The organism is Marinobacter sp. F4216, assembly GCF_019931195.1.
GTDB classification, from domain to species: Bacteria; Pseudomonadota; Gammaproteobacteria; order Pseudomonadales; family Oleiphilaceae; genus Marinobacter; species Marinobacter suaedae.
The window spans coordinates 285,097-342,767 of record NZ_JAIOUO010000002.1 but is presented as its reverse complement, the minus strand read 5'-3'; the positions used below and the strand labels follow the sequence as shown (position 1 = coordinate 342,767).

Sequence of the window (57,671 nt, the reverse complement as noted above, 5' to 3'; positions counted from 1 at the left end):
GGAAGTCCTGCAACTGGTCCCGGAATGGATTCAGCAGGGTATCCAGACTGGTCCGTGTCTGCTGGCTGAACCGCTCACTCTTCTGCTCGAAGATCTTGTTCGCCAGATTCTCGAATTCCTGCTTCAGGGCATCACGGTTGCGCTCAAGCAATTCAAGTTTCTCCGTCGTGGCACGGCGTTCCTTGTCGAGCGTAACCTCCTGCTCACGCAGTGCGACCCGGGCATCGTGCAATTCCTGCCCCAGCTGGTCAGTCCTCGCCTTCTGGCTGCCGTAATCGTTCTCCAGCTCCTCTGAGCGGCGTTTACGACTTTCCAGATCGGATTCCAGGCTGGCAACGCGGGTTTCAAGAGTGGTCGAACGCTGCCGCCATTGCTCAATGTCTCGCTCAAACCGGCTTATCCGTTCGTGCTGCTCATTCAGGGTCTGTTGGAGGTGCTCTGCGTGCTGCTGATCCAGCGCCCGCTGATGATGAGCATCCTGTAGTTCAACCTCTGCCTGCTTGAGCAAACCTCGCTGCTCCGCCAGCTCAGTGGCCAGGTTGCGCCCGAGCGCCTTCGTCCGGAACAGCAGCACTGCCAGAACGATTACCAGAAACGCGGCAAGCAAGCTGAACCCTGCCATCCACTGTGGGTTTGAGACAATCCATCCGGCGACCGCTTCTGGCACTTCATTTACTCCTGAAATCGGGAACTTTTGGCCTGTAAATCAGACCCTTTGATTAAACTATCAGTCTACCGCATCCGCTTCCCAGATTTCGCGCCCCGCGACCATAAACCGTTGCAGATCACGGCCCAGATCTCGACTAGGTGGCAAAACAACCAATCCACCGGATCCGGCCATGGACGCAGTACGTAAGATCGTCTAAAACGTTATTACGTCGTTCCCATCCGGTGACAGATGCAGGTAGGCGGTCATCGGGCGACTGTGAACAATCAATAATGGACTGCGGAAAATGTTCAAAGAGCTTTGGAGAAAACTGGGAAACGACATCACCACCCCTGAATGCGGCACCCCTGACTTTGAAAACTCCTGCAGCTTCGGCGATGGCGGTCAGTGTTCAGACGGTTTTAATATCTGGCCGCATATCACCCATACCGGTGAATTTCATCTTGAACGCCTGACCGCGTTGCTCAAAACCCGCTATGGCAAAACCTACGCCCCCGAGCGCAGGCAAGGCAGCAATCAGGCCATACGGGAACTCATTGGCTATGCGGCACGCATACAGGACCAGGATGTCCAGCGTGAACTCCTTCTCTTTTACCTGAACTGCTCCCCAGCTGTGCAGGAGTTCCTGCGCAGTGAAACAATGCTTGGAAAGGGCCCTCTTTTCCCACGCTAGCCGGTCTGGCCTTCCGATTACTTTGGCAAAATTTATTCCATTTAACCTTCCGTAAAGTAACGTCACACGTTGCTTGTTGTATACTTCAGCTCCACATACCTTCAGTTACACTCATTCTGATCGCCGCGCAGTTTTTGCCTTCGGCGTGACCGGCTGCCATCTCAGGGGTATTTGATGAGCTTACGACCGATGCGGGCTAACCTCCCGTTCCGTCAGGTTTTGCTGACCTTGGGCATGGTTATCATGCTCGCAGGCTGCTCTTTTAACCGGTATCTGATGGTGCCGAAACAGGATATGAATGAGCTGAGCAGCTCCATTCAGACTCAGCGGGTCACTCTGGTGACCATGGAAAACAATGCCAGTATCCGACACGAAAAAACCGTTGAGCAGCATGAAGAGTCTACCCGCGTTATTCTCGAAGCCATCCAGACCCAGGTAGAGAAGCCACGGTGCCCACCGCTAAGACCAGAGAAAATTTGCCCGGCCACAGATGCATCCAGACAGCTGTCTGAGCGCCTTCAAGGCAAGCTCATTGTTGGTGAACTTGAAAAAATTTATATCGCGGAGCCAAGGCAGGTGTACACCGCACGCATCGACAGCGGCGCGGAAACCTCGTCCCTTGATGCCCGCAACATCACCCGCTTCGAACGGGACGGCAATAACTGGGTGCGTTTTGATGTTCCCATCCCCGGCACCGACGAACTGGTCACCCTGGAAAAAGAAGTGGCGAGACGGGTGAAAGTCTTCCAGGCGAGTGCCGCGGATGCCGAGCGCCTTCTGGTGGTGGAACTGCAGTTCGCCATTGGCGATCACCAACAAGTGGCTGAGTTTACCTTGACGGACCGGGCAGACCTGACCTACGAAGTATTGATAGGCCGCAATATCCTTCGCGACGTCATGTTGATCGATATAGGCAGGGAGTTTGCCACCGAATTACCGGAATCTATTCTCAACAACAGGAACGACTCGTGACCTCTCGATCACGCCTGCCGTTTTTTATTGGTGTTTTTCTTCTGATCGCAGCCGGAATCGTACTGGCCGTATGGCGGCACCTTGAACTCGGCATCCCCTGGCTTGCCGGGGAACAGCGACCGGTATGGATGATCGAGGCCCGCATCGATTTCGATGGCAATGATGAACCCGTCGTTGCCAGCCTGCACGTTCCAGACCAGCCGCCAGGATTTCGCATACTGAGCGAGCAGGCGGCGTCACCCGGCTATGGTTTTTCCATTCTGGAAAAATCCGGTAGTCGACGAGCCGAATGGACCAAGCGGCTTGTCACGGGCCCGCAAACGCTGTACTTCAAGGCTCAGTTTATCCCAGACGATACCGCCCAAAGCCCAAGCCCAAAGCGGGAGCCGAAAGCGCGCCGGGTATTCTGGGAAGAGCCGGAGGCCACCGCCGTTCAGGAAATTCTGGCACAGGCAGAGGAGCGTTCCAGCACACCGGAAAGCATGACCCGCGAACTGATCCGCCTGATGCAGCCGGACACGAGAACCCAGAACACCACACTCCTGGTAACGGATGAGGATTATCTCGACCTGCTGGTCGACATGCTCAACCATTCAGGCATTCCGGCCAGAACCGCAGACGGCCTCAAGCTCAGAGATGCCCGGCGCCGGCAATCGCTGATGCCGTTCCTGCAAATATACGACGGCGATCAATGGCTCACCTTTGACCCGGAAACCGCCGCTCAGGGAATTCCGGATAACCTTCTGCTCTGGCGCCAGGGCTCCGCTTCCCTTCTCGACGTCGTTGGCGGTGACAACTCGGAAGTCAGCTTTTCCATGCTCCGGCAAACCGTTCCGGCCCTGCAGTTAATGACCATGGAACTCAAGACCAACGGTCTCGGTCTCATCAGCTTCTACGAACTGCCGATTGAAGAGCAAAGCATGTTCCGCATGCTGCTGTTGTTGCCCCTTGGTGCGTTGATTGTTGCCTTCATGCGAATCGTGATCGGAATTCGAACCTCGGGCACCTTCATGCCCGTGCTGATTGCGGTGGCCTTTGTACAAACCACTCTGATTCCCGGACTGATCGCCTTTTTGTCGGTGGTCAGCATTGGCCTGGTGATGCGGGGCTACCTCTCCAGCCTGAATCTGCTGCTTGTTTCGCGAATCTCTGCCCTCATTATACTGGTTATCTTTATTACCGCAGGGCTCAGCATCATTGGCTATCAAATGGGCTTCAATACCGGGATGACCGTCACCTTCTTCCCAATGGTGATCATTGCCTGGACCATTGAGCGCATGTCAATCCTTTGGGAAGAGGAAGGTGCCCGGGAGGTCATTGTCCAGGGTGCCGGAAGCCTGTTTGTCGCCATCTGTGCGTACCTCGCCATGAGCGCTCCCCTGGCGGGTCACCTGACGTTCAACTTCCCGGAACTGCACCTGACCATTCTCGGACTCATTCTCCTGATGGGACAGTACACCGGTTACAAGCTCAGCGAGCTCGTGCGCTTCACCCCGATGAAGGCCTACGACTGACATGGGCTGGATTTCCCCGGGGCGCCTGAACAGGCTTGGTATGCTCAATATGAACCGGCGCAATGTGGACTACATTGCCCGATACAACGAGCGCTCGGCTTATCCGCTCGTCGACAACAAGCTAAAAACCAAACTGGCGGTAGCCGAATACGGCGTCAAAACCCCGAAGCTGCTGCAGGTGGTTCAGCAACAACATGAAATTTCCCATTTCCGCGAGATGGCAGAGGACCTGGGTGGCTTTGCGATCAAACCGGCCAAGGGCTCGGGTGGAAAAGGCATTACGGTCATTACCGGCCGTGACCAGGACAACTACGTTAAAGCCTCCGGCGCCCGTATTGGCAGCACCGAGCTTCAGCGCCACCTGACCAACATTCTGGCCGGCCTGTATTCTTTGGCCGGCACGCCCGATGTAGCCATAGTGGAAAGCCTCGTGGAATCCTCGCCGGCACTGGCCAAGTATTCCTACCAGGGTGTACCGGATATACGGATTGTTGTGTTCCGGGGGTACCCTGTAATGGCGATGCTGCGACTGGCCACAAAGGCGTCTGACGGCAAGGCCAATCTTCATCAGGGTGCTATCGGGGTTGGCCTGGACATCGGTACGGGCAGGAGCCTGAACGCGGTTCAGTTTAACCGACCCGTGACCCTGCACCCGGATACCGGCCTGGCCATTGAGAACATCCGGATCGAGGCATGGGATCAGATGCTGGAAATGGCATCCCGCTGTTATGAAGCCACCGGGCTCGGATACATGGGTGTAGACCTGGTGGTGGATGCCAACGAAGGGCCCTTGCTTCTGGAGCTTAACGCCCGCCCCGGCCTGGCCATCCAGATGGCCAATGGACGCGGTCTGCTCCCCAGACTCAGAACCATTGAGGACCTTAAACGCCCTCACTTCACCCCACAGGATCGGGCCGAGTACGCCATGGAAAGCTTCGCCACTTCCTGAACAGGCAACAAAAAAGCCGGGACGAATCCCGGCTTTTTTCTCTACAGCTCACTTTCTTTATAGTTCGCCTTTGGCTATCAGCAGCTTGCGCTCGTGAGCAAGCCCCTTCAAAAGCCCCCAGGTCATCACCAGCAGTATCGCCGTGAACGGCAGGCCTGCACTGATTGCCGTTGCCTGAATGGCTCCAAGAGCGTCTTCGCCACCACCGAAGATCAGGGCAGCGGCAATCGCGCCTTCCATAACAACCCAGAATACCCGCTGAGAAGTCGGCGCGTCGGTTTTGCCGCCGGCTGTGATGCTGTCAATCACCAGAGAGCCTGAATCCGACGAGGTTACGAAGAACACCAGCACCAGAATAATACCGACAAAGGAGATGATGCCCGTAAGCGGCAGGTTCTCGAACATCTGGAACATCGCCAGTGATACGTCGGTTAACCCGTTTTCTGCCAGCGCACCAACACCATCACGGATTTGTTCCAGAGCCGAGCCACCAAACCCGCTCATCCACAAAACGGTAATTAGCGTTGGGATAATCAGCACAGCCGTGACAAATTCACGCACGGTCCGGCCACGGGAGACCCGGGCAATAAACATTCCGACGAACGGTGACCAGGAAATCCACCATGCCCAGTAAAAGACAGTCCAGCCCTGGAACCAGGCTTCGTCTTCGCGGCCAAACGGGTTACTCAACGGGACGACATTCGCCACGTAGCTTGCAGAGGTGACGAACAGGGTTTCCAGAATCACCATTGTCTGACCCGCGAAGACAATGAAAAACAGAAGCAGGGCCGCCAGACCCATGTTGATGTTACTGAGCACCTTCACACCGCCGTCCAGGCCTCGCAAAACGGAAATCAGGGCAAGCGCGGTGACGCCAACGATAATGGCCATCTGGACATTTACGCCGGCTGAGACATCAAACAAATAATTCAGCCCGGATGCAGCCTGTTGGGCGCCAAACCCGAGAGACGTTGCCAAGCCGAAGATGGTGGCGACCACCGCAAGCACATCGATAATGTGCCCGGGCCAACCCCACACCCTGTCTTTCAGAAGCGGGAAAAACGCAGAGCGAATGGTCAGCGGCATGTTCTTGTTATACGCAAAGAACGCCAGGGACAGCGCCACCACCGCATAGATCGCCCAAGGGTGCAGCCCCCAGTGATACATGGTCGCGCCCATGGCCATATCAGCCGCTTCAGGCGTGTTCGCCTCCACGTTAAACGGGGTCTCATACCAGCCCGTGTAATAGGCCACCGGTTCCGCGACCGCCCAGAACATCAGGCCAATGCCCATGCCCGCTGCGAACAGCATGGCGAACCAGGACATCGTTGAAAACTCTGGTTTGGCGTCCATTCCACCGATTCGGATTTTTCCCACAGGCATGAAAATCAATGCCAGGCAGACCACCACAAAAATGTTGGCGCTGAGGAGGAAAAACCAGTCAAAGGTAGCAATGATGTCCCACTTGGCACCATCCAGCATGGATTTCGACTCAGCGGGGAACATCATCGTTCCTACCACGAAAAGAATCACCAGAATTGCCGTAATCGGAAACACCGGTGCATGAATGTCGAGACCGAGGGGATGGATATTATCCTGGCCCGCGACGTAATCCGTTTGATATTCGTCTTTGACTACTTCGCCCACGTTCGAAGTCTCCTTGGTTGGATAAGTCCTGTTTTGTTTCGGCATTCAAACGTTACAAGCGCGTCATGATATTGCTTTGACATCTAAATATCAAAACGGCGCACATCGTCAAAACCTCGATATCAGCATAGACCATGGACACATTCTAGAAAGTCCGGATCTCACAATGACTTCCAGTCGTTTTAACGCCCTCTAAAAATAGCCCTCAACGCTCGTTCAAATCCCTGTTTATTTTTTCCCGAGCCTGGTGTAGACTTCGCTCCCGCTAAGCCAGTGAGGAAACCGTCCGGTTCTCCATGGCCCAGCGTGTGTCGGGGCGTAGCGCAGCCTGGTAGCGCACCTGTATGGGGTGCAGGTGGTCGCAGGTTCAAATCCTGCCGTCCCGACCATTTTTCTCCCTTTTTCTTTTACCCTGAAAAACCGCCAACTCTCTAAACGGGCTTGTCCGATTTTCCGCTGACAGCATACCACTCTCTGTCCCGCCGCCTTCTTACGAACACTGACAAAATCCCAACAAAAGCCCGACTCGGCTCCGACCGGTCGTCTGCAATACTCTCCGTGCTTTTTATTCAAACTCAGTCCTTTAGAGCAGCTTCACCATGCAAATGTTGTTTAGCCGGTCAGTGTCGGCTTTATTTGCGGTATGCCTGTTGCTCGGCTCCCATTCGCCCAGCGCGGCAGAATTGGTTAAAAAATCCGGCTCAGGCATCTGCCACCCACCTGAAAGCGCACACTACTCAAGAACCAAATCGTTCACCGGGTTTGAATCCCTGAATGCCTGTCTGGCGAGCGGAGGGAGATTGCCAAGGGGAATGAGCGCCCGGAGTCCTGTCACGCTCGAAACGGGATACGAACGCAAGAAGTTCGGGCATGGCTGGGATGATACCGACGGCGACTGCCAGAACAGCCGCGCAGAAGCTCTCATCGCCTCTTCGACTAGCCGTGTCCGATTCTCGGATCCACGAAGATGCCGGGTGGCATCCGGCCGCTGGATCAGCCCGTTTACCGGCCAGGTGATACAGAACGCTTCAGACATAGACATCGATCACGTGGTGCCACTGAAATGGGCATGGGAGCACGGAGCAAAAGACTGGAGCGAGGCGAAGAGGGAAACCTTCGCCAACGACATGAATAACCTGTGGAGTGTCGAGCTCTCTCTGAACCGGCAGAAGGGTGCAAAGGGACCGGAACAATGGCTGCCACCTCAGGGCCAGTGCCAGTATGTGAGCAGGTTTGTGAGGCTGATCAAGACCTACAACTTGCGACCCAGCTCGAATCAGTTACAGCACTACAAACAACTCCTGGCCCGACACTGCTGATAACGTCATCAACCGCACCATCTGAACTTAACGTCGATTTTCAGATACAAAAAAGCCGAAGCGATTGACCTCGCTTCGGCTTTTTTGTGCTGGCAAAGTGTCAGCTCGCAGGCGCGTTAAGCACATCTAGGACCTCTTCCAGCTCGGCGATCATCTGCTTGATCAACTGCCTGTACTGGGAGGTATCTTCTTTGGCCTCGCTGCTACTGAGCTTCTGCTTCGCACCACCGATCGTGTAGCCCTGCTCGTAAAGCAGGCTCCGAATCTGGCGAATGGTAATCACATCCGCACGCTGATAATAGCGCCGGTTACCTCTCCGCTTGACCGGCGATAGCTGCGGAAACTCCTGCTCCCAATAGCGCAATACATGGGCTTTTACCGCACACAAATCCGCTACTTCACCAATCGTGAAGTAGCGTTTTCCTGGGATCGCAGGGAGCTCGTTGTTATGACTCGGTTCCAGCATAGGCTTCCACTTTCTGCTTCAGTTTCTGTCCCGGCCGGAAGGTCACCACGCGGCGTGCGCTGATGGGAATCTCTTCCCCAGTTTTCGGGTTCCGTCCCGGTCTCTGTTTTTTATCGCGCAGGTCGAAGTTGCCGAACCCGGACAACTTCACCTGTTCGTTGTGGCTGAGTGCGTCTCTGATCTCGTCAAAAAAAGCTTCCACCATTTCTTTGGCTTCCCGCTTGTTGAGACCTAACTCCTCGTACAAACGCTCTGCCATGTCCGCTTTCGTTAACGCCGCCATGTCTCAGCTCCTTAGTGTTGCCCCCAGCTCTTGTTTCAGCGCGTCAATAACGCCGTTGAAGAGCGAATGCACTTCATCCTCGTTAAGTGTGCGTTTGGGGTGCTGCCAGAACAGACTGAGCGCAAGGCTTCGATTTCCCTCACCGATACTCTCGCCCTCGTAGACATCAAACGCACGCAAATCCGTCAGGCATTCTCCGGCGTGTTTTCTGGCTACACGCTCTACGTCGGCAAATGCCACGTCACTTCCGATAATGATAGCCAAATCCCGACGAACTTCAGGGAATTTTGAAATTTCTTTGAAATTAGGCACATATCCAGTGGCGATTGAATCCAAGAATAGCTCAAACATCAGCACCGTGCCATTAAGTTCAAGTTTTTTCTGCACTTGCGGGTGCAGTGTGCCCAGCCAGCCAACATGCTCCCCGTCGCGCATCAGTTCGGCTGTCTGGCCCGGATGGAGAGCCGGATGGCTTCCGGATACAAACTGCACCTCAATGCCGAGCACACGGAACAGGCTTTCCAGCTCGCCTTTTACATCGAAAAAGTCCGCCGCTCTGCGACCGTTTACCCAGTTTTCCGGATACTGCCCCCCAACCACAACGCCGGCCAGCATTGGCTGCTGATCAATACGCTGATCATCCTTTTCAAAACGGAGACCTGTCTCGAACAGGCGAATACGGGATTGCTGGCGATTCTGGTTGTAGGCGACCGTCTTCAGAAGCCCACTCCAAAGAGTGGTCCGCATGACGGACAGGTCGGAGGAAATCGGGTTCGCGAGCGCTATGCCATCGCGCTTCGGATCAACCAGCTCCTGTACTTTGGGATCCACAAAGCTGTAGGTAATTGCTTCCTGGTAACCCTGATCGACAAAGAAATTTCGAATCAGCGATACCGGGCGCTTTGCCTCTTCCTCAGGGCGGAGCCCCAGCGAGCCTTCGGGCTCGGTCACCGGCAGGTTGTTGTAACCAAAAATCCGGCCAACTTCTTCAATGAGATCTTCCTCAATAGAGATATCCGGGCGGTAGCTTGGCACACTCACCCGCCAGCCGTTCTTGAGCAGCTTGTCGATATGAAGGCCCAGGCGAGTCAGGATTTCCTCAACCGTTGTGCGGTCAATCTCCAAGCCAAGAACGCTCGCCAGGCGGTCGGATCGCAGGTCCACAACCACATCGTCAGGCAAGCAGTCGCTGCTCAGCACCTCGACGATCTCACCCGGCTCACCCCCTACGATATCCATCAAAAGCCTGGTAGCACGCTCCATCGCATCTCGCGCCAGCTTGAAGTCGACGCCGCGTTCGAAACGGTGAGACGCATCTGTATGGAGGCCATAGTGACGAGCCTTACCCGCCAGGGTAATCGGATCAAAATAGGCGGACTCCAACACCAGGTCCCGGGTCTTTTCACTGACACCGGAATGTTCGCCGCCCATAACGCCAGCAATCGCAACGGGCTTCTCGTGATCAGCAATGACCAGCGTCTGGTCAGTAAGCTGTACTTCCTGACCGTCCAGCAGTACCAGCTTTTCGTCAGCCCGGGCCATGCGGACAACAATGCCGCCCTTGATCTCTTCGCGATCAAAGGCATGCATCGGCTGGCCAAGCTCCAGCATCACGTAGTTTGTTACGTCGACAGCGGGATCAATAGAACGAATACCACACCGCCTCAGCTTTTCACGCATCCACAGGGGCGTTTCGGCCTGAAGATTAACGTTACGGAGTACTCGCCCCAGATAACGCGGGCATCCAGCGGGGTCCTCAACACGAATATCCGGCACTTCGGAATGCTGGGCCTCAACGGCAGTGAATTCAGGCGCTTCGACGACCAGGCTATTCAATACGCCCACTTCCCGCGCGATACCCTTGATAGAGAGACAGTCGCTGCGGTTCGGAGTCAGATCCACATCAATCGTGACATCGTTAAGCTGCAGGTATTCGCGGAGATCCTGGCCAGTCGGCGCATCCGAAGGCAACTCCATCAGACCATCGCTGGCATCCGACAAACCCAGCTCGGCCTCAGCGCACAACATACCCTCAGAGGGCTGACCACGAAGCTTGGCCTTCTTGATTTTGAAATCGCCCGGCAGGACCGCGCCTACCACGGCAAACGGGACTTTCAGACCATCGCGCACGTTGGGCGCGCCACATACAACCTGAATGGTCTGCAGGCCATCGGTCACCTGGCAGACACGCAGCTTGTCGGCATCCGGGTGCGGCTCAACCTTCAGCACCTCACCAACGATCACGCCACTGAAGTCGCCTGCCACCGGCTCAAAGCCATCCACTTCCAGACCGGCCATGGTGACCTGGTCCATCAATTCCTGGGTACCGATTTCCGGGTTAACCCACTCGCGCAGCCACTGTTCACTGAATTTCATGCTTGTTGCCTTGTTCTGATGCGGTTTCGCCTGATGGTTTGAATTCCTGATAGCGCCGGATTAACGGAACTGACGCAGGAAACGCAGATCGTTCTCGAAGAACATCCGCAGGTCGTTGACGCCGTAACGCAGCATGGCCAGACGCTCAACGCCCAGACCAAATGCGAAGCCGCGATACTCCTCGGCATCAATACCGCAATACTCGAATACTTTTGGATGCACCATGCCGCAGCCCATCACTTCCAGCCACTTGATACTACCATCCGCCTCACGACCCCACTCGATATCGACTTCCGCAGAGGGTTCGGTGAACGGGAAGTAGGAAGGACGGAAACGGACTTTCAGGTCCCGCTCAAAGAAAACCCGCAGGAACTCTTCCACTGTGCTCTTCAGGTCGGCGAAGCTGACATTCTTCTCTACCAGCAAGCCCTCGACCTGATGGAACATGGGCGTGTGAGTCATGTCGGAGTCACAGCGATAGACGCGCCCCGGACAAATCATCCGGAATGGCGGTTTGCCCGCTTCCATGGTTCGAATCTGGACCGGAGAAGTATGGGTACGGAGCAACGTTCCCGGATTGAAATAGAAGGTATCGTGCATGGCACGGGCCGGATGATGCCCCGGAATGTTCAGTGCTTCGAAGTTGTGGTAGTCATCTTCGATTTCCGGCCCCTGCTCGACGGTATAGCCTGCGCGGGCAAAAAATTGCTCAATGCGCTGCAGGGTACGGGTTACCGGGTGTAAGCCACCCAGATCCTGGCCACGCCCCGGCAGAGTGACATCAATGGATTCACTCGCCAGCTTTTGCTCAATGGCAACGCGCTCCAGATCAGCACGACGGGCGTTAATGGCCTGCTCAACCTGGCCCTTGGCTTCATTGATTTTCTGGCCTGCAGCGGGACGCTCTTCGGCAGAAAGCTTGCCCAGCGTCTTGGCTTGCTGGGTGATAACACCTTTTTTACCCAGGTACTCAACACGAATTTGATCAAGCGCCTGCAGGCTGTCTGCGTTCTCTACCGCAGCCAAACCGTCCTGAACCAGTTGTTCCAGGTTTTCCATTGACCCTGCTCCAAACCAGATATGGGAGTAGTAATACGAATTCTTAAAACAAAAATAGGGGAAGAGCATGCCCTTCCCCTATTGAGAGAGCGTCCCCATGATGCCATGAGACGCTCCGATCGATCAGCAATCGATGAAGAGCTTAAGCGATCACAGGGACGCTTTGGCTTTCTCGACAACAGCGGCGAACGCCTGCTGCTCGTTCATGGCCAGGTCAGCCAGAACCTTACGATCGATTTCAACGTTCGCCTTCTTCAGACCAGCGATCAGACGGCTGTAGGACAGACCGTTTGCACGGGCGCCAGCGTTGATACGGGCAATCCACAGGGCGCGGAAGGCACGCTTGCGGTTACGACGGTCACGGTAAGCGTACTGACCGGCCTTGATAACCGCTTGCTTGGCAACACGGAACACACGGCTGCGAGCACCGTAGTAACCTTTGGCCTGATTGAGAATCTTTTTGTGACGACGGCGTGCGATCACACCACGTTTTACACGAGCCATAACTTAATCCTTCTACCTTAAAAACCTAAACAAGAATGGACGCGGTGCCTTAGCACGCGGTCATACGCTTGATGGACGCCACGTCAGACTTGGCGATCATCTTGGTACCACGCAGCTGACGCTTACGCTTTGGGCTCTTCTTGGTCAGGATGTGACTGGTGAAGGACTGCTTGTGCTTGAAGCCGTTCGCGGTTTTCTTGAACCGTTTAGTGGCTCCGCTCTTGGTTTTCATCTTGGGCATTTTTTAAAACTCCGCATTCTATTATGGAAAAAACAATGTGTTCCTGAACGACGAATCCCCCGCATGCGCGGGGGATCCATCACCCGATCAGGTTCACTTCTTCTTGCGGGGTGCCACCAACATGGTCATTTGACGGCCCTCCATTTTGGGCCTCATCTCAACCGTTGCCAGCTCTTCAATATCCGCTTCAATCCGGTTCATGAGCTTCATACCAATTTCCTGGTGTGCCATCTCACGCCCCCGGAATCGGATAGTGATTTTGCCGCGGTCCCCGTTTTCAAGGAAACGTATCAGGTTGCGTAGTTTGACCTGATAATCCCCTTCTTCAGTTCCTGGACGGAACTTAAGCTCTTTGACCTGCGTCTGCTTCTGCTTTTTCTTCGCAGCCGCTTTGGCCTTCTTCTCGTCGAAGATCTTCTTGCCGTAGTCCATTATCTTGCAGACGATCGGATCGGAATCCGTAACCTGGACCAGGTCAAGGGACGCTTCTTCGGCCATTTTCAAGGCGTCCGCAATAGGAACTACCCCTACCTGATTGCCTTCTGCGTCAATCAGCCGGACTTCTGTTGCGTCAATATTCTCATTGATCGGCGCCTTAGGGGCGCGACCCCGATTCGCTCGCTGTTTGATAATTAGATCTCCGTCTTGGTTCTGCCCTTACGTTCAACCTCTTCAGCCAGAAGCTGTTCGAACGCATCAAGCGAAAGGGTTCCCAAATCTTCACCTTTACGGGTACGTACCGCAACGGCGTTATTTTCGACCTCTTTGTCGCCTACGACGACCAGATAGGGAACCTTGTTTAAAGTATGCTCGCGGATTTTAAAGCCGATCTTCTCGTTTCTCAAGTCAGCATTTACCCGATACCCGGAAGATTCCAGTTTTCTGGCCAGATTCTCACAATATTCACGCTGATTATCGGTGATATTGAGGATAGCCACCTGGGTTGGCGCCAGCCAGGTCGGGAATGCCCCTTCGTATTCCTCGATCAGAATACCGATGAACCGCTCGAACGAACCCAGCACCGCACGATGCAGCATCACAGGTGTTTTGCGTTCGGAATCGGCGGCCACGTACTGAGCACCCAGACGGCCCGGCATGGAGAAGTCCACCTGAATGGTGCCGCACTGCCACACCCGGCCGATGCAGTCCTTCAGTGAGAATTCGATTTTCGGCCCGTAGAAGGCACCCTCACCCGGCAGCAGTTCCCAGTCAACCCCCTCACGGTTCAGAGCTTCTTCCAACGCCGCCTCGGACTTGTCCCAGACCTCATCGGAGCCTACACGCTTCTCCGGACGGGTGGACAGCTTGTAGAGGATCTCGGTAAATCCAAAGTCCTGATACACCTCGTGCAGCAGGTCAATAAAACGAGACACTTCCGCCTGAATCGCATCCTCCTCACAGAAGATGTGCGCATCGTCCTGGGTAAAGCCGCGCACCCGCATGATCCCGTGCAGGGCACCGGATGCCTCATTGCGGTGGCAGGAGCCAAACTCCGCCAGACGCAGAGGCAGGTCCTTGTAACTCTTCAGACCCTGGTTGAACACCTGGATGTGACACGGACAGTTCATCGGCTTGATGGCGAAATCGTGCTTTTCCGATTCTGTGGTGAACATGTCATCGTGGAACTTGTCCCAGTGGCCGGACTTCTCCCACAGGGTGCGCGAAACCACCTGTGGAGTCTTGATTTCCTGGTAGCCGTGCTTGCGCAGCTTGTCGCGCATGTACTGTTCGATGCTCTGATACACTTCCCAACCAGCGGGATGCCAGAACACCATGCCCGGCGCTTCTTCCTGCATGTGAAACAGGTCCAGCTTCTTGCCGATCTTACGGTGGTCCCGCTTTTCGGCTTCTTCCAGACGGTGGAGGTAAGCCTTGAGGTCTTTCTTGTTGCCCCACGCAGTCCCATATACACGCTGCAACTGCTCATTGGAGGTATCACCACGCCAGTAGGCACCGGCCACCTTGGTCAGCTTGAACGCCTTGAGCTTACCGGTACTCGGCACATGAGGACCACGGCACAGGTCGATAAAGTCGCCCTGACGGTAAAAGGAAAGGTCCTCTTCGCCCGGAATATCCTCAATGATCCGAACCTTGTACTCCTCGCCCATCTCGTCAAACAGCTTGACGGCCTCGTCACGAGAGAGCACTGAGCGGGAAACCTGAATATCCTGCTTCGCCAGCTCTTCCATGCGCTTTTCGATACGGGCCAGGTCTTCATTGGTGAAGGGCCGCTCGAATTTAAAGTCGTAGTAAAAGCCGTTATCGATAACCGGGCCAATCGTCACCTGAGCAGACGGGAACAGTTCCTTGACGGCCATAGCCAGCAGGTGCGCGGTGGAGTGGCGAATGATATCCACACCCTCTTCATCCCGCTCGGTCACAATGGCCAACTCGATGTCTTCTTCGATGCGGTAGCTGGTGTCCACCAGCTTGCCGTTTACCTTGCCAGCCAGAGCGGCTTTGGCCAGACCCGCGCCAATATCGGCGGCGACGTCATGAACGGTTACGGCTTCTGCAAAACTACGGTGACTGCCATCTGGCAGGGTTACGACGGGCATAAACATACTCCGGTTGGTTACTCAGCGGTGATCTATACCAGAGATCACTTGTGGCGGCGCGTCACGACACAAACCGCGGGCCTGTTGGAGCGGGAGTCTACCAGAAAAAAACCCGGCAGGTTAATGCCGGGTTTCCTCTGGTGGATCAATGGTTCAGGCTGGCTGGGCACCACCGGTTTCACGGGCTCGTCGACGGTACTGACCAAAACCAAGCAGCCCAAGCAACGCCAGTGCGGGAATAAACATCAATTCCTTCGGTGGGCGTTCCGCATCTATCTGAACCCCATCGATCGTCCAGCCGAAACTGATGCCGGCCTGCTCCGCAGCACTGCCGAAGTTCACGAAGTCCACCACCATCTGATCGCCCTGGGCGGATACTTCAAGTCCGGCCTGCGCCAAACGCTTTTGTGGCGACTCCCCTTCAGGCAATGCCAATTGCAGGTACTTGGATACCTCATCACCATCAAGGGACATCCCCGACGCCTGGATGACAATAGGATCACCGGCCGGAACATCATCAACATACTGGAACAACTCGGAACCTGGGCGGTCCTGAGTCGCGGGGTACACCATGTCCCACCAGAAACCCGGCCGGAAAAGGGTGAACGAAATCAGCAGAAGCGCGACGGTTTCCCACCAGCGCGTCCGGGTCATCCAGTAGCCCTGGGTGGCTGCCGAAAACACCAGCATGGCCATCACCGCACTGAATACGGTCACCAGGAGGTCAAACCAGCCCGTCAGCCCGATCAGCAACAATTGAGTATTAAAAATAAACATGAACGGCAGGATCGCGGTCCGGATATCGTAGGTAAAACCCTGAATACCGGTCCGGATCGGGTCGGCACCCGATATCGCCGCGGCGGCGTAGGCGGCCAGCCCCACCGGAGGCGTGTCGTCCGCCAGAATACCGAAGTAAAACACAAACAGGTGAACCGCAATCAGCGGCACCAGCAGGCCATTCTCGGCACCGAGGGTCACAATCACCGGCGCCATCAATGTGGAAACCACAATGTAATTGGCCGTGGTCGGAAGCCCCATACCCAGAATCAGACTGATCAGGGCGGTGAAAATAAGCATCAACAGCAGGTTACCGCCAGAGATGAACTCAACAAACTGAGTCATGACCAACCCGATGCCGGTCAGGGTGACCGTGCCGACCACAATACCGGCAGTGGCAGTGGCCACACCGATGCCAACCATGTTGCGAGCACCGGTAACCAGGGAATGAGCGAGATCTACCAAACCCTGCTTCAACGTCGCACCGTAATGCCCCTGTTCATGGAAAAAGGCTTTCAGCGGACCCTGGGTAATCACGATAAATACCATGAACACGGTCGCCCAGAAGGCCGATAACTGTGGCGAGAACCGCTCCACGGTCAGGCACCACACCAACACAACCACCGGCAGAAGGAAGTAAAGGCCGGCTTTCACCGTGGGCCCAACCGGGGGCAATTCATCCATGGATCGCTCCGGACTGTCCTCCTCAAGAGCCGGGAAACGGGTGGCATAACCGACCAGACCGATATAAACCAGCAGCAGGAGGGGGCCCAGCACCCAGATAGCGCCTGCACCCAGCCAGTCCTTCATCCAGCCAATGCCGTAGTAGACAACCAGCGTCAGCACACACAGCCCCAGCAGAATGACTACCCAGTTGAGCATTCGCTGAGCCAAGGTCGGACGATCCAGACGTTCGATGCCCTTCATGTTGAGTTTGCAGGCTTCGAGGTGAACGATGTAAATCAACGCCACATAGGAAATCATGGCAGGCAGGATGGCGTGTTTGATGACCTCCAGATAGGAGATTCCCACGTATTCCACCATCAAAAAGGCAGCCGCACCCATAATGGGCGGGGTCAACTGGCCATTGGTTGATGCAGCCACTTCCACCGCCCCGGCTTTGGTGGCCGGGAAACCAACGCGCTTCATGAGCGGTATGGTAAAGGTCCCGGTGGTCACCACATTGGCGATGGAAGAGCCGGAAATCACGCCACTCAGTCCGCTGGACACCACGGCAGCTTTGGCGGGACCGCCGCGCATGTGACCGAGCATGGCATAGGCCACCTGGATGAAATAATTGCCAGCCCCTGCCCGTTCAAGCAATGCTCCGAAAAGTACGAACAGGAATACGAAGCTGGTGGAAACCCCCAGCGCGACCCCGAACACACCCTCCGTGCCAAGCCACTGGTGGGACGCCAGCTTACTCAAGCTCGCCCCTTTGTGGGAAATCACGTCGGGCATGTAGGGCCCGGCGAGGGAATAAATAATGAAAACGCCCGCAACAATGGTCAGCGGAAGGCCGAGAGCCCGCCGCGTCGCTTCGAGAAGCAGTACAAGACCACCCAACGCAACGATCATATCCTGGGCATTCGGGGCACCCGGGCGCGTGGCCAGCTGGTCATAGAAAACAAACAGGTACGACGCCGCAAAGGCGGCTGCCAGCGCCAACACCCAGTCAAAGATCGGCACATGATTCATGTGCTTGCCTTTGATCATCGGGAACGCGGAAAACGCCAGAAAAGTCGCAAAGGCCAGATGTATCGACCGAGACTCGGTGGAGTTGAAAACTCCGAAATCAAACACGTAGGGAAGTGGCGACGCTATCCATAGCTGAAAAAGAGACCAGAGCAGTGGCACGACAAACAGAATAACCGCAGCGGCGCCCGTGGTGGCCCTTCCACCAGATTCTGTCTGCAAAAACTCCTCGACCTTGCCACGGTCGACACTGTCCCCTGCCCGAGGGTCGCTGTCGCTCATAATCCAGTCCTTTAAGAAAACCAGGGGTAAGGCAGATATAACCAAAGAGATGCCGCGGGCCTAACCAGCCCGCGGCGTTCAATGACCGGCGAGATCAGTCGATCAGACCAGCTTCCTTGTAGTACTTCGCCGCGCCCGGGTGCAGAGGGGCACTCAGGGCATCGGAGACCATCTCTTCTTTCTTCAGATTGGCGAAAGCGGGATGCAGACGCTTGAAGCTGTCAAAGTTCTCAAATACCGCCTTGACCACTTCGTACACCACTTCGTCCGCCACATCGGTGGATGACACAAAGGTGGCTGCAACACCGAAGGTCGTTACATCCTGGTCAGAGCCCCGGTACATGCCACCTGGGATGGTTGCCTCCCGGTAATACGGATTGTCGGAAATGAGCTTTTGAGTGGCTTCGTTATCGACGTTCACGATCAGGCTGTCACACGAGGTGGTCGCTTCCTTGATGGCACCGGACGGGTGGCCAACGGTGTAGAAGAACGCATCGATATTGCCGTCACAGAGGGCCTGGGACTGCTCAGCGGCTTTCAGCTCAGCCGCCAGGGAGAACTTGTCCATTCCCCAGCCCATTTCCTCCATCAGCACCTCTGCCGTGGCACGCTGGCCCGACCCCGGGTTGCCGACGGACACTCGCTTGCCTTCGAGATCCTCGAACGAGTTGATACCGGAACCCTTACTGGCCACCACGGTGAATGGCTCCGGGTGCAGTGAGAACACCGCCCGCAAGTCTTTGTTGGCGCCATCGCTTTCGAACTGGCTGGAGCCATTGTAGGCATGGTACTGCCAGTCGGACTGGGCCACTGCCAGATCCAGCTCGCCCTGGCGAATCGCATTCAGGTTGTATACGGAACCGCCGGTGCTCTCGACCGAACAACGGATGCCATGCTCCTTACGATCCATGTTCACCAGACGACAAATAGCGCCACCGGCCGGGTAGTAAACACCGGTCACACCCCCAGTACCAATTGTCACGAAACGCTGTTCCTGAGCAGATACCGACGTGGAAGCAGCACCTACGCTGACTGCCGCAGAAACAGCGAGAGCAGATACCTTGGATTTAAGTGTCATGTGTTCTATTCCTTTTTTTGACCGTTGGATTTGAAGCCCGCCTACTCCCGAGGGCTTGCTTTTGGCACGTCTATGAACATAGACCAGAATACGCCATAAATAAAGCTGGACCCGACCAGCTAAACACTTGACCTTAAAACAAAAAAGCCCGCTTAGCGGGCTTTTTTGCAAAACCTTGAAAGGTTTACTTGGCAGCGCGGGCTTTCGCCAGCATGCGGTCAGGCCGCAGCAGGAAGCGAGCCAGGGCCGGCAGCAGCCAGATGGCGCCCACCATGTTCCACAGGAACATGAAGAACAGCAGGAAGCCCATGTCCGCCTGGAACTTGATTGGCGAGAAGATCCAGGTCACAACACCAAGACCCAGGGTAACACCGGTAAACACAACCGCCTTACCAGTGGACTTCAGAGTCTCGAAGTAAGCATCCTGAAGCGTCTTGCCTTCCAGCAGGAACTTCTCAAGCTTGCTGTAGATGTAGATACCGTAGTCCACACCGATTCCCACACCCAATGCAATTACCGGCAGGGTCGCTACTTTGATACCAATGCCGGACACCGCCATGATGGCCTCACACAGGATCGAGGTCAGGCCCAGCGGAACCACGATACACAGTACCGCACGGATGGAGCGGAAGGTCAGCAGACACAGCAAGCTCACCACGCCGTAGACCATGATCAGCATCTTGTCCTTGGCACTGGAGATAACTTCATTGGTAGCCGCTTCCACACCGGCGTTACCGGCGGCCAGCAGGAAAGTGTGCTGCTCATTGCTGGTTTTGCCAGAAAACTCTGCCACTCTCTCAACAACGGTTTCCAGTGTCTCCGCCTTGTGGTCTTCCAGGAAGACCAGTACCGGCGTCAGGCTACAGTCGGTATTGATCAGGCCAGACGGCGCGTTACGAATAGAGGCGTTGATGATGGTCTGGTTGCGGGAAATCTCGAACCACTTCCAGTTACCTTCGTTCAGGGCCTTGGTCACGATTTTGGAGACATCCGCCAGGGACGCGGAAGACTGAACGCCCGGTGTGTTCTGAAGTTCCCACTGGAGGCTGTCCATGGCGCGCAGAACGTCGTACTGGGTACATTCTTCCTTCGGCGTCTTCACCATGACCACAAGCACGTCGGCACTGGTGGAGTAGTTATCGATGATGAAGGCGTTGTCCTGGTTATAGCGGGAATCCGGGCGAAGCTCGGGTGCACCGCGGTCCAGGTCACCGATTTTCAGGTCCTGCTTGTAGTACAGACCCAGGCCAAGACCGATCACCGCGATCAGCAGTGAGATCGGGGCAACACTTGGATGGGAGAAGTAAGACAGGGTTCGCCACTTGCGGTCCTGCTTCTCACCACGATTCTGGACGTGGCGCACACCGCCCTTGGAAATACCCAGGTAGGACATGATCAGAACGTGCATCACCAGATTGGTAATGATGACAAACGCCACACCGATACCGGCGGCAATGGCCAGGTCACGGATAACATCGATTTCAATAAAGAACAGGGTCAGGAAGCCGAACGCGTCCGAGATCAGCGCCAGCATGCCGGGAATGTAGAGGGCACGGAAGGCCAGACGCGCGGCAGTGACCGAGTCAAACCCTTTGGCAGCTTCGACCGCCATGGCGTTCACGATCTGTACGCCGTGACTGATGCCGATTGCAAAGACCAGGAACGGAACCAATACCGAGTATGGGTCCAGGCCATAGCCCAGCAAACGCAGGGTACCCAACTGCCAGAACACCGCCACGATAGACGTCAAGATCGGCACAAGGGTGCCGGTCAGGCAACGGGAGTACCAGAACAACAGCAGAGTGGTCAGGCCAATGGTGATGGCCGCGAAGTATGCAATGGAGCCAATACCTTCGATCAGGTCACCCACTTTCTTGGCGAAGCCGACGATGTGGATGTCGATATTCGGGTTCTGACCCTCGTATTTTTCACGGATTTTCTCTTCCAGCTCGCGGGAAAAGGTTCCGTAATCCAGAGGCTCACCGGTTTCCGGATTGGTCTCGTACAGCGGGGCGTAGACGATGGTGGACTGGAAGTTATCCGCGATCAGGCGGCCAACTTCATTAGAACGAAGGACGTTCTGGCGCAGCTGCTCGAGGCTGACCTCGGAACCATCGTAGCTGTCCGGGATAACGGTGCCGCCCTGGAAGCCCTGCTCGGTCACTTCCACCCAGCGAACGTTGGAAGTCCACAGGGATTTCAGGCCGGAGCGGTCCACCCCGTTCAGGTAGAACACCTCATCGGTGATCTGCTTGAGGGTTTCCATGTACTCGGCGGTGAAAATATCACCTTCTTTGGCTTCTACCGCAATACGGACGAAGTTACCAAGGTTCTGCAAATCGTCCCGGTGTTCCAGCATATTGACGATGTACGGATGCTCCAGCGGAATCATCCGCTCGAAGCTGGCATCGGGCTGGATCTTCACTGCGTTGTAACCAAGGAAGGCGGTCACAAACAAGAAGAAAATCAGGATGCCGGCACGATTGTTGAAAATCAGGCGTTCCAGAAACGGTTCCGCCTTGGGCGTGGTTAGGTAGTGCTCGCCCTTGTCATGCTTAGGGTTGGACATTCAAAAAGCCCCTCTATCTACTCTGTTCCGTTGATGCCGCGTCAGGGCGTTATTTAAGATTCTTGCCTTTGGCGTCGGTCAGCTCTGCGCCGCCCTCGCCAACCAGCAGAAGATCCATACCTGAAGCCGGCATCGCACTCATCACACCCAGACGGTCGCCACGAATGTAGGAACGGAAGGTTTCCCCGCCGTTACCACTGACCAGAACAGCACCATTAGTGCCGACAAGCACAATGCGATCGTCCTCAGAAAAGCCATCCGTCAGTGTCGCGGTCGTGCCACTGGTGATCATTGACCAGGAGCGCCCCAGGTCCGTGGACAGCATCAGGGTGCCACGCAGGCCAAAGGCCAGGATTTCGTTGATGCGGCCAGTGCCAATGACGCCAAACAGAGAGCCGGGGTAAGGGCCTTCGCGACGCTCCCAGCTTTGACCACCATCAACAGACACATGAATCTGACCCGCTTCACCAACGATCGCCAGTGCGCCACCGGTGATTTCAGTGATCGCGTTCAAGTGGAAATTCTGAGAGTTATCGAGCTTCGGCGACCAGTCGCTCCATGTCTCACCACCATCACTGGTGTGGAACAGCATGCCGTATGCGCCAATGACGAAGCCGTTCTGCTCGCTGAGGAACAACACGTCAAGGAAGGGGTTTACCGGACCGATGTCCAGATCAGCCTGCATATTCTCGAGCGCGAAATACAGGTCGTCCAGAGCCCACTCGAGGTCTGCTTTCTCGTCACCGGTGGCCGCCTCGACTTTCTCTTCCATCTCGGCGATGGCTTCTTCCTGGCTCTCGATGGCCAGTTCCGCTGCCTCAATACCGGTGATCTGAACTTCCCAGCTTTCACCAGCATCGTCGGAATGAAGAACGACGCCACTGTGACCCACTGCCCAGCCGTGTGTCTCAGAGGCGAAATCAAGGCTGGTCAGTGTGACGGATACCGGCACCTCGGCCTGGGTCCAGCTCTGGCCCTGATCATCAGAAAAAATGATATGGCCACGCTCGCCTATGGCCACCATTCGGTCGCCAGCCCGGTCAACATCGGTCAGAAGATTCTCGGGCGCCAGGTCGGTTGCGCGCGCCGGTGTTTCAATAACGTCCGCAAGCGCCAATGCAACGGGGGACGCACAGGCCATGGAAAGCCCAAGGCATGCGGCGCCCAGGGATTTACACATTAAGCTTGTAGCCATTCGAATTGCCTATTAGTTGTAATTACGTTGTGACTCTGTCCAGCGAAGCTGGCTCTAACTGTAAACATACCGGCAGCCTCTCGGATGCCGGTATGCGGGGCGCCAACTCCGTCTGGCGCGGAATAATGCCTGAAAACTTGGGTATTAGCGAACACTCCGACGACGCAGGGATGCCGGTGAGAAGTAACGCTTGTTTGGCACGTCGTCGGTGAAGACCCGGGTACGGGGCTCTTCGTTATCGAGGCCAAGGACGTGGTACCGGCGGGCCTGCAGGTCATGGAATGCTTCCAGACCACCCCATACACCCGGCATGTCGTAGAAGTTCTTCAGAATTGCCTGAGTAACACGCCACAGCTCACCGCGACCGTCGTACTGGTCCATCAAGGCCACGTTCCAGCTATCTGCATCAACGTAGAAGCGACGCTTACCGTAAATATGGCGTTCACCGTCTTTCAGGGTTGCCGTTACCAAGTGGACACGATGCAGTTCCCAACGCATATGGTCGGGATTCAGGTGCGCCAAGCCCAGCACCTCGTCATAGGACAACTTGTCGCTGCTAATCTCGTAGTTGTTGTACGGGATGTAGATTTCCCGCATACCCTCGTAAGTCCAGTTAAACCGGTCCAGGGCACCGTTAAAGATATCGGTGTCATCGGCAGTACGCAGGTTGTCGGCCGCAGCGATCGGGCTGTCGTAACCCAGGTTCGGTGCGCGGCGCACACGACGCTGACCGGCGTTATAACCCCAGCCGTTCCGCGGGTTCTTGATCTGGTTCAGGGTTTCGTGAACCAGGATCGCGCCGCCGGCAAGACGGGGTGGGGACTGGGTGAACGACAGGTAGTAGAAAATTACGTTGTCGAGGGTGCTCTCATCACCTTCCGGATTGTAGTAGGGGAAGAAGGCTTCTTGCTGAGACGTCACCAGCGTGTACTCTCCGTTCTGCTGGACAGCAACTTCACTGGCACGACGAGTAATGGAAATGCCCCGCCAGCGAGTCAGGTGGTTCCACATGACCTGCCAGGCTTTTTCTTCGTCGTCACCATGCAGGATCGGGAACGGATAGCCGCCGAAGGCGCCGTCCAGACCCGCACCTTCTCCAACGATTTCAGCGCTGACGGCGTTCTTGGCGACATTTTTTTGCACCCACTCGGGCACAGTATGGGTACGACGAGACTGGTAAACCGGGATACGGAAAGTAGTTGGGTAGGCCTCCAGCATGGCTTTCAGGCCATCGGTCAGGTGCTCGGAATACTGATCCGCGTTCGACGAGTTAATGGTGAACAGAACTTCGTCATCCGGAAACGGATTGATGTGGTGGTCACCGGAGCCCTCGTAGCCAGCAGGCGCGTCGTCTTCGTCGAGGCCGCCGGTCCAGGCCGGAATTGTGCCGGAGGCGTTGCCAGCCTTGACCGAGCCGAATGGAGTCAGCTCATTACCGAGGCGCGCTGCTTCACTTTGGGAAACTGCTGCGTACAGGGGCGTAGCAGCAACAGAGAGGGCCATAAGCCCGCCGAGAATAGCGTTCTTGTTGTTTCTCATATCCAACCTTAATCCGTCTGGAAGCCTCTGATGGGCTCTTTATTGTTGCCTGATGGGAGCACAGACTTGCAGACAGATTAACGTCTCGCACTGTCATGTCCATCGACCGAAAGTGCGATTTTGTATCCGGCTGTCACGCAAGATTACAAAGACAGCCGAATACTCAGGGACTTACATCAATCGACCAGACTCTTGTGGACGACTTCATAAACATCTTTGGACAAGCCTGACTTGTCGCGCACCTTCTCCAGCGCAGCCTTCATTTTGCTGCGATAAGCCGGTGCAAACTTCTTCCAGCGCGCCAGGGGCGTCACCAGCCTCGCGGCGATCTGCGGATTGATGTCATCCAGACGGCATACCTGATCGGCAAGGAACTCGTAGCCGGAACCATCTTCTGCATGGAAACCGGAAAGGTTCTGCCCGGCAAAGGCGCCGACCACAGAACGCACCTTGTTGGGGTTGCGCCAGTCGAACGCGTCATGGGCCAGCAAGGCGTGGATCTTGTCCAATCGACCGGCGACCGAACTGGCAGCCTGCACCGAGAACCACTGCTCCACGACCTGGGGATCCGCCTGGAAACGCTGGTAGAAGTCGCCGAGAACCTGATCGCGATCCGCCTCATACTCTGAATTCACCAGGGCCCGGAGCGCTCCCATACGGTCGGTCATGTTGTCCGCCTCACGGAACTGTCGCAGGGCCAGCTCCCGACCTTCCTCATCATTGATCAACAACAGCCAGGCGAGCGCGGTGTTCCGAAGACTCCGGCGCGCAACCTGCTCGGGTGTGACCGCGTAGTCTCCATCACCGGCGTTGCGACGATAACAAGCCACCAGGTCATCACGCAGCGCAATCGCCAGGTGTTTGAGCACCCGCTCCCGGGCGGCATGGATCGCCGGCACATCGGCGTCGCTGGCCAGCTCCACCAGATAAGCCTCGGAAGGCAACTGCAGCATCTTGTCGACCAGCGCCTGATCCAGGGAAGAGTCGGAAATCAGATGGCGGTAAGCCGTCACCAGACGAGGATCCACCGGCGTATCCTTGGGCTGGCCCACCAGCGATTGAATAATATCCACCGCCAGCCGCTGACCGGCGTCCCAGCGATTGAAGCCATCCGGGTCGTGACTCATCAGGAACAGCAACTGCTCCCGGGTCCACGGGTAATGGACGCGCACCGGCGCAGAGAAGTGACGCAGCAGGGACGGCACCGGTTTTTCAGTCATGCCGTGAAATTCGAATACGTGCTCGGCGTCGGTCAATTCGAGCACACGCTCAGTTGGTGCGTCCTGCTCGTCAACTGACAGGCGCAACGGCAGTGCCTTGCCATGCTCGTCCAGCAGCCCCAGTGCGAACGGGACGTGCTGGGGCTTCTTGTCGGCCTGCCCCGGGGTATCCGGGATGCTCTGGCGAATGGTCAGGCGATACACGCCCTGCCCCTGGTCGAACTGGTCGGCTACCTCCAGCACCGGCGTACCGGCCTGCTCGTACCACAAACGGAACTGGGACAGGTCACGACCGGAGGCGTCTTCCATAGCCTTGACGAAATCATCGGTGGTAACCGCCTGGCCGTCATGGCGCTCAAAGTAGAGGTCACTGCCCTTGCGGAACAGTTCCGGCCCCAGCAGGGTCCGGATCATCCGCACCACTTCCGCCCCCTTCTCGTAGATGGTCAGGGTGTAGAAATTGGAAATTTCGATGTACGAAGATGGCCGGATGGGGTGCGACATGGGGCCTGCGTCCTCGGCAAACTGAGCCGTTCGCATCAGGGTCGCATCCTCAATGCGCTTGACCGTGTCCGAGCCCATATCGGCCGAAAACTGGGAATCGCGCAGTACGGTAAAACCTTCCTTCAGGCTGAGCTGGAACCAGTCACGGCAGGTCACGCGATTGCCGGACCAGTTATGGAAATACTCGTGCGCCACGATCGCCTCGATGCGCTGGAAAGCGGCATCGGTGGCGGTTTCCTTGCTGGCCAGCACACAGGAGGAGTTGAAGATGTTCAACCCCTTGTTTTCCATGGCCCCCATGTTGAAGTCATCCACCGCCACGATCATGAAGATATCCAGATCGTACTCGCGGCCATAGACATCCTCATCCCAGCGCATAGAGCGCTTGAGGGAGTCCATGGCGTGGTCGCACTTCTCCGCGTTACGGGGCTCCACATACATCCGCAGATCGATGTCGCGACCGGAACAGGTGGTGAAGGTATCCCGCTTTTCGACCAGGTCACCGGCGACCAGTGCAAACAGATAGCAGGGTTTGGGGAAAGGATCTTCCCAGGTCACGAAATGGCGGCCATCGTCAAGGTCACCGGATTCGATCGGGTTACCATTGGATAGCAGCACCGGATAAGCGCTCTTGTCGGCCTCGACACGGGTTTTGTAACGGGCCATGACATCCGGACGATCCGGGAAGAAGGTGATGCAGCGGAAGCCCTCAGCCTCACACTGGGTACAGAACATCCCGGACGATTTGTACAGACCTTCCAGGCGCGTGTTGTTCTGGGGTTCAATCCAGGTGACCACGGATAACTCGAACTTCTCGGGCACCGAAGCCACGATCAGCTTGTCACCACGGTCCTCAAACTCGCCTGCGGCCAGAGCCTGGCCGTTCAGAGCAACAGACTCCAGCACCAGGCTGTCGCCGTCGAGCTCCAGAGGCACCGCCCCTTCCTCAGATTCCGGGTTACGACGGATCGCCAGCGTGCTGTGAACACGGGCCCCGTCCTCAAACAGTTCAAACCGAAGATCGACGGTATCGACCAGATAGGCCGGAACGCGGTATTCACTCAGGTAAATGGTCTGCGGCTGGTTGGTGCGCATAACGTTCTCCAAATCGCACTGCCGCAGCGAGTATTCAGCTGCGGCAGTTTGGTAATTCAATCACTCAGGATAACGGGTGCTCAGTTATCCATGACTCTGAAACGGACTTCGTAGCCGGTGAACTTGCGGATATTGATCACGCCGGTATCGAGAATCAGGTACTGACCCTTGACGCCTTCCAGGACACCTTCGACCTCGGGGTTCTTGTCCAGGTTATGGGTCTTCACCTTGGACGGCCACACCTCGACCGGATAACTCAAGCCAAGGCCCTGCTCATCCACTTCCCGAATGGAATCCTCACCGTGGGTGGCTCTCAGGGATTCAAGATCGCCGGCAATCAGCGACAGCATCCGGCTGCGCTCTGCGTGGAGATCCAGTTCCGGCACATCCCCCTTGAGCATGGCCCGCCAGTTAGTACGGTCAGCCACATGGCTCTTGCAAGCGACCTCCGCCAGTCCGGCGAGATAACGGCTGGACACTCGCAGCATGGGAATGGCGTCTACCGCGCCCTGGTCAATCCAGCGCGTCGGAACCTGAGAACCGCGGGTAATACCCACCTTCAAACCGGAGGAATTCGCCAGATAAACCACGTGTTCCACCATGCAGTGGGTTTCACCCCACTCCGGCTCGCGGCAGGTGCCCAGATGGAAATGGCATTTCTCGGGGCTCATGATGCAGCTGTCACAGGCGGCCAGCTTCCGAAAGCAGGGGTAACAGTAGCCCTGGTTGAAACTTTTCTTGGTGGTGCGATCGCAGTGGATGCAGCGGATTACGCCCTCGAAATCAAATCGGATGCGCTTTCCCACCAGCTCATTCAGGGGAACGCGATCATCGCCAATGGCCAACTGGTAGGCAACCGGCTCCGCGGCTTCGACGGGCATTTTTCTCAGCCGGCCGGTCAGATCAATGGAGTTGCTCAAGATTTGACCTCAAAGAACTGATCTGAATCCACCTTGGGCGTTTCGCCCTCGGCCTTTTGCCCGCCCATCATGCCAACCGTCGGATCGCAGGCGGTGCCGGCTTTACTGCCCCGGTCGATATAGCCAGTGCGCTCCTCGACGGGAACGCCATGAAGGTCTTCGTAATGAATGATCGCCTGCAGGCTGATTTCCCGCTGCTCCCGGGTAAGCGGGCGACCGTCCGGCCACTTTCCGAGCTCTACGGACTGGCGCAAACTCCGGTAAACATTGGGATCCAGCCGCTCAATCAGCTCATCGTAGGTCATTCGACTCCCCCAGTGGTAAAACCATCGTAAACCGTTTGACAAACGCAAACGATAATGATTATCATTTATTCACCAAATGACACCGGTCGTATCATTTGGTCTCTCTCATCAGAAGCCACAAGCTTCTTTTACGCCCCACTTCGGCGGGGCCTTTTTTTCGCCTTTATCGTTTTACGGGCAGGACCAGAGCGGCGACCACCCCGGCAACAAATCCCCCCAGGTGCGCTTCATTGGCCATACGCCCCAGACCAACCATTTCAGTCAGCGGCGTGAAGCCGATCAACATCCAGACCACCGCAAACGTAACCAGTGCAGGAGGAAAGTGGAACCGGGGCGCCTTGCGCTGGCTCAACCAGCAATAGCCCAGAATACCGTAGACCGCGCCGGACAATCCTCCAAACAAGGGTCCGGAAACCAAATACTGAAGTCCATTCGAGAAAATACTGGTAGCAAGAAAGACAGCAATCAGCCGTCCTCGACCATCAAACCACTCAACCTGGCTGCCGAGAAACCACATCATCACCCCGTTAAAGATGATATGGGTCCAACTGAAGTGCAGGAAATCCGGTGTAACCAGACGCCAGATCTGCCCCTGGGCGAGTGTTTCGCCCAGGGCATGCAGCCTGTCGGTCATGGTCATCCAGTCAAACGCGCGGGGATCCACCACCATCATGGCGAGGGACAGCTCGTTGCGCCCCATGGAGGTCAGCCAAACCATGATCACTGCCAACACCACGATACCCAGCACCAGTGGGGCATGCTTGGGCGAGGGCTGCCAGCGCCCGGCAACATACACCGGCGAACGATCCATGCGATTCACCGCCTCGCGCAGCTCGGGTTCGCTCAGAAACCGGTCCAACGCCGCCAGCACGGGCTCGGTGTGTTCGGGATTTTCCAGCCACAGGACCTGATAACCGCCCTCTTCCGTGATTCGGTGCCCCACGCCCTGCCCGGTCAGCCAGCGACTGAATCCCGCGAGATCTTCGGAGGCTTCCAGTTGTTTAACGCGGTACACAGGCATCCTCGCTGCTGAAGACATTCAACTTGATCCATTTAACGGGCAAGGCTGTCCTCCAGGCCCGGATAGCTGGATGCTTCCGGGCGATCCACATCCACCCAGACAAACTTGTCCGGCGATAACACCTTTTCACCGTCCATACGGTAGGCCACCAGCTTGCCGTATTTCACCGCGCTGAAATCAATGCACGCCACGTTGTGTTTCAGGGGCGCAGGTGCCCCCTCCATCCAGTAATGGCCAACAAACACCGGTGGGGCGTCCAACGGGTAACTGATCAACTGCTTCCTTTCATGAGCCTGAAGCGGACGACTGGCCACCTCTTTGGGCAGTGGATCTGGTTGAAATACAACGTCGGCATAGGTCTGGGGATCATCGGCCCAGAACTTGGTGCGGAAAAACTCGCGCACGTAACCGTCCCGCCCGGTAATGGACATCCCCTCGGGCAAGCGCAGATCCGTCCCGCGTAGCAGGGTATCCATCACCTGGCCAGCAAACGATTCCAGTGCCGACGAAGCGTGCAGGAAATCCTCATCGATGCAGGCACCACCCTGGCTTTGCTTGAACTTCTCGATCAGTTCGCCATCCCAGCAGGCATGAACCACCCGGAACCCGTCTTCCTCTATGAACAGCGGAATGGTGTAGAACCACTCGAGGAACTCATTCCACTCATGGGGGTAGGCGTCGAACTGCTCGAGGGTTTCCCGAATCAGTCGATCGTGGCGGGCGTTGTGCTCCCGAAGCCATTTCCTGCCACTGCCGGGCCGGGCTCGGGTACAGTAGCCAAGGGCGTTGTACTCATGGTTGCCCATGACAATACGCGCGGAACCATGCTCCACCATATCCCGGACCAGATGCAGGGCCTCTCGGATTCGTGGCCCCCGGTCGATGATATCGCCGATAAAGACGGCCTGACGGCGATCGTGCTGGTACACCCCATTTACCTTCCGGTAGCCCAAATGCTCCAGCAGCCGGACCAGCGTTTTGGCGCACCCGTGGATATCTCCAATGATGTCGTAACCGCGATTCGCGGCCTGCGTAGCTACTGCCATGATCAACCCGCCGAAATCTCGCTTGCCCAGCCCAGTTTGTCACGACAGGTAGCGTAGAAGTTGTGATCCGTTGGATGAATCAGACGAATCTTGAAAGGCTTTTTGGTGATTCGGATGATGTCGCCCGGCGCGCAGGCAATGTTCATCTGTCCATCGAAAGAAATCTGTGGATAGGTTTCGTTGGTCTCGCCGATCACCAGCTTGATTTCACTCTTGCCGTCCACCACGATCGGGCGGCTACTGAGGGTATGCGGGAACATGGGCACCAGTACGATCGCATCGAGCTTCGGATGCATGATCGGGCCGCCTGCTGACAGCGAGTACGCGGTTGAACCCGTTGGCGTGGCAACGATCAGACCGTCAGACCGCTGGCTGTAGACAAAGTGCCCGTCAATGAAGAGGTCAAAGCCGATCATTCGGGTGGATTTACCCGGGTGCAACACCACATCGTTCAGCGCTGTGCCAAATCCCAGGGGCTGGCCGTTGCGCTCGACATTCCCATCCAGCAGAAAGCGGGACTCTTCAACGTAATCGCCTTCCAGAACCCGGCCAAGCCGCTCCTCCAGATCCGTGGGGGAAATATCGGTCAGAAAGCCCAACCGACCGCGGTTCACACCCAACAAGGGAATCTTCGACTTGGCCAGTTCTCTGGCGGCACCCAGCAGGCTGCCATCGCCGCCCACCACAATAACGAGGTCACAGATCTCGCCCAGGAGTTTTTTGCTGGCTACCTGGAGACCATGACCGGGCAGCATGCCGGCGGTGTCTTCCTCGAGAATCACATGATAATTGTTGGTTAGGAGGTATTGCTTGAGCTGTCGCAGCGACTCGACCACCTTGACGCTGCCCAATCGGCCGATGACGCCGATATTCCTGAACTGATCCATGAGGCTTCCTGTGGTGTCTGGGTGCCAGAGGGCAGGTATTGTCCATTGCCCCCTTGGAGTTTGGCACTCAGTTTAACGAAAATCGGGCTGTTTCTGAAAAAAGTTCACTTTTTCAGGCTTGATGCTGCTCGCAGCGGTCATCAACACCGGCCCGGAAATCCCCCGGCTGGCTCACCCTCATGATCGGTTCACCGCAGGCATCGCCGGATTCGTTGCCATGCTGACAGACCGGATTTTCGTAATGCCCCAGCCACTCCAGGTAGGCCGGCTCATTCAGGCCACAACGGTCGGCTGCGTAGGCGACCGGGTTTTCGAAATACCCCTCGATGTCATCGAATGGCAGGGTGACGTGACCAATACCGGCATGGTAAGCCACCAAGAACACCGACTGCTTCCTCAGCTCTTCCATCAAGGTATCTTCGGTGGGTTCACGGTGCCTGAGCTCGTAATTTTCCTGCTCCAGGGCAATGATTTTCTCATCCCTGCTCTCAAGCTCTCGCTGCCGGCGTTCAAGCTGTTCTTGCAAGAGAACCAGCTCCGCGCCGGATTTCGCATCATCACGCTCCAGGGCTTCGCCTTCGGAAGCCACCTGTTCCTGCAGGGCAAGGTATTGCTCATTGCGCTCTGACAACCGTTTCTTGAGCTGCTCGTTGTTCAGCCGTATGCGCTCGTATTTCTGTTCCAGTTCCGTAAGTTCGTTGCGAACGGTCTGGAGCTCAACACGATGCTCGCGCTGTATATCGGCCAGGGAATCACGATGGACGCTCTGAAGCGTTTTGATACGCAGCCGCTGTTCACGGATCAGCTGCGCAAGGCGAGTCCGCTCTTTTGAGCTGGCGTCTTCCTTGGGTTCCGGCTTGGGTTCAGTCGCAGCCGCCAGCACCGGAATATCTTCGCTCTCGGCCGGTTCGATTTTGCGGAATTTCAGGGTATTGGCGTCAACGGCCTTGCGAATGGACTGAAACTGATTGTTGCCCGGCGTCATATCCGGGTCCCAGAGCTCCTCGGAAAAACGGGAATCCGGGCACAGGCTTCGACACACCAGACGTATTGAGCCATTACCAAGATCCGGACCTTTCGCCCCGCGCCTGGCCAAATCCTCGATGGGAACGTTCCAGCTGGAGTCTGCCCTGCCCTCCTCATCGAACCAGATGCGAAAGAATACCAGCGCCTGAATGCTGAGGTCGCCGCTGAGATCAACCAGAACGGCTTTGACGTCCGTCTCTGCCAGATCGGACAACCCCACATATCCATCCAGAAAAGCTCCGAACTCGGTGGCTCGCATCTGACGCGCCACCCGGCTTCCATCCATGAAAAATACCGCCGAATACCCCTCAGTTGCCTGGTCGGCAGACATCATCTGAAACTCCCCTAACACTTAAACCCAGGACACTCACACGACGAAACCCCTGCCAGGTTCCGTCCAATTAAAGCGCCAGCGGGCCACCCCGGATCATTGCCCGGGGCGGCCCGCCATGTGGCTAGTTCTTTGATTACCAGTCTAGCCAGTCAGTTTTCCGTGCACAGGAGAAAACTGCAACGTTTTGTGTCACGGGGAACCCTGTCTCAAAGCTCGGCGGCCAGGCGCGTGCCCTGATCGATCGCCCGCTTGGCGTCCAGCTCTGCCGCCACATCCGCACCACCAATGAGGTGCACGGCCAGACCGGCCGATTCCAACCCAGACTGAAGCTCGCGCAGCGGCTCCTGACCGGCACAAATGATGACCGTATCGACCGGCAGTACACGATCTTCACCTTGCTCCGCACCTTTCGGCGTAATGGTCACGTGCAGACCTTCATCGTCGATCTTCCGGTAGGTCACGCCCGGCACCATCTGCACATTACGGTGTTTCAGGGAGGTGCGGTGAATCCAGCCTGTGGTCTTACCGAGGTTCTTACCGACCTTGGAGGCCTTGCGCTGCAGCAGGTAAACCTCACGGGCCGGCTCTGGCAGCTCAGGCTGCACACCTTTGATACCACCGCGGTGCTCGACACTCAGGTCCACACCCCACTCACGCATGAAGTGGCCGGTATCCAGGGACGGGGAATCGCCCTTGTGAACAATAAACTCGGACACATCAAAGCCGATACCACCTGCACCGATCACAGCAACCTTCTGCCCCACCGGCTTGCGTCCAAGAATCGCATCCAGATAGCCAATGACTTTCGGATGGTCGATACCCTCGATTTCCGGCGTGCGAGGCTCAACACCGGTGGCCAAGACCACCTCATCAAAGCCACCAGCTTTCAGGTCATCCACGTCAACGCGGGTGTTCAGGCGAACGTCTACCCCGTGCTTGTCGAGCATCACCCGGAAGTACCGCAGGGTTTCGTAGAACTCTTCCTTGCCCGGAATGCGCTTGGCTATGTTGAACTGACCACCGATTTCACTACCGGCATCAAACAGGGTGACCTTGTGGCCACGCTCTGCTGCAACCGAGGCAAACGCCAGGCCTGCAGGGCCGGCGCCCACGACGGCAAAGGATTTCGGGCTCGCGGTCTTCACCCAGGTCAGCTCGGTTTCGTGACAGGCACGGGGGTTAACCAGGCAGGAGGTCAGCTTGCCGCTAAAGGTATGATCCAGACACGCCTGGTTACAACCGATACAGGTATTGATCTCATCAGCGCGGTCTTCCGCTGCCTTCAGAACCAGATCGGCATCCGCCAGGAACGGACGGGCCATGGACACCATGTCTGCATCACCTTCAGCCAGAATCTTCTCGGCCACGTCCGGCATATTGATACGGTTGGTGGTCACCAGAGGAATGCTCACTTCACCTTTCAGGCGTGCGGTCACCTTGGTGAACGCACCACGAGGTACGGACGTGGCAATGGTCGGTACCCGCGCTTCGTGCCAGCCAATACCCGTATTGATGATGGTGGCACCGGCTTTTTCGATTTCCTTGGCCAGGTGAACCACTTCTTCCCAGGTGCTGCCGTCTTCAATCAGATCCAGCATGGACAATCGATACACCAGGATAAAGTTCTCGCCCACTTCCTCGCGGACACGGCGAACAATCTCCAGCGGCAGACGAACGCGGTTCTCGTAGCTTCCACCCCAGCGGTCAGTACGCTGGTTGGTGTGGGAGACGATGAACTGGTTAATGAAGTAGCCTTCAGATCCCATGATTTCGACGCCATCGTAGCCCGCCTTCTGGGCCAGGGCTGCACAATTCACATAGTCCTGGATCTGCTTCTCGATGCCCTCCTCGTCCAGCTCTTTCGGCTTGAACGGGTTGATCGGAGCCTGGATGGCGGACGGAGCCACCAACTCGGGCGAGTAGGCATAGCGGCCAGCGTGAAGGATCTGCATACAGATCTTGCCATCCGCTTCATGAACGGCCTGAGTGATGATCTTGTGCTTTTGCACCTCATCGTCGGTCGTCATCTTGGCGGCGTGCTGGAACACCCCGCCCTCAACATTCGGAGCAATACCACCCGTAACGATCAGGCCTGCACCACCACGGGCACGCTCGGCATAGAAAGCCGCGAGGCGCTCGAAGCCATTCCTGGCCTCTTCCAGACCTGTGTGCATGGAGCCCATCAGAGTACGGTTGCGCAGCGTGGTGAACCCCAGGTCCAGCGGCTTCAGCAGGTTCGGGTACTTGGCAACACCCGGTGCAGTGGTATCGGTCATGATTGATCTCCTTGTTGTCAGGCTTCCGGACCCAAAACGAGATCCGGGAATACGAAATGCGGACTAACTTACTCACCATCCGACCAGCCAACAATATCCCCAAACTACAATTTGCTATCTTTGGACAACCTGTCCGACAATAACCAGATGACAACAAGACACCTCATTCCACCCAAATCCAGCAACGTACTTGGCGACATCAGCGTGCTGTACGCTGCCGTGCTGCTTCGGGCAGCCGCTGCCGAGGGGGCAGACGCGGAATCCCTGATGAACGAATTCAGCCTGAGCGAGGAAACGCTGAATTCTGCGGCCGCAAGAATCAGCATTCCCCGCTTTATGCGCCTGGGTCATGCGGCCATTGGCCACACCGGGAACCCGGCACTGGGCATCCGCATGGGGGCCCTCACCCGCCCCGTGGATGCCGGTATTGCAGGACTCGCAGGCCAATCCGCCAACACGGTCGGAGAGGCCCTGAACACCCTCATCCGTTACTCGTTGCTGACCAGCCAGAACAGCCGCGGTAAACCTTCCGTTCGCGCCGCGACCCGGCAAGCAGCGTTCTACTCCATCCGTCCCTACAACAGCTTCAACTTTTTTGTGGTGGATTCGGTGCTGTCAGGCTGGACCCAGTTTGTCCGAACGGTGACCGGTCGATACGAAGTACTGGAGCGGGTAGAGATCGAATACCCCTCGATTGGACAGGACGAGCTGTTTGAAAGCTGGTTCCGCTGCCCTGTTCACTTCGGCGCGAGCGAGAATGCCATCACATTGAAGCAGGACGTATGGACAGCGCCGTCGCTGGAAGCGCAGCCGGCCATGCACGCCAGCCTGATCGACCTCTGTGAACAGGAAATGACTTTGATTGAACGGGGATGGAGCACCTCAGACCGCGTGCAGCACTTACTGACACCACTGATGCAGGGGGAAACACCGGACCTGGATACCATTGCCACCAAACTGGGCCTGACGCCCTGGACACTGCAGCGCCAGTTAACAGCCGAGGGCACGGGATTCAGAACACTGGTGGATCAAACGCGAAAACAACTGGCAGCCGACTACATCCGGGAAACCACCACGTCACTGTCAGAAATCGCGTGGTTGCTGGGCTTTGCCAACCCACCGGCCTTCCATAAGGCCTATCGCCGTTGGTATGACATCAGCCCCGGTGAACACCGGAAACGACTGGAACGGGAAAAAAAATAAATCGCTGAATGAGCTTTTTCTTCGGGGACCGAAACGATTATTCCGGGGCACCCCAGATTTCAACGGCGTCGTCATAACCGTCGTCGTCATCAAACTCTTCGAACTGGCTCTCAAGCAGCTCCTCAATGTAGTCAGACATGTCGCTCTCCTAGCTTTTGATTCACAGGAAAGTTTAGCCAACATTCATGACGATGGAGTTACGACTTCAGAAACTACGTGAGAAAACGGTGGTGAAATGATCTGAGACAACAAAAAAGGAAAAGAAGTAAGCGAGGGAAAAAAAATGGCGGAGCGGACGGGACTCGAACCCGCGACCCCCGGCGTGACAGGCCGGTATTCTAACCAACTGAACTACCGCTCCGCGTTGTTCGCCACCGATAACCCCTGTCCGGGCCTGCATTCTCGAGCGAGAGTGCTCGGTGACAACGAGGGCGCATTATATAGACGCCCTTGATTATGTCAACGCTTTTTCAGAAAAAAATTCCCAGGGCTTCTGCGCCCCGGTTTTCCTACATGGCGTCAACCAGCGCGTCCTTGCCCTGCGCCGTTTTCCGGTACTCGATTGGCGTCATATTCGACCAGCGTTTGAACGCCCGATAGAAGGTGCTCGGCTCCGAGAATCCGGTCAGATAAACGATTTCGTCAATGGACTCATCGGTGGTCGCCAGCAGCTGGCGAGCAAGCCGGTAGCGGAAATCCGCCAGCACCTGATTAAAGCTGGTTTCCGCCTCGGTCAGACGGGTACGAAGCGTGCGCGCCTTGATCCCCAGACGCTCGGCAACCGCATCCAGAGTCACCTCACCGCTATCCAGCAGCTCCGCCACGATGCGTTCCACCTGGCCAACGATGTCTTTTTTCTCCAGACGAGCCACCTGCTCACTGGCGAAACGCTCATGAAGATCCAGCAGCTCGGGCTCGGCGTGGGGCGACGGATGGGCCAGCGCACTGGCCGGGAAATACAGACGGTTTTCAGTGGCGCCAAAAACCACCTCGCAGCCCAACACTTCCGCCACATGGTCCTGACGCTCTTCGCGCTCATGCTCGAACTCCACACGGGTCGGCTGGAAGGAGCCATCGGTAATCGAGCGGAAGAAGGTAATCAGCCCCAGCACGAAGCATTCGTTGAAGTGCTTCAGGCGCCGGACATCCTCGGAGGCGGTATCCAGAACCATGCAGGCGTTATCGCCCTCGATGAAAAAATCGGTTTTGGCGGCGTCACTCAGCAGGCGCTGGTAGTTCTGGGCACGGCGAAGGCCCTCACCAAAATTGGGACTGCTCAGAAAAAGGTACTCGAGCACCTGGCCTTTGTAAGCCGGCAAGCGCTGGCCGAGGTGCAGACCGATGTCAGGATCTCCGGAGACGTCCTCAACAACCTGCCAGAAATAGAGCTGCGCGCTGTGGGGGGTACGCAGATGCTCGGTGTAAACGTAATTTTCATCCACGCCCAGGCGGGTGAAAATAGCATCGGTGTCTATGCCGTGCTTTTTCATCGCCTCGTAAATCAGGCGCAACATCACTCCTGCGTCACGAAGTTCCTGCATAACATCCCGCTTTTTTTTGTTTAATTCCACTTTGACCCGACAGACCTATGCCGGGGCACGCCAAGTCAATGCTCAGACTGGCCGCGTTTGCCAGACTGAAGGTCACCTACTCTGAAGTTTTCAGGACTTATGCCCGATATTAGAGCATATCAGGCCACAGACGCACAGTTGTACCAAAACATGCCCATGACCGGTACTCACTGATCCGGATAGACTGCACAGATTTGGAACAAATACCGCCCTGGAGAACACGGATATGTCTGACGCCCCAACCTATTACTCGACCACTCCCAACCTGCTGCCTCTGTATGCCAGAGCACTGCGGCCCGGCCGCGGCTCACCGACCAGGGACATTGAATTACCGGCTCTTTCCGCCAGCCTGCTTGGCGCCCACACAGCAACGCGAAACTTGCACCGCTACTCCCAACTGTGCGGTTTTCCCGACAGCCGCTATCTCCCGATAACCTGGCCCCACATCATGGCGTTTAGCCTGCAGATGAAAGTCCTGACGGAACGGGATTTCCCACTTCCCCTTCTGGGGCTCGTGCATCTGGAGAACACGATTATGCAGCATCGGCAAATTGGTGTTGGAGAGCCTCTGGACATTCACGTCCACCTTGGTGGACAGACGCGCACACACCGTGGAATCGAGTTTGAGCTGCGCACGGACGCCATCGCCTCTGGCGACAAAGTATGGGAAGAAACCAGCGTGATTCTCTACCGACTGCCCGCGGAAAAAGGAGGCAAACCGTCCGGCGATAAGACGAGGCCAGCACTGCCGAACTATCCGCATCAACAGCGGATCGTCGCCCCGGCGGATACGGGCCGCCAGTACGCACGCGTCTCCGGCGACAGCAATCCGATACACCTGTACGCCCTGACGGCCAAAGCGTTTGGCTTTCCGAAAGCCATCGCCCATGGGATGTGGAGCAAGGCCCGGGCGCTGGCCACCCTGCAGGCACAGGCTGAATGGCAAGATGGCCCGATGCGGGTGAACTGTAAATTCAGGAAACCGGTGTTGTTGCCGGGCCAGGCAATACTGAACTGGCAAACGGGGTCTGACGAGTGGCCATTCCAGTTACTGAACGAGAAAGGCGATGCTCCACATCTGACGGGCAGCATCGAATGGCTGTAAACGAACGTTAATTCGTCAAGCCGGGGCGGTTACTCCGCCCCATTCGCCGCAGAGAGGGCTCTTTCCTCACCAGCTACGGGCAGTGTGAAATAAAAGCAGGCCCCGCCGTCCTCGGGACGATCAAACCCTATGTCCCCACCTTGCGCCTGAATCAGCGAACGGCATGTGGCCAGGCCAATGCCCATTCCGTCGGATTTGGTGGTGTAGAACGGCAAGAACAGCTTTTCTTCCGCATCTTCCGGCAGACCAACGCCATGATCCCGAACCTGAACACGGACACAGCCGGCTCCATCCAGTTCCGCGCTGACCTTGACCGGCTGGACTACGCTCGCACTGCGGCTGGCTTCCAGCGCATTGCGAATCAGATTCAGGGCCACCTGCTGAACCTGAATCGGGTCGGCCAACACGTCCGGCAGAGCGTCCGGAACCATCAGCTCAATGCCACCTTCGTTGTTGCGCATGTCTACCTCGGCAAACTGGCGCGTGTCCTCAAGCAAGGCGGGCACAGAGAGAATTTCCTTGCCGGTCGCCGGTTTCTTCACAAACCGACGAATACGGCGAATGATTTCGCTCGCCCGGTGTGACTGAGCTTCGATCTTGTCCATGGTTTCGGCCAGCAGCGACATGTCAGGGGCTTCCTGCTTCGACATGATGCGTTTGGCGACGCGGGCATAATTGGTAATGGCCGTTAGCGGCTGGTTCACCTCATGGGCAAAGCCCGCCGCCATTTCACCCATGGTGGTCAGGCGCGAGGTATGGGCCAACTGGTCCCGCTGCTCCTGAACCAGAGCCTGCGCCTCTTCCAGTGCGGCTTCGTTTTCCAGGTCCGTGGTGATGTCACGGAAGACAACGACCGCACCATGCAACTCTTCGTTGTCCAATTTGGGCGTGGCCCGATACTCTGCCGGGAACCGGCTGCCATCGACCCGGGCCATGGGAATGTTGCGCTGGTTTTCGGCCACACCTTGGCGACAGGTGGCCTGCACCGGAAGGGTATCGGATTCCTGCGAGTCTGGGAAATGCAGCTCAAAAAAATTGCGGCCAACCAGTTCATCCACGGTACTGCGGGCGATCAGTGCCGCGGCAGGGTTCACGAATTCGATGTTGCCGTGCTCATCCAGACCATAAATGCCCTCGCTGATGGAGTTCAGAATCCGAGTCTGGTCACTCTGAAGTTCACGGTTGCGAGCCTGCAACTGGCGCTCAAGGCGAATGACCTGCGCATGGGTCTTCACCCGGGCAATCACTTCCAGGGACTGGAACGGCTTGGAGATATAATCAGCCCCCCCCAGGGAGAAGCCTTTTACTTTGGCTTGCAGATCATCAAGAGCAGATAAGAACACCACCGCACAGTCGGCGGTGGCGGGATCGGCTTTCAGGCGCTGACACACCTCATAACCGTCCATTTCCGGCATCATGATATCGAGCAGAATCACTTCCGGCTGATGCCGGTGGGCAAGATCCAACGCTTTTTCGCCTTCATTGGCGATCAGCAGGCGGTAGCCTTTGTCTTTCAGGGTCTCGTAGAGGACTTTGAGGTTCTGCGGATTGTCGTCCACCAACAGAACCGTCACCTCCGAGTTCGCACTGACAGATTCAGTCATATTAACGGGGCCGGTTTAGAAACGTCTCCGTATCATGACGGCAACATCACCTCGCGTCGATAAGGTCCTTTACGGACAATACCATACGAACCAGATGGGCCAGTGAATGGGTACCCATTTTGTGCATGACGCGGGAACGATGGATCTCAACCGTTCGCTGGCTGATCTCCAGTTCAATGGCGATCACCTTGTTGGCCTGCCCGGCAATCATTCGATCCATGATTTCATGCTCGCGTGGGGTGAGGGTCTTGATGCGACGGATGATTTCCTGCTTTTCGTCGAGGGATTTACGCTGCTCGCGGTCCTGGGCCAGCGCCGCCTCAATTTTTTCCAGCAAGGCCTCTTCCCGGTAGGGCTTCTGGATGAAATCCACGGCACCTTCTTTCATGGCATCAACCGCCATGGGCACATCGCCATGGCCGGTTACGAAGATAATGGGCAGAATGGAATGCTTTTCGTTCAGTTTCTTCTGCAACTCCATCCCATCCATACCCGGCATGCGGATATCCAGCACAATGCATCCGGCCATCTGGTCGGAATAGTCCTTCAGGAAAGCCATGGCGTTCTCGTAGGGCTTAACCGATTTACCGTCCGATTTCAGCAGCAGCTCCAATGAATCACGAACTGCTTCATCGTCTTCTACTATGTATACGGTCTGCTGGATATCAGTCATGTGAGTGTTCTCTCCTGTCCTTTTTTATCCGGTCCCTCAGTGGATCGAGGGATCCTTGTGTTCGTCCCGGGCACTTTCCTGCCGTTCGTGTTCGCGCAACGCTTCAAGTCGTTGCTGAATGATGCCAAACACACTCTGCTTCGGATACCGTCCGTTCTCGTCCGCCTTGCCTGCCGGCTTGCCGAGCATCAGGCTGACAGCCTCTTCAAGATGGCTGACAGCGTACACTGCGAACTTACCGTCTCTCACGGCCTGCACCACCTCGCTGTCCAGCATCAGGTTCTGCACATTACTCTGCGGAACAATCACGCCTTGTGTGCCGGTAAGACCACCTTTGAGTTGGCAGGTGGCAAAGAACCCTTCCACCTTCTCATTGACGCCTCCAATCGGCTGAACGTCGCCGAACTGGTTCACCGACCCCGTCATCGCCAGATCCTGTCGCGCCGGCAGATCGGCCAGCGAAGAGATCAGTGCGCACAATTCCGCCATCGAGGCGCTGTCGCCGTCCACCTCGCCGTAGTTCTGCTCAAACGTGATGCTCGCGGAAAGATGCATGGGGTCTTTAACAGCAAAATGCGCAGCCAGCCATGAGGTAAGAATCATTACCCCCTTGGAATGGATATTACCGCCCAGCTTGGCATCCCGCTCAATATCCATCACTGCCCCATCTCCATAGTAGCAGGTTGCAGTGATTCGGTTTGGCAGCCCGAATTCGAAGCCACCAGTAGACAGCACCGAGAGCGCGTTCAACTGACCAATCCGGGTACCGGTGGTATCCACCAGCGTCGACCCGTCGCGGATGGAATCATAAAGCTGATCACGAATCCGGCTGCTCCGGTACCGGGCACTCTCCAGCGCCCGCTCCACATGTTCATCACTGATCAGCTTGGCGCCGGTCTGGCGCGCCCAGAAATCCGACTCCCGCAGCAGGTTGGCGATGTCGGCCGCGTGCAGCGAGAGCCGGTCCTGATGCTCAGCCACCCGGGCGCTGTATTCGATCACCCGCGCCACCGCCTTGTTGCTGCAATGGAGCAGCTTCTTCTCGCTGACCAGGCTGGCAATAAACTTGGAGTACAGCAGCTGGCTTTCATCCGTGCGGTACATTTCATTCTCAAAGTCCGCCGTGACCCGGAACAGTTCCGAGAACTCCGCGTCGTATTCCTGCAGCAGCATCCAGGTTTCCCGATCGCCAAATAGGACGATTTTCACATCCAGTGGCACGGCTTCCGGCTCAATGGAGATGGTGCCCGACAGGGTCAGCTCCCGCTCAAGGGAGTTGATCTGGATAGAGCGGGACCGCATGGCTCGCTTGAGACCGTCCCACACGTAGGGCTGCTCCAGCACCTTGATGGCATCCATCAGCAGATAACCACCGTTGGCCCGGTGCAGGCTGCCCGGCCGGATCAGTGAATAATCAGTAAATACGGTGCCTTTGTAGGTGACGTTTTCCACGTAGCCGAACAGGTTGTGGTAGGTGGGATTGTCCTCGACCACCACCGGCACCTCGTTGGTTTTCTGGTGTACCAGAAGATTGATCAGATAACGCCGCGGCATTTTCTTGTCGAGCGAGGCATAGGCGATGGCGGCATGCTCTTCGTTTTCATCCAGAAAAACATCGAGATTTTCTGCCATATCCTCACGAACAGACTCGAAAAAGGCGACAACATCCGGGAGATCGCTGTACTTCTCGATTAACTCGTCGATCTGGTGTCCGGAAACCCCTTCAAGGGTTTCCTTGTTCAGGGCCTGATGCTTGTCGGCATATTCCTGTTCCCAGTCCGCCAGCTTGCGCAGAACCTGACGAAGCCTTTTCTCAAGCTTGTTGATGTCCTCTTCAAACTTCGCGCGCTGTTCGTCTGTCAAGGCCTGGAACGTTTCGGCGGTGTGGGGTTCTTCACCGTTCATGGCCACCAGCCGATAACCGCCCGGCGTGGTGACGGTCAGGCTTACTTTCTTTCGCTTTGCCTGAGCCGCGATTTTTTCCAGTTCGTCTTCCTGCTTCTGGGCAAGTTCGTTTTTCAATTGCTCGGAACGTTCCAGGAAACTGTCGTTGTCAAAGGTTTGCGGAACCACTTTGACCAGGCGAGTCATCAGTTTTTCCACATCCTGCTTGAGCTGGGCGCCTTTCCCGGCAGGCAGTTTCAGCAACCGGGGTTCCCGCGGATCATCAAAGTTAGCCACGTAGCACCAGTCATGAGCCAGCTGATCGGTGTCCACGTGGTGTTCCAGATAACGAAGCATCATGGTCCGCTTACCCAGCCCATTGCGACCTACCGCATACACGTTGTAGCCACCATGGGGCATGGCCAGGGCAAAACGCACGGCTTCCTGGGCCCGGTTCTGGCCAACAATTTCAGACAGCGGCTCCAGCTGCCGGGTGGTCTTGAAGGGCAGGTCTTTGAGAGCACAGGCTTTATACAACTGGTGCAGGGGCAATGACTTCAAGGTTTGATCCTGTAACGTTTGTCGCTTTGGGCGGACATTGTAGAGTCTGCAACGATCTGTGTCGCGTGTGACCGGCTAATTGGAGCCAGGACCAATTCATTAGCCTGCTCAACAAAATTGCCACCTGGCTCACAAAATCACCCTGTGGCGTTTTCAGACAATTGTTCCAGATCTACACTTTATTTCCGGTTCCCGTTTCAAGTCCGGGAAGGACAACACCGGCAAGAACAACAATGAGCCATGGACGCGCGGCGATGACCACGGAATTGAAAGATCGCAGAATCAAGCAACGATACCCGGCATCCTGCCTGAAAGTGCAGATGCGTGAACGGGGATTTTTTCGACGCAGCAAGTCGCCTACCACGGTAACCTGCCTCGACCTCAACCGCTATGGTATGGCGGTTCTCTGCCCCCGCCCCATCGAGACCGGCTCGCGGATAAGCCTGGACTTTGATGGCAAGTACATCAGTGAATCCCGGGTAAGCGCCAAGGTGGTCCGATGCCAGCGCTTTCAAACCGGCTACCGGCTAAGCCTGCAGTTCAGCTACTGCCTGGAAAAGAAATGCTACTCACGGGAGGTGGATAACGCCCTGTCCCGCATTGAAGCTTTCTACAACCGCTACGCCAGCTAGGCATTTCTTTTCAGATCAAGCCGGCATCCAGACTGGCCGCCACGTACATTCCAAGCTCCCGGCACTGATGCTCAAACTCGTTCCGATACTCACCGCGGCAGATCAGGGGATCCTGGACCCGTTTCCAGCGCAACCCTGAGGTGATGCTTTCAATCGCTCGATGCGTACCCGTGCCATCGTGCCCCGCCCGGATGTAATAGGCGAACGGGAGGCCCTGGGTTTTCTCAAGACAGGGATAGTAGCTGCGATCGAAGAAGTCCTTGAGCGCACCACTCATGTACCCAAGATTTTCTGTAGTGCCCAGGATAATCGCATCACAGGTCAGCACATCTTCCGGCCCGGCATCAAGAGGGGCCAGAACGGTCACATCCACATTCTCAATGTCTTCGTGGCGGGCACCCTGTTCTGCCGCTTCCCTCAGTTTCAGGGTGTTCGGTGAAGGGGCATGGGCAACAATCAGAAGTTTTCGGCGCGCACTCATACTGGCTCCAGAATATCTTGACTACCAGTAGCCTACGCACAGGCCTGTGGCCATACAACAGTCATAACCAGTGCCGTCTGCCGCACGAAGGCAGATCAACTGGAGAACACATTCCTTTTTTCTTTAGAGGGTCAACTGCCGCCCTACTCACCCAGAACTTCCGACAACGCCCTGCCAACGGCACCGGATGGCTGCCGGGCGCCGAGCAATGTAGAAAGCGTGGGTGCAATGTCGTAAGGGGTGACATCGCGACTTACAGTTTTCGATCCAAGGCCATACCCAGCAAAGATCACCGGCACGTGAGTATCGTACCGCCAGGGCGAACCATGGGTGGATGCCACCTGCAATCCGTCGAAATCGTTGATGAAAACGTTGGGAGCAAACACTACATAAATGTCCCCTGACCTGCGGGGATTGTAGTTATTCAGCACCAGATCCAACGCTGCAGCCCGGGGTAACTGACCAGAACGCAACGCACCACTGGGTATGGCAACAGCAATCCCTTCAAACGTCATCAACGTCTCTGCCAGGGTTCGTTCGACCTGCGCCTTATCCAACCCATGATCGCTAATGACCTTATCGTTCAGATAGAGATAGGGTGGAAAGAACGCCTCCACCAGCTCCTCACCGATACCGAACTCCTTTTTCAGGGTCGCAATCGCCGGAGCTTTATCCAGCCCTTCGATATCAAAGTAATGGGCCGTGGTAATACCCAACGTCTCCATGTGCCCGGGCACTTCTGGCTGGCCATGGTCCGCCGAGAGCACGACGAGGGTGTGTTCCAACCCGACCCGATCATCCACGAACTGCAGAAGATCAGCCAGAGTACGGTCCAGCCTTGCAAGGTTATCTTCTTGCTCCAGACTGGATGCACCAAAGATATGACCCACGTAGTCCGTGGAAGAGAAACTGACAGCGAGGTAGTCGGTCACGTCATCCTGACCAAGGCTCTCGGCATCCAGCAACGCCTTGGCGAAGTCGAGCGTAAGTTCGTCGCCGGCCGGACTGAGGGTGAGCCGGGTAGTCAGATATTTATCATCGGCAGCGCCCCAGGCGTGGGGAAAGGTCCGTCCAAAGCCCGGAAAATCGGTTTCAAAATCCTGATTGTCGGATGTTCCGAACTGGTAGGAATCCGCCTCAAGAAGTAATTCCCAGGCCTTGCCAACGTACGCGTCGAGCGGCTTACTGGCATTCCAGTCGATCACCCACTGCGGGTACTCATCATAGTAATAAGTACTGGTCACAAACTCGCCACTGGCTTTGGAAAACCAGAACGCCTTACCGGCCTGCCCTGCCAATGAGACGGCACCGCGATCCTTGACTGAGACACCAAAGATTTTGGCCCGCCCGTTCGAGTGCAGTGCCAGTTCGTCACTGAACGTAGAGGTCAGTATCGCTCTGGGCGACCGGCCGTCCACTTTTGCCGCCTTCTGCGTGGGGTCTATTTCCGTCTGATCATCCACATCGGCCCCGACCGTCAACAGGCGGTAGTCGGCATCCTCAATGTTGTAAACCAGACGATCCTGCTCCCGATCAAACCAGACGTTACCGATCATCCCGTGACGGGAAGGCGGCGCACCGGTAGCAAGAGACACGTGTCCAACGATGGTTTCTGTGTTGGCGTGGCGATAATTAGCGTTGGTGTAGGTAACCCCATTGTCCCAAAGCCACTGAAATCCGCTTTCCCCCAATACGCTGCGGTAACGCGCGGGCAAGTCTGCCCTGAGCGCATCGACCGTGATTTGCAGGATCAGCTTTGGCGGATCGGGCCGATCCGCATAAACGGGACCGGCCTGCCCCCATAACCAAACCATCGCCAGAGCCCATGGCAGGCGACGATACGTCGCCTGAATCCATGTTTTTTTCATACACCGCCCGTGTAACGTAGCAGTCAAGTGAAGTGGCAATCAGCCACCATTATTCTGCTGCAGCACTTCCAGTACATTCTCCAGATTAAAGCTGCCGGGCTTCTGGCGAGGCGGAAATTCCTTGTAGGTTTCCAAGTGCTTGGACACGTAGGCGGTGCCAGGCAAAAGCGCAAAGGCCCGGTCAAACCGCCACATGGCGTAGTTTTCGGAATCGTGGTCTGCCCGCTCAAACGGGTCGCCGCGCAAGTCAAACAACTTGGGCACTCGCAAGGTCACGAGCGGCTCCTGCCAGACTTCGAAGCCGTGGGCCCGTTGCTCCATAAACACCAGTTTCCAACGGCCGAAGCGCAGGCACGCCAGGTCGCCATCGTCGGTCCAGTAGAAGAATTCCTTCCTGGGCCCTTCTTCCACCTCCCCGCTGAAATAGGGGAGCAGGTTATAGCCATCCAGGTGGACCTTGTAATCCCGACCCATGGCTTCGTGGCCTTCGAGCAGCTTTTCCTTGATGTCCGTATCACCGACCGCTGCCAGCAAGGTGGGCAACATATCCTCGTGTGAAAAGACATCGTTGTAGACGGATCCCGGCTCGATCACGCCCGGCCATTTGATGAGCGTGGGCACACGGTAGCCACCATCCCAGTTGGAGTTCTTCTCGTTCCGGAACGGTGTCATGCCGCCGTCTGGCCAGGCAAAGATTTCCGCACCGTTGTCAGAGGAGTACATGATGATGGTGTTATCAGCCAGCCCCAGCTCATCCAGCTTGTCGAGTAACTGCCCCACATGTCCATCATGTTCGACCATGCCATCGGCATACACCCCCAGGCCGGTCACACCTTCGGACTCAGGCTTGAGATGGGTATTCACATGCATACGCGTGGAATTCCACCACAGGAAAAAAGGTTTATCTTCTGCATGGGCTCGTTCCATGAAGTCCAGTGCAACTTCCGTGACCTCATCATCAATGGTTTCCATGCGCTTCTTGGTCAGCGGGCCAGTATCCTCGATATCACCACCCGCAGTGCTCTTGATAACGCCCCGGGGGCCAAAGCGGGCCTTGAACTCCGGATCCTTGGGATAGTCGGGATGCTCTGGCTCTTCCTCGGCATTGAGGTGGTACAGGTTGCCCATGAACTCATCGAATCCGTGATTGGTGGGCAACATCTCATCCAGATCACCCAGGTGATTCTTACCAAACTGGCCCGTCATGTAGCCGTGTTCCTTGAGCAACACGGCGATGGTCGGGTCCTTCTCTGACAGTCCTTCTTTGGCACCTGGCAACCCGACTTTCAAAAGCCCTGTCCGGTAGGGGCTTTGGCCGGTAATAAATGCCGCACGCCCTGCAGTACAGCTTTGCTGGCCATACCAGTCAGTGAACAGGGCGCCCTCGTTGGCGATGCGGTCGATGTTGGGCGTCTTGTACCCCATCATGCCCCGGTGGTAAGCACTGGGATTCTGCCAGCCGATGTCATCACCCCAGATCACCAGGATGTTGGGTTTGTCCGACTGAGCGTGGGCGAGGGAACATGCGAGAGCGAAGCAGCTGATCAGAGCCACTCTAATGGCAGTGGGGCGCAACCTTTTCATAACGATGTCCTGTCTGGTGGAAAGTTCTTTAGCGTGCAATCGCCACCACGACTCCCCTCACCGAAGCAGAGACACCCCCGAGATTGCGTCTATTCAGTAAATCAGAGAATGAACGGCATGCAAGTTCGATCGCAGCATTCGAGATGCTCACTGGGCACCGGGCAGGTGCGCTTCCTCCAGCAACCATTCTCGGAACATCGTCGCGATTGAGCGCTCTTTACCGGGCCCGGCACTGACCGCGAAGTAGGCCAGACCGCAGTCAAGCGGACGATCAAAGGCAACCACCAGTTTTCCGGCCGCCAGCTCACCATGATGAAGCGCCCGGCTGCCGAGCATCACCCCCTGGCCAGCCATGGCCGCCTCCAGTGTCAGCAATCCGTTACCGAACCGAAGCTCACGCACAGGACCGACATCAACGCCCTGCTGATGAAACCACTGGCGCCAGCCACAGGGCTTGTCCAGTCGTGTGAGCGTGCCGTCGCAGAGCAACGAGCAAGCTGCCAGTGTGCCAACATCGCTGACCATGCTGGCAAGTTCCGGGGTACTCAGGGGCACCAGCTCAACGCCCATAAGACGCTGCACCTCGATGCCGGTATAGCGACCGTAACCGAGCCGAACGGAGACATCGATACCCGCGCGCTTGAGATCATTGATGCCAATAGCCGTGTCCGGGCTTCGATCGACAGTGTGCAGGCTGGCCTGCAAACGGACTTCGGCTTTCGGGCAACGGGCGTAAAACCGGTGCAGGCGAGGCACAATCCACTTCGTCGCAAACAATGGCTCGGAGCACACGGTGACGATCAGGCTGGCCTCATCGTGGGAGCGAATCCGGTCCACTGCCCGGCCCAACGCCTGAAATCCTTCCTGCAGTTCAGGCAGGGCCACTCGAGCAGCAGGCGTCAGACTGACCCGCCGGTGATGGCGGACAAACAGTTCAACACCGAGATAATCTTCCAGCGCCTTGATCTGGTGACTGATGGCCGCGGGAGTCACGTGGAGTTCCTTGGCAGCCGCTGCGAAACTGCCGGTTCGCGCAGCGACCTCAAAGTAAGACAGCGCAATCAGCGGGGGCAGTCGGGACACAACCAGTCAGGCCGAGAGGCCGTCATCAAGCTGCTTTCGCAGCAGGAACTTCTGGATTTTTCCCGTCGACGTGGTGGGCAGCGCGCCAAAAATGACTGTCTTGGGCACTTTAAAACCACTGATTTTGTCCCGGCAAAACGCGATCAGCGCCTCTTCGGTCAACGCACTGTCCGAGCGCAACTGAACAAAAGCGGCAGGGACCTCCCCCCATTTTTCGTCCTTCATTGCCACGACGGCGGCCAACTCGACCTCCGGGTGCCGCTGAACCACCTCCTCCACTTCCAGGGAAGAGATGTTCTCCCCGCCCGAAATGATCACATCCTTTGAGCGATCCCGGATCTTGATATAGCCATCCGGCTCGACCACCGCGAGGTCGCCGGAATGGAACCAGCCGCCGGCAAAGGCCTTCTCGGTGGCTTCGGGATTCCGGAGGTAGCCCTTCATGACTATGTTGCCCCGGAACATGATCTCGCCCATGGTCTGGCCGTCGGCAGGCACCGGTTCCATGGTGTCCGGGTCCAGCACGGTTACGTCCTCCTCCAGCGGATAGGTAACCCCCTGACGACCATTGAGCCGGACACGCTCTTCAAGCGATTGATCCACCCAATCGTATTGCTTCGGACACACGGTCGCGGGGCCGTAGGTCTCTGTCAGCCCGTAAACATGGGTGAGTTCTACGCCGATTTTTTCCATGCGCTCGAACACCGAGGCCGGCGGCGGCGCACCCGCGATCAGCCCGGACACCGGATGTTCGAAAGTCTCGCCCGCTGCAAGGGCCGCATCAGCAATCATGGCGTGAACAATGGGGGCGCCGCAGTAATGACTGACCCGGTGCTGCCGGATCAGCTGGAGGATGAGGGCCGGATCGACTCGCCGCAGGCAGACACTGGTGCCCCCGATGGCTGCCAGCGTCCACGGAAAGCACCAGCCATTGCAGTGGAACATGGGCAGCGTCCACAGGTAGGTCACCCTGGCTGGCAGACTCCAGGACAGAACATTGCTGACGGCATTCAGGTAGGCACCACGATGGTGAGTCACCACGCCCTTGGGGTTGCCGGTGGTACCGGAGGTGTAGCCAAGGGCGATCGCGTCCCATTCGTCGCCGGGCAGCGCCCAGGCCGGGGTCTCTGGCTGTTGGGCCAGTAAGGTTTCATAGTCCAGCTCGCTGATCGGTGGTTGCCGGCCCTGCGTGGCATCCGGAACATTAATAATGATCGGAGGAGCCCCTTCCATCTGACCAAGAGCTTTCTCAACCACATCCGCAAATTCCGGGTCGGCCAACAAGAGCCGTGCCCGACTGTGATCCAGGATAAAGGCCACGGTTGCCGGATCGAGACGGATATTGATGGCGTTGAGCACCGCGCCGACCATTGGCACACCGAAGTGGGCTTCATACATCGCGGGCACATTGGGCAACAGGGCTGCTACCGTATCGCCCCGGGCGATGTCGAAACTTTTCAGAACAGAGGCCAGCTGACAGCAACGGGCGTACGTCTGCTGCCAGGTGAACTGTGTATCGCCTGAGATCACCGCCGTCCTGTCGGAATAAACCGCCGCAGCTCGCCTGATAAAGCTCAGTGGCGAAAGAGGTACGTGATTGGCCTCGTTCTTATCCAGGCCTTCATCGAACTGGCTGACATCCTTCATCGCTCATTCTCTCGGCTGGACCGAACCACGCCGTTGTCAGTGGCCCGGTTGCTCCCATGTTGGCTTGCGCTTCTCGAGAAACGCATCAATGCCCTCTTGCGCATCGGCATTCATCATGTTGTCCGCCATGACCTCACCCGCCAACTCATAGGCCTCCGCCAGCGACATCTGCCGTTGGCGATGGAACATGGCCTTGCCAAATCTGATCGCCGCCGGGCTTTTGGAGAGAATCTTAGCCACCTTGGCAGCGACGGCCGCATCCAGGTCGGCATCGTCAGCGACACCACTCAACAGCCCCCAGTCCAGAGCCGTGTCTGCGTCGATGAAATCAGCGGTCACCAGCATGTCGAACGCACGCTTGGCGTTGATGTTGCGGGACAGGGCCACAGCAGGGGTGGAACAGAACAGGCCGACGTTGATGCCGGATACGCCAAACGTCGCGGATCTGGCGGCAATGGCCAGATCGCAGCTTGCCACCAGCTGGCACCCGGCCGCCGTCGCCATGCCCTGAACCCTGGCAATCACCGGCACCGGCAGGTTGACTAGGCCCTGCATCACCCCACTGCAGCTCCGGAAAAGCGACTGGTAGTAACCATGATCCGGATGGGCACGCATTTGCCGAAGGTCGTGCCCTGCACAGAAACCTTTCCCCGTGGCCGCAATAACCACGCAACGCACCGCCGGGTCGGAGGCGATGTTATCCAATTCGCGCTGTAAGGAAGCCAGCAAGGATTCGGACAGGGTGTTGAATTTGTCCGGACGGTTTAACGTCAGATAGACAGCCCCATCCTTGTCTTCCCTGAGAAGCTCGTCCTCCACCAGCTGAACGTCATTCATAAATCGTCTCCGCCAGGAATCCCCGTTCACAAATCCTGATTAAGGATAGCTGTTCTAAAGATAGTTGATTGTCACGTCCGCCTTGATCGAGTTGCGAATAAAACAGTTGCTGTGGGCGCTGGTGTGCATTCTCTCCAGCGCCTTCTGGTCAGGCATCTTGTCGCCGCCGAAGGTGATTCGCGGCGACAGCTCAATACGGGTCACCGCCTTGCCCTTCGTTTCCAGGTTTTCCAGGTAGCCTTTTGGATCGTCCTCATAGGACTCCACCTGATAGCCCTGAAAGTCGGCGATGGCCAGGAAGAACAACATGTGACAACTGGATACAGCGCTGATCAGCATTTGCTCAGGATCGGCACATTCAGGGTCTCCCTTGAATTCAGGAGAGGCCGAAACATTGAGCTGCTGGCCGCCACTCAAGGTGACACTGTGATTCCGGGAGTATGTGCCGGACTCAGATTCGTGGTCAGCGCGTTGCCAATGAATAGCTGCTTGATGGACGGACATAACATCGACTCCCCTGGGTTCTGAACCTTCAGCATAGAAACGGTTCAGCCGGGCGTAAAACGACGATTATTAGGCCGTTGCATTAGATAAACTAATGCACCCATTACTCAGAGGATAAGAGGGGGAGGTCAACACAAGCGGGGGATAGGGTTTGAACCCTGCGCAATCGCCCCAAAGGACAGGAGAAAGGCGCAGGGTTCGAACAGGACTTAAAGCAGTTCGCCGTTCGCTTCAGCCGGTTCAGCCGTTTCAGCCGCGTTTTTCTTGCTCTCAGGCTTCGGCATCAACTTGTCGCGCACCTTGGCTTCAATCTCGGTAGCCAGGTCCATGTTCTCTTCCAGGAACTTGCAGGCGTTCGCCTTGCCCTGGCCGATCTTGTCACCGTTGTAGGAGTACCAGGCACCGGATTTGTCCACAAACCCTTCCTTCACGCCCATGTCCAGAACCTCGGCCATGTGGTAGATGCCCTTGCCGTACATGATCTGGAACTCGGCCTGACGGAAAGGCGGAGACACCTTGTTCTTAACGACTTTCACACGGGTTTCGTTACCCACCACTTCGTCGCCATCCTTGACCGCACCAATGCGACGGATGTCCAGACGGACGGAGGAGTAGAACTTCAGCGCGTTACCACCGGTGGTGGTTTCCGGGCTGCCGAACATCACACCAATCTTCATGCGGATCTGGTTGATGAAGACCATCAGGCAGTTGGCGTTCTTCACGTTGCTGGTCAGCTTACGCAGCGCCTGGGACATCAAACGGGCCTGCAGACCCACGTGGCTGTCGCCCATTTCGCCTTCAATTTCCGCCTTCGGCGTCAGGGCCGCCACGGAGTCAACGATGATCACGTCTACCGCATTGGAGCGAACCAGCATATCGGCGATTTCCAGCGCCTGCTCACCGGTGTCCGGCTGGGAAACCAGCAGGTCGTCCACATTCACGCCCAGCTTTTCAGCGTAGACCGGATCCAGAGCGTGCTCGGCGTCCACGAAGGCACAGGTCTTGCCCTGCTTCTGGGCTTCAGCGATCACCTGCAGGGTCAGTGTGGTTTTACCGGAACTCTCCGGACCATAGATCTCGACGATACGACCGTATGGCAGGCCACCAATACCCAGTGCAACGTCCAGCCCGAGGGACCCGGTGGAAACCGCAGGAATGGCTTCACGGGGCTGATCACCCATTTTCATCACGGCGCCCTTACCGAACTGACGCTCGATCTGGCCCAGTGCTGCGCTAAGTGCTTTCTTGCGGTTATCTTCCATCAGTGCAAAACCCTCTGTTGGCGTTGCTACCCGTTACCTGGCCCAACCGGTAGCTCAATCGAATGATTGGGAAGCTGTACAGCAGATACAGCGCTTTCCTGTATATTTGCACAGTATTAAAACACACCCCGAAAAAGAGACCAACCCCCTTTGCGTGTCTTCCTGTGAACGTCTTTTTCAGGAGCGGGATTCAGGCTTCCTGCAGATAGTCATGCACCTGCTGCAGCGCAAAGAGCACCGCCTGCCGGCGCACCTGATCGCGGTCGCCCTGGAACTGTTTCAACACGGCCTGTGTGGAATCCGCATTAGACCCCCAGGCGAACCATACTGTCCCTACGGGCTTGTCCGGACTTCCTCCGCCGGGTCCTGCCACACCGCTGATGGCCACCGCCACATTGGCACCGGATGCCGCCAGCGCCCCGGCCACCATTTCCCGAACCACGGGTTCACTGACAGCACCATGCTTGTTCAACGATTCGCTGGTGACCTTCAGCCAGTCGTGCTTGGCCTCATTGCTGTAGGTGACCAGCCCACCCAGTACGTAGGCGGATGAGCCGGCCCGGTCAGTCAGGGCCTTTGCCACCCAGCCGCCGGTGCAGCTTTCAGCGGTAACGATGGTTTGAGCTTGCGACTCCAGCAGCTCCCCCAGCCTTGCGGCCGCCTGACTCAATTCCTGATCGCTGGCCACCATGACACTCTCCTCATTTCATCCCGGCGGTTATTTTCTTACAATTGCCCACCTCATCCAAAGCAGTCAATCCGGAAGCCTCCATGTCAGCAGCTCAAACCGACCTGTCCCAGCACACCCCGATGATGCGGCAATACCTCAAAATCAAGGGCGAGCACCCGAACGAAATGGTGTTCTACCGCATGGGGGACTTCTACGAGCTGTTCTATGACGATGCCAAGAAAGCCGCGGAGCTATTGGATATTACGCTGACGGCGCGGGGCCAGTCAGGAGGCAATCCGGTGCCCATGGCCGGCATTCCGTTCCATGCCGCCGAGGGCTACATCGCCCGCCTGGTGCGCGCCGGCGTATCCATTGCCGTCGCAGAACAGATTGGTGACCCGGCCACCAGCAAAGGGCCTGTCGAGCGCCAGGTCGTGCGCGTCGTGACACCGGGCACCCTGAGTGACGACGCCTTCCTGGAAGACCGGCGTGACAACCTTCTGGTGGCGATTTACAGCCACCGGGAACAGTTTGGCTTTGCCTCACTGGATATCTCCAGCGGCCGTTTTTCCGTTTCCGAGCTGGAAAACCTGGAGGCCCTGCAAGGTGAATTGCAGCGCCTGCGCCCGGCCGAAATCCTGATCAGCGAAGACTTCCCGTACGAGGAAATTCTCGAGGGCTTCACCGGCATCCGTCGCCAGGGCCCGTGGCTGTTCGAAGCCGACACCGCTCGACGGGTGATTACCTCGCAACTGCAGGTTCGAGACCTGACCGGGTTCGGCTGCGAGGATCTCAACCTCGCCATTTCCGCGGCCGGCTGCCTGCTTCAATACGCCAAGGAAACCCAGCGCACCGCCCTGCCCCACATCCGGAAACTGACCCGGGAACGACGGGACGAAGCCGTCATCCTCGATGCCGCCAGCCGTCGTAATCTGGAAATCGATACCAACCTGATGGGCGGGCACCAGTACACCCTGGCCTGGGTCATGGACCGCACAGCCACGGCCATGGGCGGCCGGGAACTCAAGCGCTGGCTGAACCGTCCGCTGCGGGATGTGGACACCGTAAAGCAAAGACAGCAGGCCGTTTCTGCGCTGCTGGATGGTTTCCATTACGAGCCTGTGCATGACCATCTGAAAGCCGTTGGCGACATCGAGCGAGTTCTCTCCCGTGTGGCCCTGCGTTCTGCCCGCCCCAGGGACCTGGCCCGGCTACGCGATGCGTTCCAGGTGCTTCCGGACCTGCAGGAAACCCTCAAACCGGTGAACTCCCACCACATCGTCAAGCTGGCGACAATCATCAGCGAATACCCGCAACTGGCGGATTTGCTGGAGCGGGCGGTGATCGACAATCCGCCGGTGGTGATCCGGGACGGCGGTGTCATCCGCGAAGGCTTCGACGAAGAGCTGGATGAACTCCGCAACATCAGCGAAAACGCGGGCCAGTATCTGCTGGACGTGGAAACCCGTGAGCGGGAGCGTACCGGTATCAGCACCCTGAAGGTGGGCTACAACCGGGTGCACGGTTACTACATCGAGATCAGCCGGGCGCAGTCCGATCAGGCGCCAGCTGATTACATCCGCCGGCAGACCCTGAAGAACGCCGAACGCTTCATCACCCCGGAACTGAAAGAATTCGAAGATAAGGCCCTGAGCGCCAAGAGCCGGGCGCTGGCACGGGAAAAAGCGCTTTACGACGAAGTGTTGGAAACCGTGGCCGCCGAACTGGCGCCCCTGCAGGATGCCGCCCAGGCTCTGTCCGAGCTGGACGTGCTGGCCAACTTTGCCGAGCGGGCCACCAGCCTGCGCTTCACCGCGCCGGAGTTCAGCGAATCCCCCGGTTTCGATATTGAAGAAGGTCGTCACCCGGTGGTTGAGCAACTGCTGGACGAGCCGTTTGTGCCCAACAACCTGCTGATGGACACCAAACGCCGCATGCTGGTGATCACCGGCCCGAACATGGGCGGTAAATCTACCTACATGCGTCAGGCCGCGTTGATTGCCCTGCTGGCGTATACCGGCAGTTTCGTACCCGCTAACCGGGCCGTGCTGGGCCCGGTGGATCGCATTTTCACCCGCATGGGCTCTTCAGATGACATCGCGGGCGGCCGCTCCACCTTCATGGTAGAGATGACCGAAACCGCCAACATCCTGCACAACGCCACCGAGCACAGCCTTGTGCTGATGGACGAGGTGGGCCGGGGAACCAGCACCTTCGATGGCCTGTCACTGGCGTGGGCGACCGCCGAGCACCTGGCGAAGAACATCCGCTGCTATACCCTGTTCGCCACCCATTACTTTGAACTGACCCAGTTGGCCGAGGATCTGGAGCACGCGGTGAACGTACACCTGACCGCCACCGAGCATGACGACAACATCGTCTTCCTGCACAACGTGCACGATGGCCCTGCCAGCCAGAGCTACGGGCTTCAGGTAGCCAAACTGGCCGGCGTGCCCCAGGACGTGATCCGCAACGCCAAGGATCAGCTAACGCACCTTGAGAGCAGCACCGTTCCGGCCGGTGGCGAGGCACCAGCGGCGCAGCCGGCGCCCAAGGCAGAGGCCAAGCAGCCCACAGCGTCCGAGCCCTCCTTCCAGGGCGATATGTTCGCCTCGCTGGAGCCAAGCGCCGTTGAGGAAGCACTGAAGAGCGTGGATGTGGATGGACTGACACCCAGGGAAGCGCTCAACCGGCTCTACGAGCTGAAAGAACTGCTGCGCAAATAGAGGGACGCCACACAGTTTTCAGGTCTGGCATAAACATATGCCGGCCGGGCGCTTGCGGCCCTCGAAGCCGCTCCCTACAATGTCGCGCAGAAAAACATAACCTTGGAGCCTGTTTTCAAGCTCCCGATGAGATAGACCACTGGACCAGGGATCTGATTATGGCGTTTATCGTTACTGATAACTGCATCAAGTGTAAGTACACCGACTGTGTAGAAGTGTGCCCTGTAGACTGTTTCTACGAAGGCCCGAACTTTCTGGTGATTGACCCGGACGAGTGCATCGACTGCGCCCTTTGTGAGCCCGAGTGCCCGGCAGAAGCCATTTTCTCTGAAGACGAGCTGCCCGCCGATCAGGTCCAGTTCGTGGAGATCAACGCCGATCTCGCCGGCAAGTGGCCGAACATCACCGAGAAGAAAGATCCTCTGCCCGACGCTGAAGAGTGGGACGGCAAGCCGAACAAGCTTCAGCATCTGGAACGCTGAGTTCGCTCCAGCAGCGGCACATGAAAAAGGGAAGCTTCAGCTTCCCTTTTTTATTGCAGGCGCTTCGAAAGCATTTTGTAGGAACCAACCGGTTATCCCTCCGTATTATTCGTTGGTAACGCTCGAACCCGGTTTGGGGATCGGCGGCGACGGATAACGGTGAGAACCGTATCGTACCGCGAGATTGGCCAATGCCAGCAACAGGATGGAACCGGTGATGTACAGGAGCTCTATGCCGGGGTCGTGGTGGTGAGCCTGTATGTCGCCGATCAGCATTCGGGTCAAGGCGGTAATGCC

Annotated in this window: 47 protein-coding genes and 2 tRNA genes (2 of these 49 only partly in view); 11 read left to right on the top strand and 38 right to left on the bottom strand. The window is 56.9% G+C overall.

From position 1 onward, the window contains the following. On the bottom strand, window positions 1–622 hold the start of the coding sequence (rmuC, locus tag K8I84_RS02130) for a DNA recombination protein RmuC (protein ID WP_223793712.1). 968 nt of this gene lie to the left of the window's left edge; the window shows 622 of its 1,590 coding nt (coding positions 1–622); its start codon is at window positions 620–622; the stop codon falls past the left edge of the window. 331 nt (window positions 623–953) lie between these two features. On the opposite strand from rmuC, the gene K8I84_RS02125 reads away from it, so the two are divergent. The 4 genes from K8I84_RS02125 to K8I84_RS02110 all read left to right on the top strand — a co-directional run bounded on the left by K8I84_RS02125 (window position 954) and on the right by K8I84_RS02110 (window position 4,775). After that, window positions 954–1,340 (top strand): hypothetical protein, encoded by a 387-nt coding sequence (locus tag K8I84_RS02125; RefSeq protein ID WP_223793074.1) that lies wholly within the window; start codon window positions 954–956, stop codon window positions 1,338–1,340. Window positions 1,341–1,514: 174 nt separating this feature from the next. Further along, window positions 1,515–2,312 carry an ATP-dependent zinc protease gene (locus tag K8I84_RS02120; RefSeq protein ID WP_223793073.1) on the top strand — a complete coding sequence of 266 codons (798 nt, stop codon included), beginning with the start codon at window positions 1,515–1,517 and terminating at the stop codon, window positions 2,310–2,312. After that, on the top strand, window positions 2,309–3,826 hold the full coding sequence (locus tag K8I84_RS02115) for an inactive transglutaminase family protein (protein ID WP_223793072.1): 1,518 nt from the start codon (window positions 2,309–2,311) through the stop codon (window positions 3,824–3,826). Before K8I84_RS02120 ends, K8I84_RS02115 begins: the two co-directional genes overlap by 4 nt. A 1-nt stretch (window position 3,827) precedes the next feature. Beyond that, window positions 3,828–4,775, top strand: coding sequence for an alpha-L-glutamate ligase-like protein (locus K8I84_RS02110; protein ID WP_223793071.1), 948 nt, complete (start codon window positions 3,828–3,830; stop codon window positions 4,773–4,775). A 57-nt stretch (window positions 4,776–4,832) separates the two neighbouring features. Here K8I84_RS02110 and K8I84_RS02105 read toward each other — a convergent pair whose 3' ends face one another. Beyond that, window positions 4,833–6,422, bottom strand: a complete 1,590-nt coding sequence (locus K8I84_RS02105; RefSeq protein ID WP_223793070.1) for a BCCT family transporter — start codon at window positions 6,420–6,422, stop codon at window positions 4,833–4,835. Window positions 6,423–6,734: 312 nt separating this feature from the next. Between K8I84_RS02105 and K8I84_RS02100 the strand changes: the two genes are divergently transcribed. Then, window positions 6,735–6,811 (top strand) — tRNA-Pro (locus K8I84_RS02100). Between the two features lie 423 nt (window positions 6,812–7,234). Continuing rightward, window positions 7,235–7,741 carry an HNH endonuclease family protein gene (locus K8I84_RS02095; protein ID WP_223793069.1) on the top strand — a complete coding sequence of 169 codons (507 nt, stop codon included), beginning with the start codon at window positions 7,235–7,237 and terminating at the stop codon, window positions 7,739–7,741. Window positions 7,742–7,841: 100 nt separating this feature from the next. Here K8I84_RS02095 and K8I84_RS02090 read toward each other — a convergent pair whose 3' ends face one another. From K8I84_RS02090 to K8I84_RS01990, 21 genes are all read right to left on the bottom strand, one after another. Further along, a complete protein-coding gene (locus K8I84_RS02090) occupies window positions 7,842–8,207 on the bottom strand; it encodes a MerR family transcriptional regulator (protein WP_223793068.1) in 366 nt (121 codons plus the stop codon). Beyond that, window positions 8,188–8,490 (bottom strand): integration host factor subunit alpha, encoded by a 303-nt coding sequence (gene ihfA, locus K8I84_RS02085; protein ID WP_206642633.1) that lies wholly within the window; start codon window positions 8,488–8,490, stop codon window positions 8,188–8,190. Before ihfA ends, K8I84_RS02090 begins: the two co-directional genes overlap by 20 nt. Window positions 8,491–8,493: 3 nt before the next feature. Then, window positions 8,494–10,866, bottom strand: a complete 2,373-nt coding sequence (gene pheT, locus K8I84_RS02080; RefSeq protein ID WP_223793067.1) for a phenylalanine--tRNA ligase subunit beta — start codon at window positions 10,864–10,866, stop codon at window positions 8,494–8,496. A gap of 60 nt (window positions 10,867–10,926) precedes the next feature. Continuing rightward, window positions 10,927–11,925, bottom strand: a complete 999-nt coding sequence (pheS, locus tag K8I84_RS02075) for a phenylalanine--tRNA ligase subunit alpha (protein WP_223793066.1) — start codon at window positions 11,923–11,925, stop codon at window positions 10,927–10,929. A 150-nt stretch (window positions 11,926–12,075) separates the two neighbouring features. Next, window positions 12,076–12,429, bottom strand: a complete 354-nt coding sequence (rplT, locus tag K8I84_RS02070; RefSeq protein ID WP_223793065.1) for a 50S ribosomal protein L20 — start codon at window positions 12,427–12,429, stop codon at window positions 12,076–12,078. Between the two features lie 49 nt (window positions 12,430–12,478). Continuing rightward, window positions 12,479–12,670: a 50S ribosomal protein L35 gene (gene rpmI, locus K8I84_RS02065; protein ID WP_223793064.1), complete on the bottom strand. Its 192-nt coding sequence runs from the start codon at window positions 12,668–12,670 to the stop codon at window positions 12,479–12,481. Window positions 12,671–12,763: 93 nt separating this feature from the next. Continuing rightward, complete coding sequence (infC, locus tag K8I84_RS02060) at window positions 12,764–13,300, bottom strand: translation initiation factor IF-3 (RefSeq protein ID WP_223793711.1); 537 nt, start codon at window positions 13,298–13,300, stop codon at window positions 12,764–12,766. A 2-nt stretch (window positions 13,301–13,302) separates the two neighbouring features. After that, on the bottom strand, window positions 13,303–15,228 hold the full coding sequence (thrS, locus tag K8I84_RS02055; protein WP_223793063.1) for a threonine--tRNA ligase: 1,926 nt from the start codon (window positions 15,226–15,228) through the stop codon (window positions 13,303–13,305). Between the two features lie 153 nt (window positions 15,229–15,381). Further along, window positions 15,382–17,982: a TRAP transporter permease gene (locus K8I84_RS02050; protein ID WP_223793062.1), complete on the bottom strand. Its 2,601-nt coding sequence runs from the start codon at window positions 17,980–17,982 to the stop codon at window positions 15,382–15,384. Between the two features lie 94 nt (window positions 17,983–18,076). After that, window positions 18,077–19,060 carry a TAXI family TRAP transporter solute-binding subunit gene (locus K8I84_RS02045; protein ID WP_223793061.1) on the bottom strand — a complete coding sequence of 328 codons (984 nt, stop codon included), beginning with the start codon at window positions 19,058–19,060 and terminating at the stop codon, window positions 18,077–18,079. Between the two features lie 184 nt (window positions 19,061–19,244). After that, complete coding sequence (locus K8I84_RS02040) at window positions 19,245–21,629, bottom strand: efflux RND transporter permease subunit (protein WP_223793060.1); 2,385 nt, start codon at window positions 21,627–21,629, stop codon at window positions 19,245–19,247. Between the two features lie 49 nt (window positions 21,630–21,678). Beyond that, on the bottom strand, window positions 21,679–22,824 hold the full coding sequence (locus tag K8I84_RS02035) for a WD40/YVTN/BNR-like repeat-containing protein (RefSeq protein ID WP_223793059.1): 1,146 nt from the start codon (window positions 22,822–22,824) through the stop codon (window positions 21,679–21,681). Window positions 22,825–22,968: 144 nt separating this feature from the next. Continuing rightward, window positions 22,969–24,363: a DUF1329 domain-containing protein gene (locus tag K8I84_RS02030; RefSeq protein WP_223793058.1), complete on the bottom strand. Its 1,395-nt coding sequence runs from the start codon at window positions 24,361–24,363 to the stop codon at window positions 22,969–22,971. A 176-nt stretch (window positions 24,364–24,539) separates the two neighbouring features. Continuing rightward, window positions 24,540–27,182 carry an aminopeptidase N gene (gene pepN, locus K8I84_RS02025; RefSeq protein ID WP_223793057.1) on the bottom strand — a complete coding sequence of 881 codons (2,643 nt, stop codon included), beginning with the start codon at window positions 27,180–27,182 and terminating at the stop codon, window positions 24,540–24,542. 80 nt (window positions 27,183–27,262) lie between these two features. Next, window positions 27,263–28,102, bottom strand: coding sequence for a DUF2797 domain-containing protein (locus K8I84_RS02020; protein ID WP_223793056.1), 840 nt, complete (start codon window positions 28,100–28,102; stop codon window positions 27,263–27,265). Continuing rightward, window positions 28,099–28,407 (bottom strand): YeaC family protein, encoded by a 309-nt coding sequence (locus K8I84_RS02015; RefSeq protein WP_223793055.1) that lies wholly within the window; start codon window positions 28,405–28,407, stop codon window positions 28,099–28,101. The genes K8I84_RS02020 and K8I84_RS02015 overlap by 4 nt, the downstream gene beginning before the upstream one ends. 163 nt (window positions 28,408–28,570) lie before the next feature. Then, entirely contained in the window at window positions 28,571–29,422 is an 852-nt protein-coding gene (locus tag K8I84_RS02010) for a rhomboid family intramembrane serine protease (RefSeq protein ID WP_223793054.1), read from the bottom strand. A 38-nt stretch (window positions 29,423–29,460) separates the two neighbouring features. Next, a complete protein-coding gene (locus K8I84_RS02005) occupies window positions 29,461–30,474 on the bottom strand; it encodes a metallophosphoesterase (protein WP_223793053.1) in 1,014 nt (337 codons plus the stop codon). 2 nt (window positions 30,475–30,476) lie between these two features. After that, window positions 30,477–31,361 (bottom strand): NAD(+) kinase, encoded by an 885-nt coding sequence (locus K8I84_RS02000; RefSeq protein WP_223793052.1) that lies wholly within the window; start codon window positions 31,359–31,361, stop codon window positions 30,477–30,479. 112 nt (window positions 31,362–31,473) lie between these two features. Next, window positions 31,474–32,721, bottom strand: coding sequence for a DNA repair protein (locus tag K8I84_RS01995; protein WP_223793051.1), 1,248 nt, complete (start codon window positions 32,719–32,721; stop codon window positions 31,474–31,476). A 206-nt stretch (window positions 32,722–32,927) separates the two neighbouring features. Continuing rightward, window positions 32,928–34,997 carry an FAD-dependent oxidoreductase gene (locus tag K8I84_RS01990; protein ID WP_223793050.1) on the bottom strand — a complete coding sequence of 690 codons (2,070 nt, stop codon included), beginning with the start codon at window positions 34,995–34,997 and terminating at the stop codon, window positions 32,928–32,930. Window positions 34,998–35,144: 147 nt separating this feature from the next. On the opposite strand from K8I84_RS01990, the gene K8I84_RS01985 reads away from it, so the two are divergent. Beyond that, window positions 35,145–36,200 carry an AraC family transcriptional regulator gene (locus tag K8I84_RS01985; protein ID WP_223793049.1) on the top strand — a complete coding sequence of 352 codons (1,056 nt, stop codon included), beginning with the start codon at window positions 35,145–35,147 and terminating at the stop codon, window positions 36,198–36,200. Window positions 36,201–36,484: 284 nt separating this feature from the next. Here K8I84_RS01985 and K8I84_RS01980 read toward each other — a convergent pair. Beyond that, window positions 36,485–36,561, bottom strand: a tRNA-Asp gene (locus K8I84_RS01980). A gap of 148 nt (window positions 36,562–36,709) precedes the next feature. Continuing rightward, complete coding sequence (locus tag K8I84_RS01975) at window positions 36,710–37,741, bottom strand: AraC family transcriptional regulator (protein ID WP_223793048.1); 1,032 nt, start codon at window positions 37,739–37,741, stop codon at window positions 36,710–36,712. Between the two features lie 256 nt (window positions 37,742–37,997). Between K8I84_RS01975 and K8I84_RS01970 the strand changes: the two genes are divergently transcribed. Continuing rightward, window positions 37,998–38,876 carry a MaoC family dehydratase gene (locus tag K8I84_RS01970; RefSeq protein WP_223793047.1) on the top strand — a complete coding sequence of 293 codons (879 nt, stop codon included), beginning with the start codon at window positions 37,998–38,000 and terminating at the stop codon, window positions 38,874–38,876. A gap of 29 nt (window positions 38,877–38,905) precedes the next feature. Here K8I84_RS01970 and K8I84_RS01965 read toward each other — a convergent pair whose 3' ends face one another. From K8I84_RS01965 to K8I84_RS01955, 3 genes are read right to left on the bottom strand one after another with little or no spacing between them, the layout of a single operon-like run. Next, complete coding sequence (locus K8I84_RS01965) at window positions 38,906–40,480, bottom strand: response regulator (protein ID WP_223793046.1); 1,575 nt, start codon at window positions 40,478–40,480, stop codon at window positions 38,906–38,908. 46 nt (window positions 40,481–40,526) lie between these two features. Continuing rightward, on the bottom strand, window positions 40,527–41,153 hold the full coding sequence (fixJ, locus tag K8I84_RS01960; protein ID WP_223793045.1) for a response regulator FixJ: 627 nt from the start codon (window positions 41,151–41,153) through the stop codon (window positions 40,527–40,529). A gap of 36 nt (window positions 41,154–41,189) precedes the next feature. Further along, a complete protein-coding gene (locus K8I84_RS01955; RefSeq protein WP_223793044.1) occupies window positions 41,190–43,598 on the bottom strand; it encodes a Lon protease family protein in 2,409 nt (802 codons plus the stop codon). 233 nt (window positions 43,599–43,831) lie between these two features. On the opposite strand from K8I84_RS01955, the gene K8I84_RS01950 reads away from it, so the two are divergent. Then, a complete protein-coding gene (locus K8I84_RS01950) occupies window positions 43,832–44,230 on the top strand; it encodes a PilZ domain-containing protein (protein WP_223793043.1) in 399 nt (132 codons plus the stop codon). Between the two features lie 10 nt (window positions 44,231–44,240). Here K8I84_RS01950 and K8I84_RS01945 read toward each other — a convergent pair whose 3' ends face one another. From K8I84_RS01945 to pncC, 9 genes are all read right to left on the bottom strand, one after another. Further along, window positions 44,241–44,711 carry a flavodoxin family protein gene (locus tag K8I84_RS01945; protein ID WP_223793042.1) on the bottom strand — a complete coding sequence of 157 codons (471 nt, stop codon included), beginning with the start codon at window positions 44,709–44,711 and terminating at the stop codon, window positions 44,241–44,243. A gap of 143 nt (window positions 44,712–44,854) precedes the next feature. After that, window positions 44,855–46,579 (bottom strand): alkaline phosphatase family protein, encoded by a 1,725-nt coding sequence (locus K8I84_RS01940; protein WP_223793041.1) that lies wholly within the window; start codon window positions 46,577–46,579, stop codon window positions 44,855–44,857. 39 nt (window positions 46,580–46,618) lie between these two features. Continuing rightward, a complete protein-coding gene (locus K8I84_RS01935) occupies window positions 46,619–48,163 on the bottom strand; it encodes an arylsulfatase (protein ID WP_223793040.1) in 1,545 nt (514 codons plus the stop codon). 147 nt (window positions 48,164–48,310) lie between these two features. Beyond that, entirely contained in the window at window positions 48,311–49,246 is a 936-nt protein-coding gene (locus tag K8I84_RS01930) for a LysR family transcriptional regulator (protein ID WP_223793039.1), read from the bottom strand. Window positions 49,247–49,252: 6 nt separating this feature from the next. Next, complete coding sequence (locus K8I84_RS01925) at window positions 49,253–50,893, bottom strand: acyl-CoA synthetase (protein WP_223793038.1); 1,641 nt, start codon at window positions 50,891–50,893, stop codon at window positions 49,253–49,255. 36 nt (window positions 50,894–50,929) lie between these two features. Then, window positions 50,930–51,730: an enoyl-CoA hydratase gene (locus K8I84_RS01920; RefSeq protein ID WP_223793037.1), complete on the bottom strand. Its 801-nt coding sequence runs from the start codon at window positions 51,728–51,730 to the stop codon at window positions 50,930–50,932. A gap of 54 nt (window positions 51,731–51,784) precedes the next feature. Beyond that, the gene (locus K8I84_RS01915; protein WP_223793036.1) at window positions 51,785–52,234 is read right to left on the bottom strand and encodes an OsmC family protein; all 450 of its coding nucleotides are present in this window, start codon (window positions 52,232–52,234) and stop codon (window positions 51,785–51,787) included. A gap of 209 nt (window positions 52,235–52,443) precedes the next feature. Continuing rightward, window positions 52,444–53,496 carry a recombinase RecA gene (gene recA / locus K8I84_RS01910; protein WP_223793035.1) on the bottom strand — a complete coding sequence of 351 codons (1,053 nt, stop codon included), beginning with the start codon at window positions 53,494–53,496 and terminating at the stop codon, window positions 52,444–52,446. A 190-nt stretch (window positions 53,497–53,686) separates the two neighbouring features. After that, window positions 53,687–54,187 (bottom strand): nicotinamide-nucleotide amidase, encoded by a 501-nt coding sequence (gene pncC, locus K8I84_RS01905; protein ID WP_223793034.1) that lies wholly within the window; start codon window positions 54,185–54,187, stop codon window positions 53,687–53,689. Window positions 54,188–54,267: 80 nt separating this feature from the next. Here pncC and mutS point away from each other — a divergent pair, with 80 nt between their 5' ends. Together mutS and fdxA are read left to right on the top strand one after the other, a co-directional pair. Continuing rightward, window positions 54,268–56,892 (top strand): DNA mismatch repair protein MutS, encoded by a 2,625-nt coding sequence (gene mutS / locus K8I84_RS01900; RefSeq protein WP_223793033.1) that lies wholly within the window; start codon window positions 54,268–54,270, stop codon window positions 56,890–56,892. Between the two features lie 158 nt (window positions 56,893–57,050). Continuing rightward, on the top strand, window positions 57,051–57,374 hold the full coding sequence (gene fdxA / locus K8I84_RS01895) for a ferredoxin FdxA (RefSeq protein WP_223793032.1): 324 nt from the start codon (window positions 57,051–57,053) through the stop codon (window positions 57,372–57,374). Between the two features lie 105 nt (window positions 57,375–57,479). Here fdxA and K8I84_RS01890 read toward each other — a convergent pair whose 3' ends face one another. Next, window positions 57,480–57,671: the 3' end of a phosphate-starvation-inducible protein PsiE gene (locus tag K8I84_RS01890; protein WP_223793031.1), read on the bottom strand. It continues 279 nt past the right edge of the window; the window shows 192 of its 471 coding nt (coding positions 280–471); its start codon lies off the right edge, out of view — the gene reads right to left on this strand; it ends in the stop codon at window positions 57,480–57,482.

Excerpts from the sequence above, each read along its gene's own strand:
- pheT (WP_223793067.1), bottom strand. The coding sequence starts at position 10,866 with ATGAAATTCAGTGAACAGTGGCTGCGCGAGTGGGTTAACCCGGAAATC.
- K8I84_RS01970 (WP_223793047.1), top strand. The coding sequence starts at position 37,998 with ATGTCTGACGCCCCAACCTATTACTCGACCACTCCCAACCTGCTGCCT.
- K8I84_RS02040 (WP_223793060.1), bottom strand. The coding sequence starts at position 21,629 with ATGTCCAACCCTAAGCATGACAAGGGCGAGCACTACCTAACCACGCCC.
- ihfA (WP_206642633.1), bottom strand. The coding sequence starts at position 8,490 with ATGGCGGCGTTAACGAAAGCGGACATGGCAGAGCGTTTGTACGAGGAG.
- K8I84_RS01915 (WP_223793036.1), bottom strand. The coding sequence starts at position 52,234 with ATGTCCGTCCATCAAGCAGCTATTCATTGGCAACGCGCTGACCACGAA.
- K8I84_RS01925 (WP_223793038.1), bottom strand. The coding sequence starts at position 50,893 with ATGAAGGATGTCAGCCAGTTCGATGAAGGCCTGGATAAGAACGAGGCC.
- thrS (WP_223793063.1), bottom strand. The coding sequence starts at position 15,228 with ATGCCCGTCGTAACCCTGCCAGATGGCAGTCACCGTAGTTTTGCAGAA.
- K8I84_RS02050 (WP_223793062.1), bottom strand. The coding sequence starts at position 17,982 with ATGAGCGACAGCGACCCTCGGGCAGGGGACAGTGTCGACCGTGGCAAG.
- K8I84_RS01950 (WP_223793043.1), top strand. The coding sequence starts at position 43,832 with ATGAGCCATGGACGCGCGGCGATGACCACGGAATTGAAAGATCGCAGA.
- pheS (WP_223793066.1), bottom strand. The coding sequence starts at position 11,925 with ATGGAAAACCTGGAACAACTGGTTCAGGACGGTTTGGCTGCGGTAGAG.
- K8I84_RS01985 (WP_223793049.1), top strand. The coding sequence starts at position 35,145 with ATGACAACAAGACACCTCATTCCACCCAAATCCAGCAACGTACTTGGC.
- fdxA (WP_223793032.1), top strand. The coding sequence starts at position 57,051 with ATGGCGTTTATCGTTACTGATAACTGCATCAAGTGTAAGTACACCGAC.
- K8I84_RS02000 (WP_223793052.1), bottom strand. The coding sequence starts at position 31,361 with ATGGATCAGTTCAGGAATATCGGCGTCATCGGCCGATTGGGCAGCGTC.
- K8I84_RS02095 (WP_223793069.1), top strand. The coding sequence starts at position 7,235 with ATGAGCGCCCGGAGTCCTGTCACGCTCGAAACGGGATACGAACGCAAG.
- K8I84_RS02030 (WP_223793058.1), bottom strand. The coding sequence starts at position 24,363 with ATGAGAAACAACAAGAACGCTATTCTCGGCGGGCTTATGGCCCTCTCT.
- K8I84_RS02015 (WP_223793055.1), bottom strand. The coding sequence starts at position 28,407 with ATGACCTACGATGAGCTGATTGAGCGGCTGGATCCCAATGTTTACCGG.
- K8I84_RS01945 (WP_223793042.1), bottom strand. The coding sequence starts at position 44,711 with ATGAGTGCGCGCCGAAAACTTCTGATTGTTGCCCATGCCCCTTCACCG.
- K8I84_RS01940 (WP_223793041.1), bottom strand. The coding sequence starts at position 46,579 with ATGAAAAAAACATGGATTCAGGCGACGTATCGTCGCCTGCCATGGGCT.
- pncC (WP_223793034.1), bottom strand. The coding sequence starts at position 54,187 with ATGGTGGCCAGCGATCAGGAATTGAGTCAGGCGGCCGCAAGGCTGGGG.
- rpmI (WP_223793064.1), bottom strand. The coding sequence starts at position 12,670 with ATGCCCAAGATGAAAACCAAGAGCGGAGCCACTAAACGGTTCAAGAAA.
- mutS (WP_223793033.1), top strand. The coding sequence starts at position 54,268 with ATGTCAGCAGCTCAAACCGACCTGTCCCAGCACACCCCGATGATGCGG.
- K8I84_RS02090 (WP_223793068.1), bottom strand. The coding sequence starts at position 8,207 with ATGCTGGAACCGAGTCATAACAACGAGCTCCCTGCGATCCCAGGAAAA.
- K8I84_RS01920 (WP_223793037.1), bottom strand. The coding sequence starts at position 51,730 with ATGAATGACGTTCAGCTGGTGGAGGACGAGCTTCTCAGGGAAGACAAG.
- K8I84_RS02005 (WP_223793053.1), bottom strand. The coding sequence starts at position 30,474 with ATGGCAGTAGCTACGCAGGCCGCGAATCGCGGTTACGACATCATTGGA.
- K8I84_RS02035 (WP_223793059.1), bottom strand. The coding sequence starts at position 22,824 with ATGGCTACAAGCTTAATGTGTAAATCCCTGGGCGCCGCATGCCTTGGG.
- K8I84_RS02045 (WP_223793061.1), bottom strand. The coding sequence starts at position 19,060 with ATGACACTTAAATCCAAGGTATCTGCTCTCGCTGTTTCTGCGGCAGTC.
- K8I84_RS01935 (WP_223793040.1), bottom strand. The coding sequence starts at position 48,163 with ATGAAAAGGTTGCGCCCCACTGCCATTAGAGTGGCTCTGATCAGCTGC.
- K8I84_RS01975 (WP_223793048.1), bottom strand. The coding sequence starts at position 37,741 with ATGCAGGAACTTCGTGACGCAGGAGTGATGTTGCGCCTGATTTACGAG.
- fixJ (WP_223793045.1), bottom strand. The coding sequence starts at position 41,153 with ATGACTGATATCCAGCAGACCGTATACATAGTAGAAGACGATGAAGCA.
- rplT (WP_223793065.1), bottom strand. The coding sequence starts at position 12,429 with ATGGCTCGTGTAAAACGTGGTGTGATCGCACGCCGTCGTCACAAAAAG.
- K8I84_RS02125 (WP_223793074.1), top strand. The coding sequence starts at position 954 with ATGTTCAAAGAGCTTTGGAGAAAACTGGGAAACGACATCACCACCCCT.
- K8I84_RS02120 (WP_223793073.1), top strand. The coding sequence starts at position 1,515 with ATGAGCTTACGACCGATGCGGGCTAACCTCCCGTTCCGTCAGGTTTTG.
- K8I84_RS01990 (WP_223793050.1), bottom strand. The coding sequence starts at position 34,997 with ATGACCGATACCACTGCACCGGGTGTTGCCAAGTACCCGAACCTGCTG.
- recA (WP_223793035.1), bottom strand. The coding sequence starts at position 53,496 with ATGGAAGATAACCGCAAGAAAGCACTTAGCGCAGCACTGGGCCAGATC.
- K8I84_RS02110 (WP_223793071.1), top strand. The coding sequence starts at position 3,828 with ATGGGCTGGATTTCCCCGGGGCGCCTGAACAGGCTTGGTATGCTCAAT.
- K8I84_RS01995 (WP_223793051.1), bottom strand. The coding sequence starts at position 32,721 with ATGATGTCTGCCGACCAGGCAACTGAGGGGTATTCGGCGGTATTTTTC.
- K8I84_RS01965 (WP_223793046.1), bottom strand. The coding sequence starts at position 40,480 with ATGACTGAATCTGTCAGTGCGAACTCGGAGGTGACGGTTCTGTTGGTG.
- pepN (WP_223793057.1), bottom strand. The coding sequence starts at position 27,182 with ATGCGCACCAACCAGCCGCAGACCATTTACCTGAGTGAATACCGCGTT.